Origin of the sequence: Staphylococcus gallinarum (genome assembly GCF_000875895.1) — a bacterium.
In the GTDB taxonomy this organism is placed as follows: Bacteria; Bacillota; Bacilli; order Staphylococcales; family Staphylococcaceae; genus Staphylococcus; species Staphylococcus gallinarum.
This window is the reverse complement of record NZ_JXCF01000256.1, coordinates 230,686-288,356: the sequence shown is the minus strand read 5'-3', so window position 1 is coordinate 288,356 and position 57,671 is coordinate 230,686. Positions and strand designations below refer to the sequence as shown.

Here is a 57,671-nt window from a genome sequence, read left to right as displayed (position 1 = left end):
AAAATTTTAAAAAATCTTAAGGAAACATATTGATTTTAATTAAAAATATTATAGAATTATAGAAGGTTGATTAAATAAATTATATGATGGTGTTATGCATACATGTGTGGAGGGATTGAATGAAAAGGTTTTTAATTATTATGGTTTTGGGGATTTTTGTGTTAGCTGGCTGTGACATTAATTTAAATACATCTAGCGATAACAGGGACAGTGAAGAGAATTCGAGAAAATCTGATAAAGCTAAAGCAACTTCGAAAATGAAGGACTTTAAAATAGGACAAGTTATAGATGCTGATGGTGTTGATGTAAAAGTTACAAAAGTGGAATTTGTAAATGATTATGATGAATACAGTGCACCAGAAAACGGAAAAGCAATTAAAGTATATCTAAAGTTTAAAAATAACAATGATGAACAGGTGTTAGTGGATTCAACTGATTTCAGTATGAAAGTGGATAATGAAAACTATCAAGAATGGTTTGGCAATGAAGATGTAAATGATGGATTTACTCACCAATTAAACAAAGGGAATACTGCATCAGGTTATATTACATATGATGTACCAGATAGTGAAGAGTATACTTTAGAAATGGATGCTACCCCTAACTTTGAAAGTGTAAAAGCGCGTTGGAAAATTAAAAAATCTGACATTAAAGAAGGAAATAAAGGAAACGTTAGTCAAACATCAACACCTGTTGAAACAGAAGATACATCTGATGAAGATACATTTGATAGTGAGGATACACCATATACTGCGGAAATGTATAACGATTTAGTTGATGAATACAATAGTTTAACAGATGGAGAAAAGATGGATCATGTGGATCATGACGTTTTAGAAATTGAATATACACAATTAGAAGATCGTATAGAAGCATTATATGACAAACAAATAGAAGAAGAAGATAAAGCTCTAGAAGAAGAATTACAGCGTGAAGAAGAAGAATATGAAAAAGAAATGGATGAAATAGATAAGCAATACGAGGAAGACATGAAAGAATTAGAAGAGGAAGAATCCTCTGAAAGTGAAGATACTTCAGCTGATGATAGTGAAATGCCTGAAGAAAATACTAAAGAAACTACAGAATAAAGAGATATAAAAAATTTAAATAATGGAGGAATTGTGAGATGAACAATAATCATTATGTGAGACCAACAAATCGTGTTGCGGAAATGATATTAGGTATACTGAGGAGTGTATTTGGAATTCTAGGTGGTCTATTCGCTATTATGCTTGGAGGAATTGGTTCAGAATTTGGAGATGCAGATAGTGCGAGTATAGGTGGCTTAGGAACTGCTGTAATCTTAACCTGTATTATCACGTTGATACTAAGCTGTATTATCAATAAACAACGTATTGTTATGGGGATTCTGTTAATTATTGGTGGAATTTTAAATATGATATTTATCGGCTTTTTCGGAATTTTATCTGGAATTTTAATTTTGGTAGCAGGTATTTTAGCATTAGTAAGAAAATAACTCAAAAAGCGCAAGGTTTATAACAATCCTTGCGCTTTTTGATATAAATGTACTTTATTTATATCTAGTATATATGATAACTAAGCAATCGCATTTATTTTGATTATTTGTATTATCATGTTTATCATGATTATAAATAATATATTGAAGGAGTAGAATCTATGTTTACGATATATGGTCACAGAGGTTTACCGAGTAAGGCACCTGAAAATACACTTGCTTCATTTAAAGAAGCTGCTTCTACACGAGGTTTGAAATGGGTGGAATTAGATGTAGCTATCACGAAAGATGAACAATTAATTATTGTGCATGATGATTTTTTAGAGAGAACTACAAATCATAAGGGTGAAATAACGCAAGTTGCATATGACCAAATTAAATCTGCTTCAGCTGGCAGTTGGCATAGTACGGAGTTTGAAAATGAAAAGATTCCTACATTTGATGATGTGATTACATTTGCCAATGAAACGCATATGAATATAAATGTTGAATTGAAGGGGGTTTCTGGCCCGGACGGAACACGTTTGTCTGAAAGTATGGTGCAACAAGTTGCTGAGAAACTTGCTTCTCTTGAAAATGGCATTGATGTGATGATTTCAAGCTTTAACATACCGTTATTAAAGCTTGCGGAAACATACATGCCACAGTACCGTAGAGCAGTTATATTTAAGGCGGTTGCCTTTAAAGCAGATTGGCGAACAATTTTGGATTTCTGTGGATCTAAGATTGTTAATATTGAAGATGCGAAGTTGACGCAAAATCGTGTTGAAATGATTCGTAATGCAGGATTTGATTTGAATGTTTGGACAGTAAATAAAAAAGAACGTGCCAATCAACTTGCGAATTGGGGCGCTACAGGTATTTTTACTGATAAAGCTGATGCGATGATACATTTGGAAAGAGATTAATGACAAGATTGTAAGAATAGATGTATTTGACAGAAACAGTATTTAGTTAATTTAATTAAGTCGATTTAGTTAGATTTAGTTAGATTTAGTAACAAAACCCTTAGATGAATTTGAACATTCATTTAAGGGTTATTTTTATAAAATAATATGTAATGATGTACTAAATTAAGATGCAAGCATTGAATATTTATGATTACCTTTGCTTTCATTATACGCTAAAATTTGTTTGAGAAAAAGGCTATTAGTTTTTACGTAATCGTTTTATACTCATTATCGAATAAAAATGAGGGAGTGTTGTGCGATGGCAAATAATACAGTTGAATCGGTGATTGATAATGGTCCGTTTTTTCATGGAACAAAAGCTCAATTAAATGTTGGTGATTTATTAGTGCCCAAAAGACAATCAAATTATCAAGATAGAATAATGAATCATATCTATTTCACTGCTACTTTGGAAGCGGCAAAATGGGGTGCAGAGTTAGCGGTTGCGCTTTCTAACACAGCAGAAATTCAAGATGAACGTATTTATATTGTTGAGCCGTTAGGTGAATTTGAGAATGATCCAAATGTCACGGATAAAAAGTTTCCAGGGAATCCTACAAGGTCTTATCGGTCGAAAGCACCTTTGAAGATAGTAGGAGAGTTAGCAACATGGGAACGCCACAGTGATGATGTAATCAATGAAATGCTAGATGGCCTTCAGCAATTAAGGGCAACTGGTGCCGATATTATTGAAGATTAAGCATTTATAAAAAGTGTATGTGATTCAAATGTATATATAATTAAAATTCAAATCGCTCTTTATAATTCATTCACTTACAAATCATGAAATACAATTCCTCTGAAATTTATCACTAAATTTAAAAGTTTTTTCTAAAAAATATATAAAATAAGATTATTTAGAATTTACTAGGGTAAATTGACAAAAAAGGAGGCGAATTATCATGAATAAAGTATTAAGTTCTTTGATGGGAGTAGTGGATAGTATTATTAGCTTTCTCCCTAATATCATTGGTGCATTAATATTCTTACTAATTGCATGGATAATTGCAGTTATTGTTAAAAAAGTTATAGTAAAAGGATTAGGTGCACTTGGTTTTGAAGAGTGGTTACAAAAGAAAGGTCTAGTAGATGCTGGAAAGGGCAAATCTGAATCAGAAGGTATTATTCAAACATTCGGTAAATTAGCTTATTTCTTAGTATTCTTATTATTCCTACCATCAGTATTTGATTCATTGAATATGCAATCAGTATCTAAACCAATTAAAGGTATGATGAGTAGTATACTTAATTTCTCACCTAAAATCATTGTAGCTGTCATTATATTGGTATTAGGTATTTTTATTGCCAAAGTGTTAGGTACATTAGTGAAAAATATTCTAGGTAGTCTCAATGTGAGTCGTTTTAATAAATATGTTAATTTCGGCGAAAATAAAGACAGCATTGATATACCAACTGCAACAGGCTGGGTTATTACAGCGCTAATTGGTTTATTCTTCACTGTACAAGCTTTGAATACAGTTAATTTATCAGTGTTAAATAAAATTGGTGAAGCAATCATTGGTTATTTACCATTAGTTATTTCAGCAGTGATTATCTTAGCATTAGGTTTAATTGGCGGCAATTTAATCTCTAAATTGATTAATAAATCAACAGGTAACGCAATGTTAGCTGAAATTGTTAAGTATTTAGTGATTATTGTTTCTGTATTCATGACTTTAGATCAATTAAACTTTGCGCAAAGCATTGTTAATGTTGCGTTCTTATTAATCCTAGGTGCTGTTGCTGTAGCATTTGCTATCGCATTCGGTATCGGTGGTAAATCATTTGCTGAGAAACAGTTAAATAAATTCTCAGATAAAATTGATTCAGACAAAAAACAATAATTTGCATAATTAAAATTTAACAACGCATTGTGTATTATACGTTGTTAAATACTGAAGTGTCTGGGACATCAATCCCCAGCATGAAGCCCATCAAAGATCAAAATCTTTGATGGGCTTGTTATTGCTCACTTACATAGAGGCTAGGTCGCTCCTCGGTCACGACACGCATCCTACTCCCTCAGGTGTCTCACAAACCATACACATTTCTTATATGTTTTTACTACAAAAAACAAGATACCTTATAAGGAATTAATTGAAACAGAAATTATTCCAGAGATAAAACAAGAAACGAATAACGGGTTAAAAGATGAAGATTTAAATAAAATAACATGTTCATTATTGTAATTTTAAATGATTTTTGTGTACTTTATCTTTCGATTTTGATGGATAAACTTACAAATATAGAAAAACGTGAAAGAATCATATTGTCATAACTATAGAATCAGTGTATTTTTATTATGTAAAGCGAAAATAATGGTGACTAACATTTGAAATGTCTTATGTTAGTCTTTTTATTTTCGTAGGACTGAACAATGATGTGATTATAAATTGGAGACCAAAATAGTTTGATAGATGGCATAATATAAATAAGAAGAAATATTGAATTAAAAGGAAGGTAAGCCATGCAAGAAAATAATAATGATTATGAGAATCTGTTGTTTTATTTTGCTTATAAAACATTTATCAATACAGCTGATGAAATTATTGAGGCTTATGGATTGAATCGTCAACATCATAGATTCTTATTTTTCATAGATAAAGTACCGGGAATTACTATAAAGGATTTATTGAAAAGTATGGAAATCTCTAAACAGGGTAGCCATGCTGCTTTGAAAAAGTTAAAAGACGAAGCATATATTATAGAGAAACAAACGGAACATGATAAGCGTGTTAAAGCATTATATGCTACGGATAAAGGAACAAAATTGGTCAGAGAATTAAATAAAGCGCAAAATGATTTATTTCAAGATATTCAAAAAAAGGTCGGGAATGATTGGTACGCTATCATGGAAGAATTTGCTTCTCATAGACAAGGATACGCAGAAATTAAACATCTCAAAGATGATTTTGATAAAGACTAATGCTATCGCACACTAACCCATGGTTTAAAGGTAAATTCAAGTATGATTACATTGTAAATTGTCAATGTCATACGTATCATACGTGACAAATTAAAGTTAATCTACTTAGAGATAAGCATGTCTGTCTAAATATACAGCCCATATATTAATAAGTTGGCATTATTGGTAAATATAGGGATTTACAAATCCACCATTGCATATTGGAATATGTAGGATGTTAGCCAATAAAATGCTTATTATCACATTTTTAAAGATAGAATGATCATTGATGTTGAAATAAACATCAGTGATCATTTTTTATTACTCCAGTGCTAGGTAAATTGGCAATGATTATAGTTCATTGCTTATTGATAAATGATAAGTGCAAAATAAAAAGTTTCACAATTTAAATAAGTCAATATAGTTGACCTTTTGTTTCATTTTTATTATTTTGGAAGTGTAATTCAATATAGATAAAAAGGGGAAATGAATTATGAGAAGACGTATTGGACAATATTTAATGGACTGTTTAAGTAATGTTGGCGTGGATAAGGTTTTTGGTGTTCCGGGAGATTTTAATTTAACGTTTTTAGATGATATTATCGGTAGAACGGATATGGAATGGATAGGTAATACGAATGAATTAAACGCGAGTTACGCTGCTGATGGTTATGCTAGAATGAAAGGCATCAGTGCAATGGTAACTACATTTGGTGTTGGTGAGCTGAGTGCTGTTAATGGTATTGCGGGTGCATTTGCAGAGCGTGTGCCAGTCATTCAAATTACGGGCGCCCCTACACAAGCAGTGGAACAAGCAGGGAAATATGTGCATCACTCATTAGGTGAAGGTAACTTTGATGATTATCGCAAAATGTATGAACCAATCACGACTACACAAGCATATATTACAGAGGATAATGCACAATTGGAAATTCCAAGAGTTATCAATGCCGCATTAACTGAAAGTAGACCTGTACACATACATTTACCAATTGATGTTGCAGCAAAAGAGATTGAAGTGAAGGAAGATTATCACTATAAAATGAGCAAACCTGCTGATGTTTCTCAATATATCGACATGGTTCAAGCGAAATTAAATAGTGCGGAACGACCAGTGATTATTACAGGACACGAGATTAATAGTTTCGGTTTGCATGAATTATTAGAACAATTTGTTAATCAGACGGGTATTCCAGTTGCCCAATTATCTTTGGGTAAAGGTGCTTTTAATGAGGAGAGTCCATATTATATGGGCATTTATGATGGTTCAATTGCTGAGGAACGCATTAAATACTATGTGGATCATAGTGATGCTATATTAAATATCGGTGCTAAGCTAACAGATTCTGCAACGGCAGGATTTTCATATCAATTTGATATAGATGATGTAATTATGTTAAATCATCGTAACTTTAAAATGAACGAAACACGAGATGATAATGTAGCTTTACAAGATTTATTAATAGGTTTACAGCGCATAGATTTTCACTTCAATGGAGATTATCCTATGTTCAAAAAGCCTGTGCCAAATGATGATGTATTAGATGATACACCGTTAACACAACAAACATATTTTAAAATGATGCAAGATTTTTTAAATCGTGATGATGTAGTGATTGCAGAACAAGGAACATCTTTCTTTGGTGCCTATGATTTAGCATTAACGAAAACGAATAAATTTATTGGTCAACCTTTATGGGGATCAATTGGTTATACTTTACCAGCAACTTTAGGTTCACAATTAGCTGATGGAGAACGACGAAATGTATTGTTAATTGGTGATGGATCGCTACAATTAACAGTACAGGAAATGGCAACGATGATTAGACTACAGTTGAAACCAGTAATATTTATTATAAATAATGATGGCTATACTGTTGAGCGTAAAATTCATGGTGAAAATGCGTTGTATAACGATATACCAATGTGGGATTATAAAGCATTGCCTAGTGTCTTTGGTGGTAACGAAACCGTATCAGTACACGAAGTTGACTCAAGTGTGAGTTTACAACATGCTTTCAATGAAATTAATCTGCAACCTAATCGTATGCATGTCATTGAAGTTAAGATGGGTATGCACGATGCCCCTGAAAAATTAAATGATATTGGTAAAGCATTTGCAAAGCAAAATGGTTAATCTAGCACATCTTGTGTTAAACAGAGCGAGCAATTTCTTTGGATAATGTAGTTTGTTTAATAGCAATATATTCTGACATGTAATTTAAAATATTAGGTCCTTAAATGAAATGTGTTTATTCATTTAAGGACTATTTTTATTGAAAAATTTTATTCAAAAGCCCGTGGTTGCGCTGTTTTGCAAATCATTTAGTGTAAAAAGAAAGAAAAATAACGATATATCGTTGACGTATTTCGATATATCGTTTATAATTTCGATATATCGAAATAAGAAAGGGAGATTAATATGTTTAGAAGACATTTTCACAAAAGACACACACATTTTGCACATAAGATGATGAATAGAGAAGATTTTGGTTTTGGTAGAGGTATGGATGGATTTGATCCTCGTGCAATGGCAGCAATGGGTAAGGAAAGATTTTTCAAAAAAGGTAATTTACAGTTTGTAATTTTAAAAATGTTGCAGCAAGAATCAAAGCATGGTTATCAAATTATCAAAGATTTAGAAGAACAGTTTAAAGGATTCTATTCACCTAGTCCTGGATCAGTTTATCCTATATTACAAATGCTAGAAGATAGAGAGTTTGTATCAATTTCGAAAGATGGTAAGAAGAAAGTGTATACGATTACTGAAGAGGGACAAACGTTCTTAAATGAAAATATGAATGATGCAATGTTGACTCGATTAGAACAATTAAAGCATATGGATTTTGACAAAATGCAAGAATCTAGAGCACAATTACAGGATTTATTTAGAACGTTTATGCTCAAGAGTAAAGAGTCATTTAACGATGAAGAGAAAAAACGCAAATTTAATGAATTTGTCGAACGTACGAAGAAAGAACTTGAAGATTTATATTAAATCTAAATATTTGTAAGTGGGGAATACAAAATGAATCGTATTGCAATTATTGGTGGAGGTCCTGGCGGTTTAATGCTAGGACTGTTACTTCAACAACGTGGTTATCAGTTTACTATTTTTGAAAAATCTAATGGTCAAAATCATCAGTTGCAAGGTGGGTCATTAGATATACATGGGGATACAGGACAAATACCTCTGAAGGAAGCGGGGCTTATTGATGAATTTAATAAGCTTGCGCGATTTGAAGGTGAAGATACAAAGATTGTCGATGCAACTGGTAAAGTATATTATGAAGACGATGCAGATGGTCAAGGTGATCGACCTGAAATTGATCGTGGAGTGCTATGTGATTTAATTCGTAGTCACATTGATCCATCAGCAATTAAGTATGGCTATCAGTTTGAAAGTCTAAAGCAATTTGCTGATAGCAAATGTGAAGTTACTTTTTCTAATGGCTATCAAGAACAATTTGACTATGTGATTGGTTCTGATGGTGCATTTTCTAAAGTCAGATCTTATTTGTCAGATGTAAATATAGAATATACAGGTATTAGTATGGTGGAGATTAACGTTGAAGAAGTGAGCCAACACTACCCGCAGTTGTTACAATACAATAAGAATGGAAAAATGATGGCTTTAGACCAAGATAAAGGTTTGTTAGCACAATTAAATGGTGATGACAGCATTAAAGTTTATGTATCTTACAGAATGGCAGAAGCTGAATTAGAAGATTATAAACAAATGTCGCACGATGAATTGAAAGCACGTTTGCTGAGTGACTTCGAACAGTGGGATGAGCAATTATTAAATTATATTAAAAATATGAGCAATAATATCTTGTTTAGAAGAATATATAGATTACCCATTGGCTTTAAATGGGAAACAAATCAATCTATTACACTAATTGGAGATGCAGCACATTTGATGAGTCCATTTGCTGGTGAAGGTGTAAATATGGCATTGTATGATGCTTATTTATTTGTGAAATCTCTAGACGAGCACACTGATAAAATGACAGTAGCTAAACAATATGAACAAGAGATGAATAAAGTATCTAAAATTAGTGCGCAAGATTCTCAAGACAACTTAGAGCGCATGTTTACAGAAGGCGCCGCTAAAAAGTTAAGTGACATGTTCACATTTGTAAATTAATATCAATTAAATTAAAATTTAACGCGTTTAAGGATGAATTAATGCCTTGAACGCGTTATTTTTATAATAAGTGTATCATTGTGATATCATATGCGACATATAAGTAATAGATTGATTCATAGCTAGACATAATCAAAATGAAAACGGGTAAATGTAATTAATATAACAATAAAATAGTACATAACATTTGGTGATTACTGCTTAAAATACAACATCTGATGAGCATATAAAGATATTAAATATAAGGTGTGTAAATATGGGGAACTTAGAAAAAGAGTATAAATATTGTCAAAAGATAATGAAAAATTATACAAAGACATTTGCGAATGCTTTTGAACATTTATCAACTGAAAAGCGTAATGCGCTATGGTCGATTTATGCACTTTATCATAACGTAGACGAAAGTATTAAGGTGCATAAAGATATAGAATATTTAAATAAAATCAAGCAAGATGTCCAACAAATTTATAATGGGGAGACTAAAAAGTTTCATAGTAATACAAAAATAATGAAACCATTGGCACAGACGATACATTTATATAATTTGCCAAGATCCGCTTTAGAGACATTTATCCAAACAGTTGAAGATGATTTTGTATTTTCTGCAAATGACACTGATCAGCAATTAGAGCAATACTGCTATGGTGTAAGTGGTGTTATTGGAGAATTGCTTAATCCTATTTTTACTCAATCACAAATTGAAGCAACTAAGGTAGCAGAAGCAAATGCGATGAGTATTGCTTTAGGAAAGGCCCTCCAATTGACTAAAATATTAAGAAATGTAGGCAAGGACTATAGCAATGGTAAAATCTATATAAGTATTGAAAAGTTGGAATACTACAATGTTGATTTGGATTCAATTTATTATAACGGCGTAACCCCTAACTACGCACATTTATGGGAAAGTTATGCGAAACTGATAGAACGGAATTTCTCATATATTTTGGATCACTTGTATTTATTTGACGATGATATAGAGCCCATCATTGTACTGACAATTAAGACTTATCAAGGATTATTAGAAGAGGTAAGAAAGAATTTGTATGATGTAACAAAACATGCAAATTTAAGTAGTTACAAAAAATCAAAAATTTATCGCAACGTTATGGAAACATATAGTAAGTCATGACTTGTACGCTTGGATAATCATTAAGTAACAAATACCAAGTAAACATCTTACTTTTGCGATAAATTGAATTTAACTTTTATATGATATACTAACAATGATTAAGCATATATCGTTAGAACTAGGAGATTGTATTTTATGAATAAGCCTAAATATCAAGTGATAGCAGATGAGATTAAAAATAAAATTATTAGTAAAGAATTCCAAGTAGGATCATTATTACCTACTGAAAAGGATTTCCAGCATCGATATAGTGTGAGCCGATATACGATACGTCAAGCAATGGAATTATTAGTTGCAGATGGTTATATAAATAAGAGAAAAGGTTCTGGTTCATATGTAAGTTATGAATTTTTAAATTCGGAAACGAACCATAATGCTAAGAAGATTGGATTAATTGTAACCTATTTATCAGATTATATATTTCCGAGTATCATACGAGGTATCGAAACAGTATTGAGAGAGAATGGTTACTCATTAATATTAGCAAGCACGAACAATAATCATGCTGACGAGCGTCAATGTTTAGAGATGATGTTAAATCAAGGTATCAAAGGTCTCATTGTTGAACCTACGAAAAGTAATGTCTACAATCCGAACTTATCGTATTATTCCTTATTTAAACAACGTAATATTCCGATATTATCTATTAATGCGCAATATGAAGAATTGAACTTACCCTATATTGCTATTGATGATATTAAGTCAGGACATCTTGCAACGAAATATCTTATAGATAAGGGACATGAGGATATCGCTTTAATTACCAAGATAGATGACAATCAAGGTAAGTTAAGGATGAAAGGTTATTTTAATGCCTTTGAAAATTGTAACAAAGTCTTTAAGAGTGAATATATTTATACGTATGATACAGAAAGTAAATTATCTGTGTTAGATCAATTTGTGGAACACGTGGTATCGAAGCAAATACAAGCTTCGGCTGTGGTGTGTTACAATGACCAAATCGCATATTACATTATGAAAAAATTAGAAAAACTAGGTATTGCCATTCCAAATGATATGTCTGTTGTGGGGGAAGATAACTCAGTATTGAGCAAATTAGAAGATGTTGATTTAACAACGACATCCCACCCTCAAGAACTATTAGGAGAGAAAGCAGCTAATTGGGTATTGAATACAATTGAAACAGGTAAGGTACAACCTTCAGAACTATTAGATACCTATATTATAGAAAGAAGTTCCGTAAAGTAAATCATATATAGCGAATGATACGATGCAATGCGTTTAGTTGAGTGGTATAACTATACTTATAGTATCGAGTATCTTTAAATAACGACAGAGCCAATCCATATAACGGAATTTGGCTCTTTTTTTTATTTCATATAACAGTCACTTGTATGGTCTACGAATTGAAATTGAGACACCTGAACGAATAGGATAATAAGAAATGAGGAGCGAGACCAAGACACAGGCCAAGGATTTAGGTAGGTGGTTCAAATAATTTAGGTTGCCCCTACAAAACTAAGGGATAAATCTTTTGAATTAGATATTGTAAGAATTTGTATAAAAGGATTACACCAATTAATATATACGGACAAAAATTATAATGTATTGACATGTACGGACAAATACTTTATGATTTATTTGAAAACGATTACAAAAGAGGTGTTTGCAATGCAAAATCCTACTAATATAACCGATAGTTCTGAGTTGTCTATTGGTATTGAGCTAGGTTCAACTCGTATTAAGACGATAGCAATTGATGCGCAATTTAACACATTAGCAACAGGTAGCTTTGAATGGGAGAACAATTATATAGATGGCTATTGGACCTATTCAGTAAATGATATTTGGGTTGGATTACAACAAAGTTATCAAGATATGGCAAAAAATTTAAAAGACAAGTTTGATATAACTATACGCAAAATTAATAGCCTTGGTATTAGTGCAATGATGCATGGATATTTGGCATTCGATGAACATGAGGATCTGTTAGTTCCATTTAGAACTTGGAGAAATGGCAACACGGTTGAAGCGGCAAAAATTTTGAGAACAGCATTTAACTATAATATCCCAGAAAGATGGAGTATCGCACATTTATATCAAGCGGTTATAGATAAAGAATCTCACGTAAATCAAGTGAATTATATTACGACATTAGCAGGCTATATTCACTGGTATTTGACGGGAGAAAAGGTATTAGGCATAGGAGATGCTTCAGGGATGTTTCCGGTAGATGTTGGGCAACAAGCATACAGAACAGACTTATTAGAAGAGGCAGATATATTATTCAATACAGAAGGATTTCATAAAGCAGTTATTGATTTATTACCAAAAATTAAAGTTGCAGGTGACAATGCTGGATATTTAACAGATGAAGGTGCAAGATTGTTGGATCCTGATGGCAATTTAGAAAGTGGCTGTGTTATGTGTCCACCTGAAGGTGATGCTGGTACAGGGATGGTAGCTACTAACGCTGTTACACCACGTTCAGGTAATATTTCAGCAGGAACAAGTGCATTTGCCATGATAGTCTTAGAACAATCTTTGAAAAATGTATATCCAGAAGTGGATATCGTTGCAACACCTTCAAGTAGTGAAGTAGCCATGATTCATACCAATAATTGTACTTCTGAAATAAATGCGTGGATGAATTTATTTGAACAAGTTCTTGAAACTATGGGAGTGCGTTTTTCATCAGATGATTTGTACGGACAAATATTGAAAGAATCTGAAAAAAGTGATGATGACTTAGGTGGATTATTGTCGTATGGATATGTCTCCGGTGAAAATATTACCAAAGTTGAAGAGGGATACCCACTATTCGTAAGAGAGCCGAATCATCATTTTACACTTGCAAATTTCATGAAAACACAATTGTTTAGTGCCTTTAGTACATTAAAAATTGGCATGGATTTATTAAAAGCAAATGAAAATATTTCAATTAATAAATTAATTGCACATGGTGGCATTTTCAAAACAGAGCGTATTGCACAATCAGTATTAAGTGCAGCTATGGATGCCCCGATTACAGTGATGAATCAAGCGAGTGAAGGTGGTGCTTGGGGCATTAGTGTATTGGCAAAATTTGCAACTATCAATAAAGATATGACATTGTCACAATTTCTAGATGATTTTGTGTTTGCCAATATAGATGAAACGACAATTGAACCATCTGCGCAAGCAGTTGAAAACTTTGATACCTATATCGATAAGACTATAAAAGGATTACCTATTGAGCGACAATTATCACATTATTTAGAAGGTGAAGCGAATGTTAGAAAAATTAAAACAAGAAGTATATAAAGCGAATTTAGAGTTACCAGAGAGAGGTTTAATTAAATACACTTGGGGAAATGTCAGTGGATTTGACCCTGAAACGCAACTGTTTGTCATAAAACCGAGTGGTGTTGATTATGCTCAAATGAAACCTGAAGACATGGTGGTTTGTAATCTAGATTGTGAAATCGTTGAAGGCGATTTGAGACCATCATCAGATATGCCTACACATGCAGTATTGTACAAATCATTTCCAAATATAGGCAGTGTTGTACACACACATTCTCCTTGGGCGACAATTTGGGCTCAAGCAGGGTTAGATGTACCGGCAATGGGGACGACACATGCAGATACGTTTTATGGTTCAGTCCCATGTGCAAGATTTTTAACAGCAAGTGAAATTAACAGAGATTATGAGTATGAAACTGGAAATGTCATTGTTGAAACATTCAAAGAACGAAATATTGATCCAAATGCAGTTCCAGCTGTTTTATTACAAGGGCACGCGCCTTTTGTGTGGGCGAAAGATTGTGAACATGCAGTGATGAATGCAGTTGTTTTAGAAGAAGTATGTAAAATGAATTTATTTACGCAACAATTAAACGCATATGCGAAAGCGCTACCAGAAGAGATTTTAAATAAACATTATGAAAGAAAGCATGGCGAAAATGCTTATTACGGACAGAAATAGGAGGAATTTAAAGATGGCTACAGAAAAGAAATTTTGGTTTGTTGTTGGATCGCAAGCACTATACGGTGATGAGGCATTAGAGCAAGTGAAGTCAGACGCACAGGTAATGACGACATATTTAAATGAACAGGCTGATTTGCCTTTTAATATTGAATTACAAACACAATTGGCAACAACAGCGGATGCTATTACAAATATTATGAAAGAAGCAAATTATAGAGATGATATTGCAGGTGTTATTACATGGATGCATACATTTTCACCAGCCAAAATGTGGATTAGAGGGACTAAACTCCTGCAAAAACCATTATTACATTTAGCAACACAATTCTATGACAATATTTCCTGGGAAAAAATTGATATGGATTATATGAATTTACATCAATCTGCTCATGGAGATAGAGAGTACGGCTTTATCAATAAAAGGTTGGGCAAACAAAATAAAATCATTTTTGGTCATTGGAAAGATAAAGCGACTCAAGAAGATATTAAGTCATGGATGCGCATCGCTCATGCTTACAATGAGAGTTTCAATCTTAAGGTGGCACGCTTTGGCGACAATATGAGAAATGTTGCAGTTACTGAAGGTGACAAGATAGAAGCACAAATCCAATTTGGTTGGACTGTAGATTACTTTGGAATTGGGGATTTAGTTGCATATATAGAAGCAGTCAAAGAAGAGGAAATTACAACTCTGTTTGCTGAATATCAGAATCAATATGATTTTGATTACAGAAATAATGATGAAGCACATTTTAATGATTCAGTTAAAGAGCAAATTAAATATGAAATTGCCATTAAACGTTTCTTAGATGCTGGTGGATACACTGCCTTTACAACAAACTTTGAGGACTTACATGGTATGAAACAATTACCAGGTTTAGCTGTACAACGTCTAAATGAACAAGGTTATGGATTTGCAGGTGAAGGTGATTGGAAAACAGCGGCATTGGATAGATTGTTAAAAATTGCTACAGACAATAAAGCGACTGGATTTATGGAAGATTATACGTATGATATGCGAAGTGATAAACAGCAAATTCTAGGTTCGCATATGTTAGAAGTTGATCCGACATTGGCAGCAACTAAACCAAAAATCGTCGTAGATTACTTAGGCATTGGCGATAAGAACGACCCAGCACGCTTGGTGTTCGATGGTCAAGCAGGCGAAGGTGTTGTTGTGACAATGCTTGATTTAGGTACTCACTATAAATTTATCGTTAATGAAATTACTGCCGAAACATTAACAGAGCCTGCTCCGAATTTACCAGTAGCAAGAGTATTATGGCAAGCAAAACCATCACTTGAAACAGGAGTGAGACGCTGGATTGAAGAAGGTGGCGGCCATCATACCGTACTTTCGTTGACGTTAAACTCGGCACAACTAGAGACGTTAATTAAGATGTTTGAAGCAGAGTATGTAGTGATTAAATAATGGATGAATTGTTGTGACATAGATGTATGCGAAAGGTAAAAAGAGGGTGAATGGGATGAAAACAAACAGTAAGGTGTCCAATAGTTTTATTTATTTCTTTGGTGCATTTGGTGGTATTCTATTTGGTTATGACATTGGTGTAATGACTGGTGCTTTACCATTTCTTAGGGAAGATTGGGGTATAGATAGTGGCTTTATTATAGGATTAATTACATCTTCAGTGATGTTAGGTGCTATTTTTGGTGGTATTTTAGCAGGTAGATTATCGGATAAATTAGGGCGTAGAAAAATGATTCTAATTTCCGCATTAATCTTTGTGTTAGGTTCGGTGTTATCCGGCATTGCACCACATCACGGCAATTATTTCCTAATTATTTCACGTATTATTTTAGGTTTAGCTGTAGGTGCAGCTTCGGCGCTTGTACCAGCATATATGTCTGAGATGGCACCAGCAAAATTCAGAGGTCAATTGTCTGGTTTGAATCAAACGATGATTGTATCAGGTATGTTGTTATCTTATATTGTGGATTTCTTGTTACGTGATTTACCGGTCGAATTAGGTTGGAGATTGATGTTAGGCATAGCCGCAGTGCCAGCTTTAATACTATTTTTAGGGGTATTAAAATTACCAGAATCTCCTAGATTTTTAATTAAAAATGGAAAGTTTGATGAAGCAAAGCATGTATTAATGAATTTACGAAAAGTGAAACAAGTTGATGCAGAATTTGAGGAAATTAGAAGTACGATTTTAACTGAGAATAAAGTGACAACAAATAATACATTAAGTACCTTATTTAATAGTAAATATAAGTATTTGGTAATTGCAGGATTGGGTGTTGCAGCTTTTCAACAATTTCAAGGGGCAAATGCGATATTCTATTATATTCCTCTAATCGTTGAACAAGCGACAGGTAATTCAGCAAGCTCGGCATTATTATGGCCAATTATTCAAGGCGTTATCTTGGTTCTAGGTTCATTACTATTTATTTGGATTGCTGATAAGTTTAATCGACGAACATTGCTCATGCTTGGCGGTACAGTGATGGGATTGTCATTTATATTACCTACAATTATTAATATTGTAATACCTAATGCTAACCCAATTATAATTGTGATATTTTTAAGTATCTACGTAGCCTTCTATTCATTTACATGGGCGCCATTGACTTGGGTAATTGTAGGGGAAATATTCCCGTTAACAATTAGAGGATTTGCATCAGGCGTTGCATCTTCATTAAATTGGTTAGGTTCATTTTTAGTTGGACTATTATTCCCGATTATGACGACACATTTTCCACAAGAAATGGTATTTGCGATATTCGGTATCATCTGTATTTTAGGTGTTATATTTGTTAAAAAATGTGTCCCTGAATCAAGAGGAAAAACATTAGAAGAAATCGAAACATTTTGTGGTACAGAAGAAAAAGTGAAACTTAATAATGTTAACGTTAAAGAAAGTTAATGTTAGCTAGTATAATGGCTTACATGTTAAAGTGCATGTTTAAGATTACAGTTGCAAAGATTGTGACTGTAATCTTTTTTTATTTATCCTAGATGAATGGGGGTATGCTATAGTTAAATTATTGAATGAAAGATTGAGTGCTATAAAATGAGTACTAAACATTATATTTAGGTGAGGTGAATAGAAATGGAGAAATTAGAAGCATTAAATTTAGATGAGAATGAACGACAAGTGCTTCAACAAATATTCAACAATCGCTATATTTCAAGGATTCAGATATCAAAAAATTTAGAAATCAATAAGGCAACGATATCTAACTTACTTAATAGATTAAAGCTTAAAAAACTCGTTACTGAAGTAGGACAGGGAGATAGTACTAAAAGTGGCGGTAGAAAACCGATTCTATTAGAAGTAAATAAACACTTTGGTTATACAATTTCGATAGATATAGCATACCATTCGATAGAAATTTTATATAGTTATTTTGATGGGGAGACAATGAAACATCAGTCTGTTCCTCTTGAAAGTAACAAGATGAGTGATATTATCTCAATGATTAAGCAATATGTGAATGCAGATGCATATTATGAAACAGAATTTGGCTTGTTAGGTGTAGCGATATCGGTTCATGGTATTGTTAATGAACAACAAGAAATTATTGATTTGCCGTTTCATGATTTAGAGGATATATCAATCGTCGAAGCGATAAAGCAAGTCACGAATGTGCCAGTTATATTGGAGAATGAAGCCAATCTATCGGCTATTTATGAGAGAGACTATCAAGGCAACCTCGAAATTAATAATCTGATATCTCTTAGTATACATAAAGGTATAGGGGCAGGATTGATCATCGATAAGAAATTATATCGTGGAAATGCGGGGCAAGCAGGAGAAATAGGCAAGACTTTGATTTCAAATGTTGCAACAGACGAACCCACATACCTTAAAATTGAAGATTTATGTTCACAAGAAGCAATTATTCAACACTTAACTAAACAACTCAACACCACAATGACAGTAGATAAAGTGAAAAAACACTATGTAGAAGGCGATTATACTGTCACTCAAACATTGGAATTATTCTGTAAGAGAATCGCTGTATTGGTGCACAACTTAAATTCACAAATGAACCCTGAGATGATTTATATCAATTGTCCATTAATCAATGAAATACCTGAATTGCTTGAAAAAATTAAACATGTGTCATGCAAATTTAATTCTAATAATAACAATGTAGCTATAACCTCTAATGTCCAATATGCGACATTAATGGGGGCAGCAATTGCTATTACGCAACAAATACTGGATGTTCATGATATAAAATTAAATTTCAAATAAATAATTTAGCCTTTTAACGATAATGTTAAAAGGTTTTTTATTTATATTAAGAAAGCGTTTACAAATATCGGCCGAAGTGATATAGTGATTAAAAAGTTAGTTAGTTTATTAAACTAACTAACCAAGTGGAAAACAGGAGGAATGAATCATGACATATTTTGATATTGAAAAAGTACAGTATGAAGGGCCGAAATCAACGAATCCATTTAGTTTTAAATATTATAATGCTTCAGAAAAAATTGGTGACAAAACGATGGCAGAGCATTTGAGATTTAGTGTAGCTTATTGGCATACGTTTACTGCTGATTTATCAGATCCATTTGGAGTGGGAGCTGCTATTAGAGATTGGGATAATTTAAATGATATGGATAAAGCAAAAGCGCGCGTATCTGCAATATTTGAATTTATGGAAAAAACAGGTATTGAATACTTTTGTTTCCATGACATTGATATCGCTCCTGAAGGAAAAAACTTAGAAGAATCAAATGAAAATTTAGATGTGATAGTTAAATTGATAAAAGAAAAAATGGATGAAACAGGTAAAAAATTATTATGGAATACAACGAACAACTTCACACATGAACGCTTTGTTCATGGTGCGGCTACATCATCAAACGCTGACGTATTTGCATATGCTGCCGCAAAGGTCAAAAAGTCATTAGAAATTGCGAAAACGTTAAATGCGGAAAACTTTGTATTTTGGGGTGGTAGAGAAGGCTACGAAAGTCTGCTGAATACCGATATGAAATTAGAGTTAGATAATTTAGCTAAGTTTTTTAAAATGGCTATCGCTTATGCAGAGGAAATTGGTTTTAAAGGTCAATTCTTAATCGAACCTAAGCCGAAAGAACCGACAACACATCAATATGATACAGATGTAGCAACGGCACATGCATTTTTACAAAAGTACAATTTAGATCATGTATTTAAATTCAATATTGAGGCCAATCATGCAACATTAGCGGGTCATTCTTTCCAACATGAACTAAGATATGCACGTGATAACCAATTGCTAGGCTCAGTAGATGCCAACCAAGGTCATCCTCAATTAGGCTGGGATACTGATGAATTTCCTACGGATGTCTATGACACTACACTTGCCATGTATGAAATTTTGAAAAATGGTGGATTAACGCCAGGTGGCTTGAACTTTGATGCTAAACCACGTCGTACCTCTTTCAAACAGGAGGACTTGGTATTAACACATATTGCAGGTATGGATGCCTTCGCTTTAGGTCTAAGAGTTGCACATCAAATGATTGAAGATAACTTTTTTGAAAATATAGTAAGTGAAAAGTATGCATCTTATCAAAGTGGAATTGGTCAAAAAATTCTAAACGGCGAAGTCACATTTAAAGAGTTAGAAAAATATGCTTTAACACTTACTGAAATTACAAATGAGTCGGATCATTTAGAAGTAATAAAGTCACAAATTAATCAATATATTTTAAATATTAATAGTAAAGGTTGATTGCGATGAACAATGTCATTGGTATGGATATTGGTACGAGTGGATTGAAGACAATTGTAGTTGATGAGTATGGACAAGTAATCGATAGTTATAGTGTTGAATATAAGACCGAACATCCACACACAGGATATAGCGAAATAAATCCGAATATTTGGTATGAAGCTGCTTTGGAAAGCTTAGCCTATGTCTTTGGAAAATATAAGTCCTCTGAAATAGCAGGACTTAGTTTTTCAGGGCAAATGCATGGTTTAGTGGTAGTCGATAAGCAAGGTGAAGTGATTAGACCGGCTATTTTATGGAATGACACTAGAACGCATAAAGAAGTCGAATGGATAAAATCTGAGTTAGGTTTATCGCTACTATTAAAAGAAACGCAAAACACAGTTTTAGAAGGATTTACTTTACCTAAACTTATATGGTTGAAAAATAATGAACCAGGGCATTATCAACAAATAGATCGATTTATGTTACCTAAAGATTATGTTGCTTATAAATTAACTGGCAATATTTTCACGGAACCATCAGATGCATCTGGAACAATAATGTTTAATGTCAAAAAGGGTCAATGGTCTACAACCATATTAGATAAATTAGAAATAAACCCACACATCTGTCCTGACATCATACCTTCACATGGCTATAATGGTGCGATAAAAGAATCGATTATGCAAAAACTAAATGTAAATGGTGATATAAAGGTTTATCAAGGTGGTGCAGATAATGCTTGCGGTGCTTTAGGTGCAGGTATTACTGATGCACAAAAGCGTTTAGTAAGTATTGGTACATCTGGAGTTGCATTAGCTATTCAAAATGATAAGACTTATGAAAATGACGGTAAGGTACATTACTTCCATCATTGTGTACCAGAACAAAAGTACATAATGGGTGTTACTTTATCTGCAGGTTATAGTTTGGAATGGTTGAAAAATGTATTGAATAGTAAAGAAAACTTTGATCATTTTTTAAAGGAAATCACATCATCTCAGAAAGGTTCAAATGGACTGTTATATACACCCTATTTATTAGGAGAACGTACACCTTATAATGATTCTTCAGTAAGAGGCAGTTTTATAGGATTAGATGCGAATACAACTATGGCAGATATGAAAAGAGCGGTGTTAGAAGGTGTAACTTTTTCAATAAAAGATAGTTTGGAAATTATCAAAAATGATGTACATGATAGTAGAGAAATTGTATCAATCGGTGGCGGTGCAAAAAATAAGACATGGTTGCAAATACAGGCGGATATTTTTGATACTGACATCACTACGAGAACAGAAGAACAAGGTCCAGCATATGGTGCGGCAATGTTAGCTGCGATGGGAGTGGGCTGGTTTGATTCTTTCAAAGAACTTAGCGCTGCTTGGATTGCATACAATGATTCCATATCAAGTAATAAAGCAGACGTTCAAGTGTATAAAGACATTTATAACGTATATACAGAAGTTTATGAGAATACACAAGCATTGTCGAAAAAGTTAGTTCAATTTAAGTAGTGTTAAGGGGATGGGAGCATGTCATCTTATAATAATAAGAAATTTATTTTTACAATTGCACTAATTGCTACATTAGGTGGTTTGTTATTTGGGTATGATACGGCAGTGATATCAGGTGCTGAACAATCGTTGCAACGTTATTTAACAGCTCAATATGGTAGTTTTATTCATGGAATGACAGTATCTAGTGCGCTCATTGGATGCGTAATAGGAGGGTTTTTATCTTCGTATTTTTCTAGTCGATTTGGCAGAAAACGATCGTTACAAATTGCAGCGATACTGTTTATTATCTCTGCATTATTGTCAGGTTACCCAGAATTTATATTTTTCGAACCAGGACAAGCCAGTTTAGGATTATTATTGACGTTTAATTTTTATCGTATATTAGGTGGAATTGGTGTTGGATTAGCGTCTGCGATTTCTCCAATGTATATCAGTGAAATTTCACCATCTTCTATCCGAGGTACATTAGTATCTTGGAATCAATTTGCAATTATTTTTGGTATGTTAGTGGTTTATTTTGTGAATTATGGCATAACGTTTGGTCAAAGCCAAGCGTGGATAGATCATGTTGGTTGGCGCTACATGTTTATGACCGCAGCAATTCCAGCTGTAGTTTTCTTTCTGTTATTATTTTTAGTACCGGAAACACCTCGATATCTGACATTAATGAATAAAAATGAAGCGGCATTAACTGTGTTGAACAGAATTTATAATTCAAAGAACCATGCACAAACAGTATTAAATGAAATATTGTCGACTAAAAATAAGACAAAGGATGTCAAAGCACCGTTATTTAGCTTTGGTAAAGCAGTAGTGATTATTGGTATTGTACTATCAATATTCCAACAATTTATAGGTATTAATGTTGCATTATATTATGCGCCGCGTATCTTTGAAAATTTAGGTGCAGGAAGTAACGCATCAATGATACAAACAGTAGTTATGGGTCTTGTGAATGTTATTTTTACAATCATTGCAATCATATATGTTGATAAATTTGGCAGAAAACCACTACTGATGATTGGTTCATTAGGGATGGCTATAGGTATGATAGGAATGAGTCTGTTAACTGCAAATGGTGCTTTCGGAGTAATTACGTTAGTGTTTATGGTTGTCTATACGGCATCATTTATGATGAGTTGGGGACCGATTATTTGGGTGTTATTGTCTGAAATATTCCCTAATAGAATTAGAAGCTCAGCTATGGCTATTGCAGTAGCAGTACAGTGGTTAGCTAACTTTACGATCACATCTACTTATCCATTTATGATGGATATCAGTGGAACGATGACATATGGATTCTATGCTTTAATGAGTATACTATCAGGTATATTTATTTGGAAATTTATCCCTGAGACTAAAGGTAAGACATTAGAGCAAATAGAAGCAATATGGAAATCATAAATTTTATAAAGTGAAATATTAATTTGTATGCTTCAGATAAATGATAACCTTCGTTTATATCTGAAGCATATTTTTATGCTTTTTAAATACTAAAATAATATGAATTGACAAATATTGTATAAAGATTATGCTTATTTATAAGTTGATTAAAAATTCAAAGGGGAAGAAGGGGTAACAATGATGAATATTGGTATTGTTGGTGCAGGGAAAATTGTTAAAGAAGCATTGCCTGTATTGGAACAAGTTTCAGACGTTGTGTTTCAAAGTATTGTCACGACGGGAAGAAATCCACAAAATGTTAATGAATTACAAAAGCAATTTAATATCAAAGAGGTATATGAAAATTATACTCAATTTTTAGAGGATGAAGATTTAGAGGTAGTCTATATTGCCGTGCCGAATCATTTGCACTACTATTATGCACAGCAAGCGATAGAACACGGTAAACATGTCATTTGTGAAAAGCCTTTTACACTTACCAAGGTAGAACTTGAAACATTAAAAGAACTCGCAGAAGCGAAACAAGTGATTATTACAGAAGCAATCACGAATCTTTATTTAGGCAATTATGATGTCTTGAAACATACACTCCAAGAAATTGGAGATATCAAGCTTGCCCAGTTTAACTATTCTCAATACTCTTCAAGATATGATAATTTTAAGCAAGATATCATTCAACCAGCATTTAATCCAGAAATGGGTGGTGGCGCGTTAATGGATATCAATGTCTATAATGTCCATTTAGCAGTGGGGTTATTTGGCAAACCTAAGGGTGTTGCATACTTTGCAAATGTTGAGAAAAATATAGATACATCAGGTATCTTGCAATTAGATTATGATAATTTAAAAGTAGTCTGTATCGGCGCAAAGGACTCTAGTTCTGATAATCATTCCTATATTCAAGGTGATCAGGCAACGATACACATTGAAGGTCCAACGAACGAATTACAATCATTTGAAGTGAATCACATTGGTGGCGGAACACAGCTTTACCAATTAAACCAATTTGAACATCGTATGCATGAGGAATTTGTAAAAATAATAAAAATGATTCAGGATAAAGATGATGTCTTAGCTAAACGTCAATTAGAACATAGTATAGCTGTCGTTGAAGTCCTAGAGTCAGCATTAGACAGTGCAAATATAACAATTGGACCTTCAAAGTCATAATCAAATACAATAATTATCATTAATAACATAAAACTAAGGTAGTTTACTTTCAATATCGAATGAACACTATATCAATCATAGATATGTGCTTACATTCAATAGTGAGGTAAACTACCTTATTCATTTTCATTATTTAATTGTTTAAGATATGTTGGTGAATTTCAGCTTCAATATCTTGATAAACACGCATGAATGGTATATTCGTCTGTAATGCAGCGCGTTTAACATCTTCAAATTCTGGTTTCGCTTTAATAATTTGGTTGTTTAATAAACCTAGCTTTACTGTAATAACACCATATTTTGTTGTTAGTGATTGGAACTGTCGAACTAGAGTTTGGCGTTGAATAGTGCTACTGCGCACGCCTAGTGTTGTAGTGTGCTGTAATAGATAGTCTTCAAATTCTGCAGCATCTTCAATTCTACAGATCATTGTAATTAATGTAGCTGGGCGACTTTTTTTCATAATTATAGGTGCGTAATATACATCTAAAGCCCCTTTGTTGAATAAAGCTTGTAGCAGAAAACCAAGTGATTCTGCAGTCATATCATCAATTTGACATTCTAATTGTTGAACGAAATTGGGTGTAGCATCTTTAGTTGTATTAGTAGTATTTAGTGACACTTTATTTTCTGTAAATTCAATTACTCTCACAATGTTAGGGAAATCAAAGTCCTTGTTACCGCCACCATAGCCGATACGATTTATTGTCAGATTTGGCATAGGTCCTATATCCTTTACCAACGCTTTGATAAACCCAGCCCCAGTTGGTGTAGTTAATTCTGCAGCAACATCGAAATGTGCAAGTGGAACACCAGTTAATATTTCAGCAGTCGCTGGGGCAGGAATGGGATAAATACCATGAGCAATATTAATTTTTCCATGACCAGTCGGGATAGGAGAGGCATAGAGATTATCAATTGCTAAACTTTCTAAAGCGAGACAACTGCCAATGATATCGATAATTGAATCCATTGCGCCTACTTCATGGAAATGTACGTCATTAACATCCATGCCGTGTATTTTTGCTTCAGCTTGTGCAATAACCTCAAAGACACTGATACTGCGTTCCTTTACACGCTGTGGTAAGTCACTATTGTTAATAATTTGATATATATCTTTTGCTTTACGATGATGATGCGCTTCTTCGAAATCAATTGCTAACGTCAACGCTTGTATACCTTTCTTGTCCTTTTTAGAAAAGTGCAATTCAAAATGATTTAACGGAAGTGACTTTAACTGATCGATAATATAGTTTGCATCTGCCCCCAAGTCCACCAATGCTGAGAGAAACATATCACCTGCAATTCCTGCATGACAATCTAAATAAAGTGATTTCACCATAGCGATTCCTCCGTTTGTTGTTCTTGTTCGAGCATGTGGATCAGCATGGCTGCATTATATCCACCACCGAAGCCATTATCTATATTTAATACACTTGTACCAGGTGCACATGAATTAATCATTGCCAGTAATGTGGTAATACCATTTAAATTTGCGCCATAGCCGATACTAGTTGGTACGGCATAGACTGGATGGTCTACTAGGCCTGAAATAACACTAGATAATGCACCTTCCATGCCAGCGATAACGATAGATACTTTGCAATTACGAATGGTTTCAATATGATCAAATAAACGATGGATACCAGATACACCAACATCATATACTCGTTCAATTTCTGTTCCCATGACTTGAGCAGTCAGTGCTGCTTCTTCAGCGATAGGTAAATCAGAAGTTCCAGCACAGATGATGGCTGCCTTGTATGTTGATTTAGGTATAGATGCAATCGGTGTTGTTAGCACTTTAGCTTGTTCATAATATTCAAGTCGTGGATAGTGATTTAGGACATGGTTCGCTTTATCTGCGTCAATTCTTGTTACTAAAATAATTTCTTTATTTGATAATAATGTTTGAATGATGTCAGTTATTTGCTGTGCAGTTTTTCCTTCACCGAATATAACTTCTGGAAATCCTTGTCGATGTTTGCGATGTAAATCAACCTTTGCAAAACCAATATCATTATATTGCTTCAATTGTTTCATAGCCGATGCTACGGAGAGTGTATTAGACTGTACCGCCGTCAAAAGGGCTTCAATAGTTTTCTCGTTTTCAGTCATTTATAGACCACCTTTTTGCAATTTAAGATATGTGATAATCAGTATTGATTACTTCGTTCATACTACCTGTACGATAACCTTCTAAATCAACTGTGACATAATCGAAACCAAATTCCTTTAAGTGTAAGGCAATTTCATTTCTATGTGTTATAACTGTTTGTATCGCTTCGTCATCTACTTCAACTCGTGCAATATTATTATGATATCGAACACGGACATGCTCAATTCCGAGGCTGGCAATATATTTTTCGGCTTCGTTCACTTTATTGACTTTACTAAAGGTTAATGGCTCACCATATGGAATACGTGAAGCAAGGCTACATAGTGCTGGCTTGTTCCACACTGGAAGATGGTATTGCTTGCTAAGTTTACGAATTTCATCTTTATATAATGTAGCTTCTTGTAATACACTACGAACATTAAATTCGGTTCTTGCCTTTAGTCCAGGTCTAAAGTCAGCTAAATCATCCATAATCATCCCATCTAGCACATAATCAAAGCGATATAAGTCACGTAACCGTTCGAGCTCACCATACAGTAGACGCTTACTGTGATACCAACTTTCAGGTGTGTTTTTAATAATATATGGATCCTCTAATTCTGCAATTTCAGTTTCTATAATTTCTACATTTAAAGACTTTCCTAATGTTCTTGCTGCATTAAATTCTTCCTCTCTGAATAATTCGGATTTAACGATTACACCTTTAACATTGTACTTACCTAAGACATCTATGGCTTTCTTTAAGACGAAACTACTATCTACTCCACCTGAAAATGCAACTAAAACAGTACCTAGTGGCTTTATAATTTCTGTTAACTTTTGGTCTTTTTCTATAATTGTTTGTTGGTCCATCATTGTTTCCTCCTCAGTATAATTACTCAACGTATGGAATTGTCAATGGTCCTAAAGGCATAACACCAATAGTCATATCAGGGCCATATTTTTCTCTCAGTTGAGCTAATGTTTCCTTAATATCATTTACTGGATGTAACATAGCATCTGTAGTTTGTTGGGCGGTAAGTGTTGAATAGAGATATACATCAGCAAATGTTTGAATAACGGCTTGCTTTTGTACTTGCCATTGGTCTAGCATTCCGAATTTAGGGTCATTTATCATATCCAATAACCCTTGAGGCGAATCTGCCATTTTTAAAATTTCAGCGAAGTTACCGTGGTTTGGGTAACCATCACTGCATTCAGAGAACATAATAATACTGCCACCTTCTTTAACCACTTTATGTGCAGCGCTCATCCCTTTAACTGTCTGATATAAATTTTGATCTAAAGGATAACCAGAATTCGAAGCAATCACTACATCAAACCGTTCTTGGCATTTAAACATGGCGTGTGATTTTGCATAATTACATCCAACATCATGTGCTTCGTATAGTTCACCAGCAAAAACAGCAGTGATATCTTTAGATTTATTTAAAGTGACATTGAGCATGAAATCCGGTTTACACATTGCATTAATTTCCCGGGTCATATCTTGTACTGGATTGTCTGCCATATTGCCCCATGTGGATCGCATATCTCCAATCATTTTAGCGTTATGGAAGGTCATTATTGTTTCAATACCAGCAATACCAGGCATGATTCCCTTAGGGCCACCTGAGAAACCGGCGAAAAAATGTGGTTCGATAAAGCCTGTAACTATTTTAAAGTCAGCCTCGACATAATCTTTATTTAAATATACATCACAACCATATTTACTATGACCCACTTTCTTTAAACTAGACTTGTCATTACAATGATTATGTACGATATTTACTGAGTCTACGATATCTTCGCCCAACATTTGAATCAGTTCTTCTCGGGTTTGATCTCTATGAGTTCCCGTGCCGTTAATAATGACAAAATTTTCTGTTGGAACATGCTTTAGACAATTCATAATCAAAGGAACAAGGATATGATTGGGGGTAGGTCTTGTGATATCACTAATAACAATTGCTACTGTCTGATTAGATTTAACCATTGTTGATAGTGGGGGTGTGCCTATTGGTGATGCTAATGCCTCTTGAATTACCTGTTCAGGTTGATTCAGAGCAGGTTGGTCAGTGGGTTCTATTCGAACTGTGTGATCAGGCAAATCTAATTCGACACTAGATTTGCCATATAATATATTGGCTTTCATTGGTGATGACCTCCTTATTTATCACAACAGGGTAATTCGTTGCGATTTATGTTTATGAGCTATCATTAGCACTATGTTTTGGAATAGAAAAAGGTAGAGACAATATTTTTGGTTATTCCTTGTAAAAGTTGTTCCGAAATAGCGAGTGTATCAGCCAATGATTTTGGTCCATTGACTAAACTAAATGCGCTTAGAATGCCGTGCTCGTGAAGCTTTTCTATAGCAATATCTACGGTGCCTCCAATTAAGATGACTGGGACATTAAATCGTTGTGCGCATCGTGCAACCCCTATGGGTGTCTTGCCATATAAACTTTGATGGTCAATCTTTCCTTCACCCGAGAGTATTAAATCAGCATCAGCTAAATAGGAAGTTAATTTACTGTATTCAATTACAACGTCTATACCATTACGAAATTCACACGGGAAAAAGGCTTTAAAAGCACCACCCAAACCACCTGCTGCCCCCGCACCAGGGAAATCATGGATATGAATATTTACCTGTGATTCAACGATATTAGCAAAATGTAATAAATTATTATCGAGAAGTTGTAATTCTGTATCCGAAGCCCCTTTTTGTTTACCAAAGACGAACGAAGCCCCTTCAGGTCCAACCAATGGATTGTTAACATCACTAGCGATAATAAAGGATGCTTTAGCAATTCGATTATCGAATGTAGATAAATTAATAGAATCTAAATCTGCTAGCGACCCACCTCCAAATGAGATTGCATTACCTTGTGCATCTAAGAGTTGAGCCCCTAATGCCTGTAACATGCCTGCACCTGCATCATTTGTAGCTGAGCCTCCAATTGCTAATATAAATTGTTGGTATCCTTTATTTAATGCTGATAATATCAATTCCCCTGTACCATATGTTGTTGTTTCTAAAGCATTGAGTTGCGATTCATTGAGGTGTCTGAGTCCAGATGCTTCAGCCATTTCCACTATACAAGTTTCACCATCACCTAATACACCATAAGTAGCCTGTACCTGTTCACCTATAGGTCCAGTAACAGATTCCGTAAATAGTTGACCATTGGTAGCATTGATAAGTGCTTCCATAGTTCCTTCACCACCGTCGCCCATTGGTAATGACTGCACTGTGGCATTAGGATAGAGTGAGGTGATGCTGTTGTGCATTAACTTTGTAACTGTGGTAGCAGACATACTACCTTTAAATGAATCGGGTGCGAGTATGATATTCACATGCAAACCCTCCTTGAAAACGTTTACTATTGTTTGTTATTCTATTGTATCGATTTTAATTGTCAGAAAATAGAGTTAAAATATACAAATATAAAGCATATATTTTGTATATAAATGATAGGTTGTGAGTGCATGGAAATATTAACTGAGGAAATAGCGGCATTGATTGTAGAGGAAACAGTAAATCGCACAGGCAGTAATATTAATATAATGAACTATAACGGAGAAATTCTTGCTTCATATAATAAAGAAAGAATAGGGACGATACATTATGGAGCGAAACGTGCTATTGAACTAGAACAGACTATTACTTTAACTGAGGCAGAGTGTAAAGAATTAGAAGGTACACAACCAGGTATCAATTTACCAATTATTTTTCAAAATGAGATTGTGGGCGTAATCGGGTTAACAGGTAATCCTGCACAGTTAACACAAATTGCAGATGTAGTTAAGATGTCTACAGAGCTATTGTTATCACAAAGTTATTTTACTTATGAATTAGAAGGTAATATTCGTAGTCAAGAGTTACTAATTGAGGAACTACTTAAGGGCGAACCTTCGAAGACGTTTATTAGATACCTAATACAACAATTAAATGTAGAATTATTAACATTACGGAAATGTATTATCATTAATATAGAAAAGCAAATATTTTCAAAAAATAGTATCGTTCGTATGCTTTCTACGAGAATGAATAGACAATCGTTTGTAATCGCATTTACTAATTATAATCGCATTGTCATCTTAATCACTGATGATGATAAGACGAAGTTAAATGATAAAACAACCCAAATATATCAAGTGTTTACTCAATTGAATTTAACCATTGAAATGGCATCTAGTCTTGTATTTACGAGTTTAAATGATTTTAAAAAAGCATATGAAGAATGTGAATTAGTATTTATGTTAAATGAACATGAGCGAGCAGTTGTATCATTTGAAGATGTTGAAGCACAAACATTGTTATATCAAATTAATAAGGAAATTAGAATGCGTTATAGAAAAAGAATATTAGCCGATATTGATAATCAAACGATTGAAACTTTACAGTCGTTTTTCGAGCATAATTTGAATATTGCACAAACTGCTAAGGCCTTGTATATTCACCGCAATACTTTGTTGTATCGTTTAGCAAAATGTCAGCAAATCACTGGACTTAATCCAAGAATATATAATGATGCTGTTAAGTTACAACTTGCGATGTGGTGTTAATAAGTCGACTATACATACATAATCTTAGGTTAACAGCTGATAGATGTATTCCTACAATAACCTTATATAAGTTGAACATGAAAAGTGTCTTAGCTGTTATAGATTTGTTCGCTATAACCAATGATTAAATAAAAAACTGCCGACACATGTATAAAGCATTGTCGGCAGTTAAAGTATGATATAAATGGTTTAAAAATCTTGTGATGTCGTTTCTATTTCCGGTTGTTTTGCTGGAGCACGTTTGGTCTTTATCAATATATAACTCGTATTTAAAATGACAAAACCTAATCCAATAAATGCAGATATACGTGTATCTGGATTGAATAACATACCAATTACGACCGCTAATAACATAATAACTGTAATGATGTTTGAATAGGGCGCAAAAGGCATCTTAAATGGGTGATCTTTTATTTGTTCCTTTTTACGGAAGCCAATATGACTTAGCAAGATTGCAAACCATGGTACAAATCCTGGAATTACACCTGCACTGTAAACATAAACGAACAGGTTCGTATCCTTACCTAAGATTAATGGCAAGACAATACTTAATACTACGCCGCCAACGATTCCACTACATACAGCAATGACTGCGTAGTGGGGGACGCCATTCTTGTTGACTTTCTTAAAGATACGTGGCGCTTGGTCTTGTTCAGCTAGTGTATACAATAATCGACTTGTACTAAAGATGCCTGAATTACAACCAGACATTGCAGCTGTAATTACAACAAAGTTTATAATGGCTGCCGCTGCAGTAATTCCAACTTTGGCAAATGTTAATACAAATGGTGAACCAAGAGAACTTATTTCATCCCATGGATAAACTGAAACAATAATAAATATTGAACCGATATAAAATATTAGTATTCGGTAAACTACACTATTGACTGATTTTTTAATCGTTGTTTGTGGATCTTTGGCTTCTCCAGCTGTAGTACCAATTAATTCAATTCCAACATAAGAACCAAATACAATTGAAAGTGAGAAGAAGAATCCACTGAAACCATTGGTGAAGAAACCGCCATTAGACCAAAGGTTGGTGATGCCAACTGGATTAAAGCCATTTCCAAAACCAAAAATGATAATACCTAAACCAGCTACAATCATTAAGATGATAGTGATTACTTTGATTAAAGCAAACCAAAATTCAAATTCACCAAACCATTTTACAGAAATTAAATTGGCCGATAATAATATAATAACCGCAATTAACCCTGGTATCCAAATTGGTAAATCTGGCCACCAGAATTTCATATAGGTGCCGACTGCAATGACTTCACTCATCCCGACGACTATCCAGTTAAAAATACTACTACTTGCTGTTATGTATCCAAACGAAGGGTGAATGTATTCAGTCGCAAACTTAGCAAAAGAGCCAGTCTCCGGATATGTATATACCATTTCTCCAAGCGCTCTCATAATTAAAAATACAAATATTCCTGCTATCATATATGAAATTAATACCGATGGACCAGTCCACTTTATGGTACTTGAAGCTCCCATAAATAATGCAACCCCTATGGTTCCCCCTAAGGCTATCATCTGTATCTGTCTAGATGATAAATCTCTTTTTAATTCAGTTTTCATAAGAATTCTCCTGTTTAATTTATTTATATAATTATTAACTTAATAAACCCCTTTGGAAAGTTAATGTAATTATTATATCATTTGTTAAAGATATTAATCTAATATTGATATGTAATAATATGAAAAAATTACTGAAAATTTTGATTATATAAAGGACTAATGTACGTGTATTATAGTGAATTTTGAGAATCTAACAGTTTATATTCTGTAAAACAATAAATAAATATAATTCGATATCCGTATTAGACTATAGAAAGATTATTTAGAATAAAAGCTAAAATCACTTTACAAAATTACTAGCAATAAATATAATTAAATTAAGTTATTGCTTAATAATTCTATAATTTAATTATAAATATTTTTAAGACGAAACGTTTCTATAGCATATATCAGCACAAATAATATACCGGTATTGAATTGTTGAGTAATGACAATCAAGGGTAGATGCATTTATTCCTGAATTTTATAGATTTATGAGGAGGTATGCAGTATGTAAGCATATGATTCCTATAATTGTAGTTATTTAATTAAATTAGTATTTTGATAATAGATATTTTGTACGAACTGAATATTTATTCCTCAAACGTTATGAGTTGTAAAGATAACAAACCTGCCACTTCTTCCCAATTCTAATGATTATATGTGATTTATCATTTGTTATTTTTAACTCTAGCTGGTCATTTCCGAATGACAATACACTGAAAATTTTTAGACCACAAATGAATTCTATCTATTTAACTCACTCTATTTTCCATTTAATTTAACTATCAGTTTTTAACATAAGATTTCATTTTTATAGATTGAACACTTAAGCGTAGCCTTGCTTACAGTGAATTAAATAAACGATAATTAAGTTAATTTAATAAGGTGATTTTCAAACTGAGAAACGATACATGATTGAGATCATTCAGGAAGTGACGAAGAACTGATAGAAGCGACCCAAGTAGTATGTAACTTACTACTTGGGTTTTTTTATGTAATTAAATGTCACGGTAAAAATAAATCTATTGTGTGAAAACTCATCTTTTTAGTTGTTATTCATCTGATAATGTGACATACTCTATAGAAATTAGTATAACATATTAACTATTAGAGGTGATTTAGTATGACACAATATATTTATGCATTTGATGAAGGTCAAAAATCAATGAAAGATTTACTTGGAGGTAAAGGTGCCAACTTAGCAGAGATGAAACGTATAGGTTTACCTGTACCAGATGGTTTTACGATTACTACAGAAGCATGTATTGAATATTTACAACATGGGTCGAAATTATCTGCTGAGTTATTATCAGAGTTAGATAACCAATTATCAGCATTCTCAAAGCGAACTTATAAATCATTTTCTGCAGATTCGGATTTACTATTAGTCTCTGTACGAAGTGGCGCAAAAATTTCTATGCCTGGTATGATGGATACAATTTTAAACTTAGGGTTAAATGATGAAAATGTTTTGACGTTGGCACGTAAGACCGATGATGCACGTTTTGCATATGATTGTTATAGAAGGTTGCTACAGATGTTTGGTGAAGTTGTTTATGATATTCCAATGGCGTCATTTGATACATATTTTGAGCAATATAAAGCTCAACATGGTTATCAAAATGATGCAGACATCCCTGCCGAAGGTTTACAAGAAATATGTGATTACTACAAGGATGTTTATTTAGATGAGGCAAATAAACCATTTCCACAAGAACCAACTCAACAACTTACTGAAGCGATTGAGGCAGTATTCAAATCTTGGGACAATCATCGCGCGAGAGTCTATAGAAATCTAAATGATATACCACATGATATTGGTACAGCAGTGAACATACAAGAAATGGTGTTTGGTAATAGTGGTGCGCGTAGTGGAACAGGTGTTGCCTTTACACGTAATCCTGTGACAGGCGAAGCAAAATTGTTTGGTGAGTATTTACTGAATGCACAAGGTGAAGATGTAGTTGCAGGTATTAGAACACCATTAGATATCAATGTATTAAAGGAGCAGATGCCAGAAGTTCATCAACAATTTGTAGAGGTATCACAAAAATTAGAAACGCATTACAAAGATATGCAAGATATTGAATTTACAATTGAAAATGAACAATTATATATTTTGCAAACACGTAATGGTAAACGTACGGCAAATGCAGCCATTCATATAGCAGTTGATTTAGTCAATGAAGGTGTGATTTCTAAAGAAACTGCTGTGCAAAATGTCGATGTTAAGTCAATAGATCAATTGTTACATCCTAACTTTGATGAAGTTGCACTTGCTGAAGCTACGGTCATTTCAAAGTCAGGGTTGCCAGCAAGTCCAGGTGCTAGTAGCGGGAAGATTGTATTTTCTGCAGAAGAAGCTAAAATCCAAGCTGAAATAGGTGAGAAGGTAATCCTCATGCGACCTGAAACATCGCCGGAAGATATTGAAGGTATGGTGGCAAGTGAAGCAATTGTAACGACACATGGTGGTATGACATCTCATGCAGCAGTTGTTGCTCGGGGTATGGGAAAATGTTGCGTCACTGGTTGTGCAGAATTAGAAATTAACATTAAAGACAAGGTGGTTTCTTATCCTGGAGGTAAATTGTTTGAAGGCGACGTTGTATCAGTGGATGGTGCAAAAGGTGATTTATATTTAGGAAAGGTCGCTACCATGAAAGCAGAACGTAGCGAAGCATTTAATCAGTTTATGCAATGGTCAGAAGAGGTGGCTAGATTAAATGTACGCATGAACGCTGAAACGCCACAAGATATCGAAGTCGGTTATCAATTTGGTGCCACAGGTATAGGATTGGTAAGAACTGAGCATATGTTCTTTGGTCCTGAACGTTTAGTAGAAATGAGACGTTTTATTTTAGCAGATAGTCAGGTATCTCGCATTTCAGCACTCAATAAAATACGTGATTACCAATGTGAAGACTTTGAGCATATTTTGAAATTATCTGGCGATAGACCTACGATTATTAGATTATTAGATCCTCCATTGCATGAATTTTTACCTCATTCTCAAGAAGAAAAGGTGAATGTAGCAAATCAACTTGACGTTACTGTGCCAGTACTTGAACAATATATCGGTCAATTAGAAGAAGTCAACCCGATGCTCGGTCATAGAGGATGTCGCTTGGCTATAACGTATCCTGAGTTATATGTTATGCAAGTAGAAGCTATTATAGGGAGTGCGATAAAGTTAAAACAGCAAGGTGTAGATACTAAACCTGAAATTATGATACCACTCGTATCCACAGTGGCTGAGTTTGAAATATTGAAACAACAAATTATTGAGTGTATCGATCGGTTACAGAATGAGGCTGATGTTTCCATACCGTATTTAATTGGAACAATGATTGAAACGCCTAGAGCGTGTCTCATTGCTGATCAATTGGCGAAAACATGTGACTTTTTCAGTTTTGGTACCAATGATTTAACACAGTTAACGTATGGCTTTTCAAGAGATGATGCAGGTAAGTTTATCAACCAATACACTGAACAAGGTATCTTAGAGATTGACCCATTCCAAACGATAGATATTGACGGGGTTGGGGCATTAATTAAATTAGCTGTACAACAGGCAAAGGAAGTAAATCCACAGCTTAAAATTGGCGTTTGTGGTGAATTAGGTGGAGATAGTAAATCAATAGCATACTTCAATCAGCTGTCTATTGATTATGTATCTTGTTCTCCTTTTAGAGTGCCAGGAGCCTTATTATCAACAGCACAAAGTGAAGTTGAAGGCGGTAGAATCAATGTCTAACGTACAAAATAACGGTAAGCTCATTATATTTGTGATTTCAGATTCAATTGGGGAAACAGCGCAGCGTATGATCCATGCAACACTGTCACAATTCCCAGATATTGCAGAAGTTGAAATTAAGAAATTCCCTTATATTAAAGGTGAAGAGGAATTACTTCGAATATTAGAAAGGGCAAACACACATGCAGCCATTGTTGTAACTACCTTAGTAAACCCAGAATTTAATCGTATAGGCCAATCCTATGCAGTAGAACATCACATTCCTTATGTGGATTATATGTCTGACTTAATTCATATTATTCAAAATCGTACACACTCAAATCCAATATTGGAAAGTGGTGCATTACGAAAGTTAGATGAGCAATATTTTAAACGTATAGCAGCGATCGAATATTCAGTGAAATATGATGATGGTAAACACTATGAAGCTATTGGCGAAGCGGATGCATTGATTGTCGGAGTGTCTAGAACATCGAAGACACCGCTCAGTATGTATCTAGCCAATAAAGGTTATAAAGTAGCGAATATTCCGTTAGTTCCAGAGGTAGAGATTCCAGATGAAGTATTTAATTTTAAAAATTTAAAGGTTTTTGGACTCACTACAAGTCCAGAGTATATTTTAAATATTAGAAATGAACGTGTTAAGGTTTTAGGTTTACATGGACCGACGAATTATAATAGTGTCGAGCGAATTAGAGAAGAATTGCTCTATGCAGAAGAAATTTTTGCTAAATTAAATGCTCGGGTAATCAATACAGAATATAAATCTATTGAAGAATCAGCATTTTATATTGAACAATTTTTATAAAATAATAGTTTGTTGGATAAATATTGGAAATATTAGGTGATTATTAATGTTAAATGGGTAAGGATATAATGCAACATTTAAAATAAATTATCACAAAGGAGTGGGTTTTATGTTGCAAAATGTCACACCATATTTATTTTTTAATGGAAACTGTAAAGAAGCGCTAGACTTTTATAGTAAAGCGTTAGACGGAAATATAAAGGGCATAATGACCTATGGCGAAGCTAATGAAACGTCAGCAGACGATCCAGACCGTATTATACATTCGCAATTAGATATTGATGGTCAAACATTTATGTTGTCTGATATTCCGAAAAATGACCAAGCGGCTATAAAGGATAGAAATGTTTATATTGTATTAGAATTTGATAGTGAAGAAGCTGTAACAACGGCCTATGAGCAGTTAAAGGAAGACGCCCAAGTTTATATTGAACTTGCAGATATGTTTTGGGGTGCAAAATATGCCAAACTAGTTGATAAATACAATATTGGTTGGGATTTAAATTACACATATCCACAAAATGAACAATAAAATAATGAGATAACTAAGTTGACGGAAATCATGTTTTTGATTTCCGTCATTTTTGTGGTAATAGCATGATTGACCGTAATTTTAATCATCATGTTGATGTAGAAAAGCTTGTACCATTTTAGGGAGATAACTATTTTTACGCCAAATTAAATTAGTTGTTGTGGTCCATGGATGACCTTCAATTTCCTTTACTACATAATGATCTAAAATATCAGGCGTAATTGAATTATAAGGTAAGATGGTCACACCAAATCCTTTTGATAATATTTGCATTAATATTGATGAATCATGGCATTCGCACAATATATTTGCTGAAAGTTGATGAGCATGAAAAGTATTGAGTATCTGTTTGTGGAGTCCTGACTCTGTATCAGAGATTAATAAAACTAGTGGTAACTGAGCTAATACTTCTAATGAAATTATCTCTTCTGTTATATGTTGTGCTATGTTTTGAGGGATAATACATACACACTGGTCGGTGTGAATATGTTTGCTGTGTATAGTATTGTTTTGTATGGTTTCGTTGATATAAGCGATATCTAATTTTCGTTCATTTAAAAGTTTAATAATATTAATGCTATCAGATTCCCAAATGTTAAAACGAACATCTGTATATAGTTGTTTGAACTGTTCAATCTGTTCAAACATTTTATTTGAACTATATATTGTAGTACCGATAGCTAATGATTGCTCTACCTGCTCATGGAATTCTTGGGTCTCCATTACTGAATCATCTATTGTATTCAAGATGAGTTGTGCTTTATTAACAAAAAATCGCCCTTGATCAGTGAGTTGTACCTTTCTTTTCTTATTTCTTTCAAATAATTCAAATCCTAATTCTCTTTCCAAATCTTTTAATTGTCTACTTAAAGGCGGTTGAGCGATGTGTAATATCTCTGCTGCACTTGAGATACTCCCTGCTTTGGCAATTGCTAAAAAATAACGTAAATGTCTTAATTCCATTTTGCCACTCCTTTTAATACTCAAAAAGTATCTAATATATATTTAATATATATTTATTGTATTATAGTATGTCGATTTATACTAATGAATGAAAGGAGTCTTTTACATGAAATTGATAATAGGTATTTCCGGAGCTACGGGTGCAATATTTGGCATTCGTTTATTAGAAGTATTAAATCAGGTAGAAGATGTTGAAACGCATTTAGTATTGTCTAAGTGGGCTGTTACTACTATTGTTGAGGAAACAGAGTATAGCGTTGATGAAGTGAAATCAATAGCTGATTATTCTTATTCCCCAAGTGATTTAGGCGCTGCAATTTCTAGTGGATCTTTTAATATTGATGGCATGATTGTTGCTCCATGTAGTATGAAATCTTTAGCTTCAATAAGTTTAGGTCTTGCCGATAATCTTATTACTCGTGCGGCAGATGTCATATTGAAAGAGCGTAAACAATTATTATTGATGACTAGGGAAACACCATTGAATGCTATTCATCTAGAACATATGCTAAAACTATCGCAAATGGGTGTATCTATTTTTCCTCCAATGCCCGCATTTTACAATCATCCTTTAGATTTAAATGAAATGATAGATCATATTGTATTTCGATTATTATCTCAATTTAACATTCATCAATTGCCTGAAGATAAAATATGGACAGGTTTTAAAAAGAGAAATTTAAAAAGAGCTATAACATAAAGAAAGGAAGTTAATAATGGCATATCAAGATTTAAGAGGATTTTTAAAAGTATTAGAAAAAGAACAGCAGTTAGTTAAAATAACTGATGAAGTTATGCCTGAACCGGATTTAAGTGCTATAGGGCGTAATGCACCGGATTTAGATAGTGCGCCAGCTGTACTAGTAGAGAATGTTAGAGGTTATCATACGCCAGTAGTATTAAATGTACATGGAAGTTGGCAAAATCATGCATTGATGTTGAATTTACCTAAAAATACTTCCATTAAGGATCAGTTTTTTGCTTTAAAAGAAAAATGGGAAAAATATCCAATTAAGCCAAAATGGATTGAACGAGAGCAATCCCCAGTTAAAGAGAACATAATTTCAGAGGAAGACGGAATTAACTTATTTGATGTATTACCTTTATTCAGAATCAATGAATATGATGCAGGTTATTATTTATCAAAAGCCTTGATTGTGAGTAAAGATCCAGATAAACCAGATAATTATGAAGAACAAAACGCAGGAACTTATCGTGTTCAAGTTAAAGGAAAGGATAAGGTAGGTATACAACCTTTACCATTTCATGACATTGCAGTGCATTTACAACATGCTGAAGAACGTGATGAACCATTACCGATTGCTATTTGTTTAGGTAATGATCCTGTACTTAGTTTTATGGCTAGTACTCCAATTGAATACGTACAATCCGAATATGATTTTGCTGGGGCACTTAAAGGTGAACCTATTGAATTAACAAAAACGGAAGACGGTCATTTAGACATACCTGCGAGAAGTGAAATTGTTTTGGAAGGTTATATTGAACCACGAAAACGTGAGATTGAAGGACCATTTGGTGAGTTTCCAGGTAGTTATTCTGGATCAAGACAACAACCAGTAGTTAAAATTACAAAAATCACTCATAGAGATAATCCTATTTTTGAAAATTTATATCTTGGTATGCCATGGACTGAAATTGATTATCTAATTGCTTTGAATACGAGCTTACCATTATATAAACAACTTAAAAGGGATTTTCCAGAGGTAGAAGCAGTTAACGCAATGTATACACATGGTATCGGCGCAATAGTTTCAACAAAATCAAGACTTGGTGGCTATGGGAAAGCTGTAGCAATGCGTTTGCTATCAACACCACATGGCATGCCTTACACAAAAATTGCCATTATTGTAGATGAGTTTGTTGATCCATTTAATTTAGAGCAAGTAATGTGGGCATTAACAACCAGAGTGAGACCCGATAAAGACGTATTTAAAGTACCACATGCGCCGGGCATGCCTTTAGATCCATCTTCAGAACCGGCTGGTATGCATACAAAGTTAGTAATTGATGCTACAACACCTGTAGGGGCTGATAAGGCACGCGATACTGAATTGCTAGGTACACCAGAAGATACTGATAAATGGAGAGAAATTCTAGATAATATGGTGAATAGGAAGGAAGATTAATATGATTTGTCCAAGATGTGAATCGAAAAGTGTGAATTTATTAACTAAGGCGCCTAAAGATGATGCATGGGAAGTTTATATTTGTGATACTTGTACATTCTCATGGCGTAATACAGAAAGTGAACACATCACTAATCCAGAAAAATATAATCCCGATTTTAAATTAAGACCAGAGACATTTACGCAGCTAGATCAAATACCGCCTATCCCAAATTTGAAAGGTAAGTAATAGGAGGTTATAGAGTATATGGTTATGCCCAAAATAGTCTATAAATTATTTAATGGAAGTCATTTAGAGGAAAAACAAGATATAGTGTTCATCTTTCAGACTGTAACCATTGACGGATACCCACATACGGCAATGCTAAGTGTAGGAGAAATTGTTGCAATTGATATGGAACATTTGCGCTTTGCATTGTGGCCAAATACTACAACAGTACAAGGATTACGCTTAAATGGTAAAGCGAACATTGTATTTGTTTATGATCAACAAGTTTATTATATTGAACTAAGTGTTCGAGAATATCAATCACAATTTGAGGGGAATGATGATAGGCTAAAATTTGAAGGTGAAATTCGCAATATAAAGATAGATAGTGCAAAGTATGCGGATATAACTTCAGGTATATCCATTCAATTACGTAATCCTAAAGACACTGTATTACGTTGGCGAGCAACAGTGACTGAGTTACTACATGATTAATTAAACATACAATAAGACATTTCAAGTAATTAGTGAAAGTCTTATTGTATGTTTATTTTTGTTTTAAAGAACTAAGTCGAAGCGGGTTTATTGATAATAAATTGTAGCAGTGAAATTCACAGGTGTGTCTTGTGGGTTTCTGTATGTGTGTGGTACATCACTTTTGAATCGTAAGGCTTGATTATGGTTAATTGAATATATTTGGTTATTTACTTCGATTTCTAGTACACCAGTATTAACGATAATGTATTCTTCTGAATGTTGATGGTGTGCTGCAGAAGTCATTTTGCCGTTACCTCGTATTTCCATTTTGAACATTTCAAATTTTTTATGCTCATCATAAGGAAAATATGGATAAATTGTTACTTTATCATCTTTGATTGGGATAATATCTGTTTCATCGATAAAGTCGATATCATTCTCACTTTCGGCAGTGAGCTGAGATAAAGACAAATGTAGGCCGTTAGCAATTTTCCATAAAGTAGTGATGGTCGGATTAGAAACGCCCTTTTCAATTTGACTTAGCATGTTTTTACTAACACCAGTTAGCGTAGATAGCTTCTCTAAACTAAGTTGGTGGCGTTTGCGGTAATTGGCAATGTTTTGTGCCACTATATTCTGAATATTATACACTTCAATCGCTCCTATTTACAATATTACGTACGTATTGTACCATATAGTGTGTTGTTTTTAAAAAATATCTCTACTAAAGGTGGTTTAAATGGATAAGAGTCGTTCATTACAACCGTTTAATTGGTTGTTATTTATAAGTGTATTACTAGTGGGCGCTAATCTGAGGGCGCCAATCACCTCAGTAGGTGTAGCATTACCCAATATAAAAGAAGATTTGATGTTATCAAATAGTGCAGTAAGTGTAATCACTGTAGTACCGTTATTATCATTTGCAGTTATTTCGTTAGTTGCTGCTAAAACAAGCTATCGATTCGGTTTGGAACAGACCATATTTGGAGCATTGTGTCTTATCTTTATAGGCGTGGTAGTACGTTCGATCACAGGTGTATCTTGGCTGTACATAGGGACTATACTCATCGGTATTGGTGTAGGTTTCGGTAATGTACTCGCACCAGCAGTTATAAAGACCAAGTTTCCGCTACGTATTGGTATTATGACTGGTTATTATACCGTTGTAATGAATGTATTTGGTGGACTGTCTTCGTATACAACTGCACCACTCGTAAAGACGTTTAATTATAATATTGCTTTAGGTCTCATAGGAATTGTAACCCTGATAACAATAGTGATTTGGTCAGTACAATTAAAGGGGAAGGAACAATTAACTAAGACATATAATGAAAGTAATATTAATGTATGGAAATCACCATTATCATGGCAAATAACTATATTGATGGGCGGACAATCACTCATCTTCTATTCATTAATAAATTGGATGCCGGTATATCTATCGCAAAGTGGTTTATCCGTACATGAGGCAGGACTGTATTTATCTGTAATGCAGATTGCTATCATACCATTTACCTTTATAACACCAATATTTGCTACAAAAATGAAGTCACAGTTTGGCCTAACATGCTTTACAGGTATATTATTTGTGATTGGTGTAGCAATTATGTTGTTTATACCTAAGTATGCAATTGTTTCTACAATACTCATAGGTGTAGCTGGTGGTCTTGCTTTTGGATTAGTTAATACGTTCTTTAGTTTGAGAACAGAAGAAGGACAAACTGCAGCGAAATTGTCAGGTATGGCGCAATCTATTGGTTATCTATTTGCAGCACTAGGTCCATTGTTATTTGGTATCCTACATGATATGACAGGAGAATGGTATGCCTCATTAGCTATTCTATTAATTACAGCTATTGGCTTAACGTTATTTGGTTCTCAAGCAGGGCGAAACCGTACGATTGAACAGTCACTAAAAAAATAGCTTGGATGATTAATCTTGCTCCTATATACAGATATAGCAATTTCTTGCTTATTATTAGTAACTAATATTGAAAATAGCATGGTTTATGATTTAAAGTAATGGGGAAAGTTAATCATTATTTTATTAAAAACTTAGACCACGGGGTGAAATTATGCAGTTAATATTTGATGCTAGTGTTAGTCCGATTTATCGCGGTGTGCTCGCATTTTTCTTTGTGATGAATATAGTGCTTGCACTTATTGTCGTATTTTTAGATAGAGACCGTAGAGATGCGACAGCAACATGGGCATGGTTATTCTTATTATTTGTAATGCCTATCTTAGGATTTATAGCATATATATTCTTTGGACGTGCTGTTAGGAAAAAAAGGGAAAAAGGCTTCCAACATAATCAAATAGATGATGCTTTAGAACGCGTTAAGAAACAATTAGACGATTCAACGAACCATATCGAAAATTCAGATAATCCGATTGTCAGAAAGCATGCGGATATTGCACAAACACTCATGACTAAAGAACCTTCGTTTTTAAGTAACAATAATAAAGTTGAAATTTTTACGGATGGTCATGAATTATATCGACAAATGAAAGAGGACTTGCGCAATGCACAAACATATATTCATATGGAATACTATGTTTTAGAACTTGATGGGCTCGGCACGGAAATTATCGATATACTTGAAGAAAAATTAGAACAGGGTCTAGAAGTTAAATTATTATATGATGCAGTCGGTTCTAAGACAGTTCATAAATCTAATTTCAAGAAGTTTCAACAGCTTGGTGGGCAGGTTGAAGCATTTTTCCAAGCTAAAATTCCATTCATAAACTTTAGAGTAAATAACCGTAACCATCGTAAGATTGTAGTTATTGACGGTCAAATGGGTTATGTAGGTGGATTTAATATTGGTGACGAATATCTTGGTTTGAATGATAAATTTGGTTATTGGAGAGACACTCACTTAAAAGTTAGAGGCGATGGTGTCGATGCATTGCAATTGAGCTTTATACATGATTGGAATTCACAAGCTAAACGTGAACAATTAGAGTATAATGACAAATATTTCCCAGATAATGCTAATCAAGGTGGCGACGTATCGATGCAAATGGCAGTGAGTGCACCGAGTGATAATTGGCATCAAATTGAATTTGGCTATATGAAGATGATTATGAATGCGAAGAAATCAATTTACATGCATAGCCCGTACTTTATTCCGGACAAAGGTTATATTAATGCACTACGAATCGCCGCCAAGTCGGGTGTCGATGTACAATTAATCATTCCTAATAAGCCTGATCACATGTTTGTATATTGGGCAACCATTACGAGTGTCGCACAATTGATTAGAGATGGTGTTAAGGTTTATACCTATGAAAATGGCTTTATTCATTCTAAGATGATGATTATTGACGACGAAGTATCAAGTGTGGGTTCTTCAAATATGGATATACGCAGTTTTGAATTAAACTTTGAAATTAATGCCTTTATGTATGATGAAAATGTTGCTAAACAATTGAAGGAAGCATTTTTTGAAGATTTAAAGGTATCTAAAGCTTTAACAATTGAAAGATATGAACAACGTTCAAATTGGATTAAATTCAAACAATCCATTGCTAAATTAGCATCACCAATTCTTTAAGCTGTACATAGTGTATAGGATTGCTGCAACAGATTTGATTTAGTTCATATGCGCTAAAAAGTATTCATCTTCTTAGCTATGCTTTGAGATGGAAGATGAAATATTTGTTTGAAAGCATGTATTGTTATTGTGAAAAACTTCGATAATGAAATAATTTGAGATATAAATGATGGAGAAACAACCACCCCGAAAGATAGAATCTTTCGGGGTGGTTGTCGTTATAATAAAACTGAGTATTGTTAACCTTCATTGACCTAAGGCATTGGGTCATTCCCTTGACCTCGACATGCATCCTTATAGCTCAACAGTCTCACACAATACTTAGCTGTTGAAAGTGACAACAATAACGAAGTAAGTTACTTTTTACTATTCAATCAATGTAATTAAAGCAACGTCTGTCCAATTTCGGGAGCATTTGTCCTTTTTCACTATCTTATTCAATTCCTTTTTTACTCAAACAATTTTCCAAAATGTGTTAAAGCATTTATATTTATTTATCAATGTATTCTAACTATGTGTATAATTGTTTAATTATAAGGTATTTCAAGGGGAGGATTTGTATGCAAGGTGAAACAAATCAATATATTTATCGGCAAATTTATACGCGATTAAAGGAAGATATTTTATCCTTTAAATATGAAAGTCACGAAAAGTTGCCATCTAAAAGGGGAATGGCAGAAACTTTAAATGTAAGTGTTAACAGTGTGAAATCAGCATATGAACAGTTATTAGCAGAAGGTTATATATATGCCAAAGAACGTAAGGGTTATTTTATCGAACCGCTAGATCAACTTATTGTTGACCCAGATGCACAAAAGACATTAGGGCAGTATAAAGAAGGCAAGCCACAATTATATGAATATTCCTTTTCTCATATGAGCACGGATATGTCTGAATTTCCGGTAGATGTTTGGACTAAGTTACTGAAACGTGTATTTGATAATTATGAATATTACTTATCAGCAATTCCAAATATTAAGGGGCCGATTGAATTACGTCAATCAATTGCTAAACTCGTTTCTTATCAACGAGGTATCCAGTGTCATCCAGAACAAATTATTATAGGATCTGGCACAAACACTTTGTTGAAACGCTTAATGCAACTGTTACCTACTGAGGTGAAAATTGGCGTCGAAAATCCAGGATATTCTAGATTCCGTAATTTGTTAAATGAAGGAGGAACAACAACAATTCCACTTGAATTGGATGGAAAAGGTATATCCATTAATCAAATTAATGCAACACAACCAGATGCAGTTATTGTGACACCATCACACCAATTTCCGACTGGTATTATCATGCCTGTCTCGAGAAGAATTGATTTATTGAATTGGGCGAGTACAACCAATAGTTATATTATAGAAGATGATTATGATAGTGAGTTCAAATATCAGACAGATAATATTCCGTCATTATATAGCTTTGATAAAAATGAAAGTGTGATATATTTGGGGACATTTTCAAAAACATTGATGCCAGGATTAAGACTGAGTTATATGATTCTACCACCTGCACTTGTGCAAAAATTTGAAACGCATAACTTCGATATGATACCTGATTTTTCTATGTTAAATGCACTGACACTTAATCTTATGATTAAAGAAGGATATTATGAAAAGTACGTGAAAAAGATGCACCAGCACTATGGCAGAAAAAGAGAGCAATTAATAGTAGCGTTACAACAAGCATTTCAAGATAAGGTGAATATTAAAGATACCGAAGCGGGATTGCATTTTATGATTGATGTGAAATCACCATTTACATATGAGGAAATAGAGCAACGTGCTAAAGAGGCCAAGTTAGAATTATATACGATTAATCGTTTCATTGTGAAAGCGCTTGAAGAAAATAATGGTGTTAAAACGTTGATTATAGGGTTTTCAAAAATAAAGATTGAACAGCTTGATGACGCGGTTCGTTGTCTTAAAAAAGTATTGCTCGGTTAAACTGGTTCCATTATTTTATAAAAAACTGGTACTTTACACAATACCAACTATATTTTAAATTTTTAGATAACGATAATACTTTATCGAAAGGTTAAGGGGGCTAATTATGACTGAACAATTCGAATATTATAAGACAATACGTGAACAATATGTAGCTAGAGGGGTAGGAAACGGTAATTTACATGTAGCAGATACAGCAAGTGGCGCAACGATTAAAGACATCGAAGGCAATACTTTTATTGATTTTGCAGGTGCAATTGGCACATTAAATGTTGGTCACACACACCCTGAGATTACGAAACACTTAAAGGAACAATTAGATAAATTTATACATCCTGGTTTTAATGTCATTATGTATGAAAGTTACTTAAAATTAGCACAAAAATTAGCAGAAATTACACCAGGTAACTTTGCTAAAAAGAGCATTCTTTTAAATTCTGGCGCAGAAGCAGTGGAAAACGCCGTGAAGATAGCTAGAAAATATACTGGCAGACAAGCAGTAGTTTCATTCGTTAGAGGGTTTCATGGACGAACAAATTTGACAATGTCTATGACGAGTAAGGTTAGACCATACAAGTATGGTTTTGGTCCATTTGCGCCTGAAGTATATCAAGCACCCTATCCAAATGTTTCAGAAAAGCCTAATACACTTTCTAATGCAGAATACGTAGATCAAGTTATTCAAAAGTTACATGATTTCTTTATTGAAACAGTAGATCCTAGTGAAGTTGCTTGTATTGTTATGGAGCCTGTACAAGGTGAGGGTGGATTTATAATTCCGGATCGTAAATTTGTGCAGGCTGTGAAAGCAATTTGTGAGTCTAACGGTATTGTATTTGTGGCAGATGAGATTCAAACAGGTTTTGCAAGAACAGGTAAAACCTTTGCAATAGAGCACTTTGACGTTGAACCAGATTTAATGACAGTTTCCAAATCATTAGCGGCAGGATTTCCACTCAGTGGTGTTGTAGGTAAAGCGGAAATAGTGGATAGCGCAAACCCAGGTGAATTAGGAGGTACGTATGCTGGTAATCCGTTAGCATGTGAAGCCGCATTAAAAGTTATCGAAATTATTGAAAAAGAACAACTTAATGAAAAAGCAGAGACATTAGGTCATAATATCGAACAATTCTTACAAGAATTAACGCACACTTATGACAGTATTGGTCCAATTAGACGACTAGGTGCAATGGTAGCAATGGAGATTATTAATCCAGAAACAGGAGAACCTGACAAAGTACTTACAAGCAAAATAGTAAAAACGGCAAATGAGCACGGCTTGCTATTATTGTCTGCAGGTATAAAAGGGAATGTCATTCGTTTCTTGGCCCCATTAGTAATTACTGATGATGAGTTAAACACTGGGTTAAAGATCTTACAAGATGCATTTGCAAAAGTAGCCTCTACACAACCATCGTAAAGCAGTAAAATATTTTTCAAAAAGGGTATGGCATAGTAGTGCTATGAAATTATTTTATCAAGAGGAGAGATTCAAAATGACACAATTAGATGTATTGAACCCTGCTACAAATGAAGTCATCGAAAGTATAGACTATACAAGCCATGAAGACATTGATGCAAAGATTGAACGTGCATACAATGCGTTTCAAACATGGCGGTTTGTCGATGCACATGAGCGCTCAGCAAAATTATTTAAATGGGCTGAATTAATAGATGAACATCAAGATGAATTAGCGAAATTAGTAACACTTGAAGGTGGTAAACCATTAGCTGAAGCTAAAGGTGAAATTGTATATGCTAATTCATATGTGAAATGGTATGCAGAAGAAGCCAAACGTGTATATGGTCGTACAATACCAGCAAATACTTCATCAAAAAAGATTGTCGTTGATAAATTCCCAGTTGGCGTTGTAGGTGCAATTACACCATGGAATTTTCCTGCAGCTATGATTACTCGAAAAATGGCACCAGCATTAGCGGCTGGATGTACGATTGTTTGTAAACCCGCAGTTAAAACACCATTAACAACAATTAAGTTAGTGGAACTAGCACATGAGGCAGGTATACCAGAAGATGCCATTTCTTATATTATCGCTTCAGGTAGAGATGCAGGAGACATCTTCACTAAACATCCAAGAATTAATAAAGTAACATTTACAGGTTCTACTGGTGTTGGTAAAAAGTTAATCGAACAATCTGCTGACACAGTTAAAAATGCGACGATGGAACTAGGTGGATTGGCACCGTTTATCGTGCACAAAGACGCTGATATAGATGCTGCAGTGGATGGGACGATTGCTTCTAAATTTAGAAATGCTGGTCAAACGTGTATTTGTGCTAATAGAATTTTTGTGCATAAAGCGATTGCGGATGAATATGTTCAAAAACTTACTGATAAAGTGCATGCATTAACTATTGGTAATGGATTGGAAGAAGTAGATATTGGACCATTGATCGATAATGAAGCAGTAGAAAAAGTCTTAACACATATTACAGATTGTGAAGCGAAGGGTGCAACGTTATCAAGAAGTGTTGACGAAATTAAATCACTTGGCGGTAATTTCTTAAAGCCAGTCGTCATTTCCAATGCAACGTTAGAGATGAAACCGATGTTCGAAGAAACCTTTGGTCCGATAGCGCCAGTAATGACATATGAAGATTTAGATGAAGTTATTGGCATCGCAAATGATACTGAATTTGGGTTAGCATCGTATTTCTTCACTAATGATTATCGAACAGGTTTGAAATTATTTAATGAACTTGACTATGGTGTGATTGGATGGAATGACGGTGGTCCTTCTGCTGCACATGCGCCATTTGGTGGTCTAAAAGAAAGTGGATATGGTCGAGAAGGTGGAACAGAGGGTATTGAGCCTTACTTAGAAACTAAATATTTATCAGTTGGATTATAGATTACATTTTAAAATTTTGTAGTAACAACTACTTTATTAGCATTAATGTAGTTTGAATGTGAATAGGTTGGAGTGACATGCAAAACTTAGGTCATTTCAACCTATTCTCACATATTAAATTTTAAATTCATTAAAAGGGGTATGCTGATGAAATCACAATTTAATAAAACAATGAATGTAGTAGATGTCTTATTTTTAGCGATAGGCGCCATGTTAGGATGGGGATGGGTTGTCTTATCTGGAGAATGGGTGTCAACTGCAGGCTTTGTTGGTAGTATTATTGCATTTGTCATTGGTGGTATATTGGTCATCGTGATCGGTTTAACATATGCAGAACTTGCTTCTGCAATCCCGGAAACAGGAGGTGGCTTTGTATTTGTAAAGAAGGCATTTTCACCGGGGATTGCATTTATTTCAGGTTGGTCTGTACTATTTGGTTATGTTTCAGTGATTACATTTGAAGCGGTGGCACTGCCTACCGTTATTGACTATGTCATCCCATTTAAACATCAAGGTTTGATGTGGAACATTGCAGGATGGGATGTTTATTTTACATGGGTGTTAATTGGATCTGTAGGTAGCATTATATTAACATCATTAAATTACTTTGGTGTAAAACCAGCTGCAATTATGCAAACCGTCTTTACTATTTTTATTGTTGCAGTAGGTCTATTGCTCGTATTTGGTGCAGGATTTAACGGTAACTTTAGTCATTTAACACCATTTGAAAATGGGCTTGGTGGTACGATGTCAGTACTTATGATGATCCCATTTTTATTTGTCGGGTTTGATGTTATTCCACAGATTGCCGAGGAGGTTAAGGCACCTTCTAAGAAAGTTGGAGGTATTTTAATATTATCCATTATCGCCTCTGTGATTTTTTATTTATTAATTGTCTTTGGTGTAGCTGCTGGACTATCGCCAAAAGCACTTACGACAAGTAATTTGGCAACTGCTGATGCAATGGTTAATCTTTTTGGACACAGTGGCTTTGGGGTGTTACTTGTATTAGGTGGTGTCGCAGGTATTATTACTAGTTGGAATGCTTTTATTATAGGTGGTAGTCGTATCTTATATGCAATGGCAAATAATGGTATGATTCCCAAATGGTTTGCTTATATTCATCCTAAATATAAAACACCAACACACGGTATTATCTTTTTAGGAGTACTTGCCTTTGTAGCACCACTTCTTGGACGTCCAGCATTAGTTTGGATTGTCAATGCAGGCGGTATCGGAGTAGTATTAGGATACTTATTAGTAGCGATTTCATTTATTAAACTACGTAAATCACAGCCAGATTTAAAACGTCCATATCATATTAGAAATGGTATGTTTGTAGGTATAGTGGCCATTGTTTTAAGTGTGGGATTCTTATTAATTTATATGCCTGGAATGCCTTCTTCACTTTCTTGGCCATCAGAATGGTTGATTGTTATAGCTTGGTATTTAATTGCACTCGTATTATACATGACACAAGGTAGTCGTAAACACAGTGATGAGCATGTAGCATTTACGAAAAATCAAGAGCAATAGTAGCTTTGATAGGAATTGAATCATAGAAAAAGTCGATTGAGCAATGAGTTCAATCGACTTTTTCGTGTTATTATAATTATTTATGCTGACTTAATCTATGCATATATCATGCTCATGAAAAAACGTCAATTTCTATAATAAAACAGAAAATGACGTTTTTATTTGAATCTGAACTATTTATGTCTCAAACAGAACGCATATTTAAAATTGTCTATTGATTTACAGTGCTTTTCATTTCCTGGGAAATGAGTATCGACAATCAATAGTTTGCAGTTCAACGATTACCCTTTATTAACTGATGCATCATAGATAGAATCGATTGTGTCACCTAAAACTTTATCGAACTCTTCATCTGATTGATTTACATTTAGATCATTGATTAATGCACGAGAGAAGCTTGCGATTAAACCATTATTTTGTTTAAGTAATGCATTAGCATCCTCTCTACTATATCCACCAGATAGAGCAACAACACGTACTACGTTTGGATGATTGATTAATGATTCATATTGATTTGCATTTGTAGGAATTGATAATTTCAACATCACTAATTGATCTTCTGTTAAGTTGTCTAACTCTTTAGCGATTGCTTCTGCTAAATAAGCTTCGATTTCTGCCTTGTCTTCAGAGTGAATATTAACCTCTGGTTCAATAATTGGTACAAGGCCTGCAGCAATTATTTGTTTAGCAATATCAAATTGTTGTTTAACAACTGAATCTATACCATCTTTGTTGAATTTAAGGATATTTGAACGCATTTTTGTACCGAAAATCTTATGATCATTAGCTCGGCTTAATAATGCATCTAAATCAGGAATAGGTTTCATAACTTGTACACCATCTTGTTCGTCAGCCAAACCTTTATCAACTTTCAAGAATGGTACAATTCCTTTGTCAGCTAAGTAATCTCCAGTATGCTTACCTTCGACTTCACGATCCATCGTTTGTTCGAAAAGAATAGCCCCTACAATTTTATCTGAAGTGAAGGCAGGTGATGAAACGATACGTGTACGCATATCGTGAACAAGTTTAAACATTTCGTCTTCACTATTATATTGATCTTCAGTAACGCCATAATCACTAAGCGCTTTAGGTGTGCTGCCGCCACTTTGGTCTAATGCAGCGATGAAGCCTTTACCATTTTTCACTTTATCCAATTGTTCTTTGTTCATTCTTACCACTCCTTTTACTTATTTCAACTATAGTATGATAAAAATTGTGTTAGAACGCAAGCCGTTAACACTTTGATACGATAACTGTCATAAAATATCCACGAACTGTAATAACTTTAACTTTAAAGTCAGGATTTTGTGACGGCAATTAAAAATATAGGGGTAGGATTATAAAATTGATCTTGCTCTTGATAAATACGTTGGTAAACAGTTTCATCGACATGAATAGATGATAAACCAAGTTGTGTTAAAACCGTTTGGTCATAATGAGGGCGACGGTATGAATTGATTGAGATTCCGTTCTTTAATGTTTCACTTTCATGAAGCATTTGTTCACCTAGTTTATGATGTGCATGATCATTAGGAATGTCACTATAAGATTCAAAGGATGTATTACCGTAATCTGCATCAATGTTAATTAATGTACCGTCTACTTTTAACACACGTAACCATTCTGAATATGCCTTGGCAGTATTAGGCAATAACCAGGTCACATTTCGCGCAATAACAAGATCGAACGTGCAATCTTCAAACAATAATTGTTCTGCATCCATAACTTCAAATGTGACTTGCTGATTGAATTTTTGCTTATTCTCTTGAGCAGCTTTAATCATATCTGGGGAAAGGTCGATACCACATACAGTTCCGCCTGCTTGAGCACAAAGAATTGCTAAAAATCCTGCTCCAGTTCCAATATCTAAAATACGCATGCCGGGTTTTATTTTTTTAATTCTACTTATTTCATTGAGCCATTTTTGGGCATGGTGACTTTCTAATTCGGCTACTTTATCAGTGCTAAATGATGCGGCGCGTTTATCCCAATAATTAATAATATTTTTTTTGGTCATTGTAAGCTCCTTTAATTTTAATAATTATCTGTCTTTCTTCTATTATATAGTATTGGTATAAAAAAGTTTGTTTATAGAATTACTTTTAAATAGGGTGAATCATACTGTTATTTTGACTGTCAGTTATAGAATAATTAAGTCATAAAATTCATGCGCTATTCTATGAGTTATTATTTGTTGATAGGGGCTAATTTATTAAAATATTCTGTTTTTTTATGCCGCAAAATAAAAAAATATAAACAAATATTTATACGTAATAAGTGCATAAAAATACACAATGTTAAGTTTGTAAGATTTGTTCATTTTGTTAAGTTTAAATTTAACACTGTGATTGTGGCGATTTTCTAAAGATGATAAATAATTACATTTATATAATTATTCATCTTTTTGAATTGTGTTTTTTGAATGTAATTTGCATTATTATTTAAAGTTCGTTAGGCTCATGAATGTGAATAATTAAATGGTTTAGCAAAAATGGACGCGAATTTCGTTAAACTTTTACATACTATTCAATTATGAGGAGTGCTCAAAAGTGAAAAAAAATAGAGTTATGGATTGGACCACTTTTATAGGGACAGTTGTTGTATTGTTATTTGCAGTTATTCCTATGATTGTGTTTCCTAAAGCAAGCCAAGAAGTTATCACTAACTTAAACAAAGCAGTTTCGAATTCTCTTGGCTCGGTATATTTATTACTTGGATTAGTAATTTTTGGTTTTGTGCTATATATAGCATTTGGTAAATATGGAAATGTCACATTAGGTAAGGCTACAGATAAGCCTGAATTTAATAACTTCAGTTGGGCTTCAATGTTATTCTGTGCTGGTATCGGCTCAGATATATTATATTGGGGTATCATTGAGTGGGCGTATTATTATCAAGTGCCACCACATGATGGAAAAGGTATGACAGATAGTGCATTAGAGTACGCAACTACATATGGGATGTTCCACTGGGGACCTATTGCCTGGTCAATTTATGTATTACCGGCGTTACCAATTGGTTACTTAGTATTTATTAAGAAAAAACCAATTTTCAAAATAAGTCAGGCTTGTCGTCCGATACTAAAGGGGCAAACTGATAAATTCTTAGGTAAATTAGTTGATATTGTATTTATCTTTGGTTTATTAGGTGGTGCAGCAACATCACTAGCATTAGGTGTGCCATTAATTTCAGCAGGAATTGAAAGATTGACTGGTCTAGATGGTCATAATATGGTTATGCGCACCATTATATTATTATTGATTACACTTGTATTTGGTATCAGTTCATATAGTGGATTGAAGAAAGGAATTCAAGTGCTCAGTGATGTGAACGTCTGGATTTCACTATTATTATTAGCGTTTGTCTTTATTGTAGGTCCGACGGTATTTATTATGGAAACTACAGTGACATCATTTGGTGATATGTTGAAAAACTTCTTCCAAATGGCGACTTGGCTTGAACCGTTTGGCGGTATTGATGGACGTAAAGATACAAATTTCCCACAACAATGGACAATATTCTATTGGTCGTGGTGGATAGTTTATGCGCCATTTATTGGTTTATTCATTGCCCGTATCTCAAAAGGTCGAACATTGAAAGAAATTATTTTAGGAACAATAGGTTATGGTACGTTAGGTTGTATGATGTTCTTTGGTATTTTCGGAAACTATGCAGTTTATCTGCAAATTTCAGGTCAATTTAATGTAATTAATTTCTTGAATAGCCATAGTGCAGAATCAACGATTATTGAAGTTATGCATCAATTACCATTCCCGAACTTAACAATTATTTTATTCTTAATCGCAGCATTCTTATTCTTGGTAACAACATTTGACTCAGCATCATATATCTTAGCAGCTGCTACGCAGAAGCATGTTATCGGTGAACCTTTACGTGCTAACAGATTATTCTGGGCATTTGCATTGAGTTTATTACCATATTCATTAATGCTTGTTGGTGGAGAACATGCGTTAGATGTCTTGAAGACGGCATCTATATTAGCTAGTGTGCCGCTGATTGCTATATTTGTAATCATGATGATTTCATTTATGCGAACATTAGAGGGAGATAGGCTGAAACTCGAAAGACGTGCGGATAAATATCGTGAAGTAGAACGTCGTTCATTGAGAATTATTCAAGTTAAAGAAAAAGAAGAAGACGATAATTTATAATCTGTTTTTTAAATCATAAAACATAACAGTCACTTATTTATAAGTGTTAATAGATGCATAAGCAGGTTGGAATATTTTAAATGTTCCAACCTGCTTTTTTAGATTTAAGCGTTAGCATATAAAATAATGGATCATGTTTAAAGAGACATGTTTGTGATGAAGGTACCATATGTTTCAGCACCTTTATGCATGTGCTGAGATAAATTCGTTTGTCCCTTTATATGCATTTTGTAATAGTGAGTGGCAGGTCGTGGTAATCAAAGTGGTATATATAAGTACTAAGAAGATATATTAAAGCATAAAAATAGCCCCTCAGTTCCATTGATATGAAATAGGGGCAGCGAATGCATCCTGTTAACTAAGTATCATGCAGTTAAATAAAGTAAATATGAATAGTAATACATAAAGTGTCAAAGTTAATATTTATACTTTTGTTCAGGAATAGGGTAGTGTTTATAAATTTCGCCTGTTTCAATTGCATGGCTAATATTTTCTAGCCATTCAAAGTATGGCAAAGTATCAATTAATTGCTGTTTGATATCGTTACCTTCAGCTTTTACGGCTTCGTCTATACCTTCTCTGTCATTGAGTGTGTCAATAATTGCTATTGCTTTATGAACAGCTTCTGTATTGATTACAATTTCACGACGCCATTTCCTTGGGAAAAAATTACCAAAGAAATTGAAGAAATCCTTTTCAGCTACAAAGTGTTGTTTGCGGCTACCACGAGTGAATTTTTGCTTGACGATATCAAACTCTTGTAGTCTTTTAACGCCTGCACTCATGCTTGGCTTACTCATCTGTAATTCTTCACGCATTTCATCTAGCGTCATGCTGTCTTCGAATAACATTGTGCCATAAAGGTTTCCTACACTACGATTAATGCCATATAAGTCCATCGTCTCACCAATTGCATTAATGAAAATATCTTTTGCTGTTTCTAATTGATGTTCAGGATCATTTATTTTTACCACGACATATACCTCCTACCCATTATTAAAATTTATCTATATGGGTAAAGTTTTTATGAGAACGCGTCATATGCGTTGAATTAATCATTTATACTTAAACGCGTTTGACACCCTTTCAATTACTATGCTAACATAAAATCTATAAAATTCGTTAAATAAAAATTTAACAAACTTAACGGAGGTAATTTTAATGGAACTTGTAAGTAATTTATCTCGTCGTCAATTTATCGATGGTGAGTGGGTTGAAAGCTCAAATAAAGAAACAAGAGAAATTATTAATCCATATAATCAAGAAGTGATTTTTGAAGTTGCAGAAGGTACAGCAGAAGATAGCGAACGTGCAATTTTAGCGGCAAGACGTTCATTCGAAAAAGGTGAATGGGCAAATGAAACAAGTGAGAATCGTGGCAAGAAAGTAAGAGCGATTGCTGATTTAATCGTAAAACATCGTGAAGAGTTAGCGAAACTTGAAACGCTAGACACTGGTAAAACGTTAGAAGAATCTTATGCTGATATGGACGATATTGCTAATGTATTTAATTTCTTTGCTGGTTTAGCAGACAAAGATGGTGGAGAAATTGTTGATTCACCAATTCCAAATACAGAAAGTAAAATTATCAAAGAACCAATCGGTGTTGTTACTCAAATCACACCTTGGAACTATCCATTACTCCAAGCTTCTTGGAAGATAGCACCTGCATTAGCAACAGGTTGTTCATTAGTCATGAAACCAAGTGAAATTACTCCGTTAACAACGATTCGTGTATTTGAATTGATGGAAGAAGTAGGATTCCCTAAAGGGGTAATTAATTTAGTATTAGGTAAGGGTTCAGAAGTCGGTGAGCCATTATCATCACATAAAGAGGTAGACTTAGTATCGTTTACTGGTGGTATTCAAACAGGTAAACATATTATGAAAAATGCTGCAGACAATGTGACAAATATTGCATTAGAATTAGGCGGTAAAAATCCAAATATTATCTTTGATGACGCAGATTTCGATTTAGCTGTTGATCAAGCGTTAAATGGTGGATTCTTCCATGCAGGTCAAGTTTGTTCAGCTGGTGCGAGAATTATTGTCCATAATGACATCAAAGACAAATTTGAGGCTGCATTAATCGATAGAGTTAAACGTATCAAATTAGGTAATGGATTTGA

At 33.9% G+C, this 57,671-nt stretch carries 47 protein-coding genes (1 of these 47 running past the window's edge); 36 read left to right on the top strand and 11 right to left on the bottom strand.

Going from position 1 to position 57,671, the window contains the following annotated elements:
* The first annotated feature begins 119 nt into the window (after nt 1-119).
* The 20 genes from SH09_RS15575 to SH09_RS15480 all read left to right on the top strand — a co-directional run bounded on the left by SH09_RS15575 (nt 120) and on the right by SH09_RS15480 (nt 24,318).
* Nucleotides 120-1,088: a DUF4352 domain-containing protein gene (locus SH09_RS15575; protein ID WP_042740508.1), complete on the top strand. Its 969-nt coding sequence runs from the start codon at nt 120-122 to the stop codon at nt 1,086-1,088.
* Between the two features lie 38 nt (nt 1,089-1,126).
* The gene (locus tag SH09_RS15570) at nt 1,127-1,477 is read left to right on the top strand and encodes a membrane protein (protein ID WP_042740507.1); all 351 of its coding nucleotides are present in this window, start codon (nt 1,127-1,129) and stop codon (nt 1,475-1,477) included.
* A gap of 161 nt (nt 1,478-1,638) precedes the next feature.
* Nucleotides 1,639-2,385, top strand: a complete 747-nt coding sequence (locus SH09_RS15565; protein WP_042740506.1) for a glycerophosphodiester phosphodiesterase family protein — start codon at nt 1,639-1,641, stop codon at nt 2,383-2,385.
* Nucleotides 2,386-2,686: 301 nt separating this feature from the next.
* Complete coding sequence (arr, locus tag SH09_RS15560; protein WP_042740505.1) at nt 2,687-3,127, top strand: NAD(+)--rifampin ADP-ribosyltransferase; 441 nt, start codon at nt 2,687-2,689, stop codon at nt 3,125-3,127.
* 202 nt (nt 3,128-3,329) lie between these two features.
* Nucleotides 3,330-4,271: a mechanosensitive ion channel gene (locus SH09_RS15555; protein ID WP_042740504.1), complete on the top strand. Its 942-nt coding sequence runs from the start codon at nt 3,330-3,332 to the stop codon at nt 4,269-4,271.
* 623 nt (nt 4,272-4,894) lie between these two features.
* The gene (locus SH09_RS15550) at nt 4,895-5,353 is read left to right on the top strand and encodes a MarR family winged helix-turn-helix transcriptional regulator (protein ID WP_042740503.1); all 459 of its coding nucleotides are present in this window, start codon (nt 4,895-4,897) and stop codon (nt 5,351-5,353) included.
* Between the two features lie 472 nt (nt 5,354-5,825).
* Complete coding sequence (locus tag SH09_RS15545; RefSeq protein WP_042740502.1) at nt 5,826-7,469, top strand: alpha-keto acid decarboxylase family protein; 1,644 nt, start codon at nt 5,826-5,828, stop codon at nt 7,467-7,469.
* 285 nt (nt 7,470-7,754) lie between these two features.
* Nucleotides 7,755-8,330 carry a PadR family transcriptional regulator gene (locus tag SH09_RS15540; RefSeq protein ID WP_042740501.1) on the top strand — a complete coding sequence of 192 codons (576 nt, stop codon included), beginning with the start codon at nt 7,755-7,757 and terminating at the stop codon, nt 8,328-8,330.
* 30 nt (nt 8,331-8,360) lie between these two features.
* Nucleotides 8,361-9,482: an FAD-dependent oxidoreductase gene (locus SH09_RS15535; RefSeq protein WP_042740500.1), complete on the top strand. Its 1,122-nt coding sequence runs from the start codon at nt 8,361-8,363 to the stop codon at nt 9,480-9,482.
* 256 nt (nt 9,483-9,738) lie between these two features.
* Nucleotides 9,739-10,611: a squalene/phytoene synthase family protein gene (locus SH09_RS15530; RefSeq protein ID WP_042740499.1), complete on the top strand. Its 873-nt coding sequence runs from the start codon at nt 9,739-9,741 to the stop codon at nt 10,609-10,611.
* A gap of 135 nt (nt 10,612-10,746) precedes the next feature.
* Nucleotides 10,747-11,820 (top strand): GntR family transcriptional regulator, encoded by a 1,074-nt coding sequence (locus SH09_RS15525; protein WP_042740498.1) that lies wholly within the window; start codon nt 10,747-10,749, stop codon nt 11,818-11,820.
* A 423-nt stretch (nt 11,821-12,243) separates the two neighbouring features.
* On the top strand, nt 12,244-13,875 hold the full coding sequence (locus SH09_RS15520; protein WP_042740497.1) for a xylulokinase: 1,632 nt from the start codon (nt 12,244-12,246) through the stop codon (nt 13,873-13,875).
* Nucleotides 13,844-14,539, top strand: a complete 696-nt coding sequence (locus tag SH09_RS15515; RefSeq protein WP_042740496.1) for an L-ribulose-5-phosphate 4-epimerase — start codon at nt 13,844-13,846, stop codon at nt 14,537-14,539. The genes SH09_RS15520 and SH09_RS15515 overlap by 32 nt, the downstream gene beginning before the upstream one ends.
* Before the next feature lie 13 nt (nt 14,540-14,552).
* Complete coding sequence (gene araA / locus SH09_RS15510; protein ID WP_042740495.1) at nt 14,553-15,974, top strand: L-arabinose isomerase; 1,422 nt, start codon at nt 14,553-14,555, stop codon at nt 15,972-15,974.
* Between the two features lie 55 nt (nt 15,975-16,029).
* Nucleotides 16,030-17,436, top strand: coding sequence for a sugar porter family MFS transporter (locus SH09_RS15505; protein ID WP_042740494.1), 1,407 nt, complete (start codon nt 16,030-16,032; stop codon nt 17,434-17,436).
* A 231-nt stretch (nt 17,437-17,667) separates the two neighbouring features.
* Nucleotides 17,668-18,774 carry an ROK family protein gene (locus SH09_RS15500; RefSeq protein WP_186823871.1) on the top strand — a complete coding sequence of 369 codons (1,107 nt, stop codon included), beginning with the start codon at nt 17,668-17,670 and terminating at the stop codon, nt 18,772-18,774.
* A 148-nt stretch (nt 18,775-18,922) separates the two neighbouring features.
* Entirely contained in the window at nt 18,923-20,245 is a 1,323-nt protein-coding gene (xylA, locus tag SH09_RS15495) for a xylose isomerase (protein WP_042740492.1), read from the top strand.
* A gap of 5 nt (nt 20,246-20,250) precedes the next feature.
* Nucleotides 20,251-21,741: a xylulokinase gene (gene xylB / locus SH09_RS15490; RefSeq protein WP_042740491.1), complete on the top strand. Its 1,491-nt coding sequence runs from the start codon at nt 20,251-20,253 to the stop codon at nt 21,739-21,741.
* Nucleotides 21,742-21,759: 18 nt separating this feature from the next.
* Nucleotides 21,760-23,148 carry a D-xylose transporter XylE gene (gene xylE, locus SH09_RS15485; protein WP_042740490.1) on the top strand — a complete coding sequence of 463 codons (1,389 nt, stop codon included), beginning with the start codon at nt 21,760-21,762 and terminating at the stop codon, nt 23,146-23,148.
* A 180-nt stretch (nt 23,149-23,328) separates the two neighbouring features.
* Complete coding sequence (locus SH09_RS15480) at nt 23,329-24,318, top strand: Gfo/Idh/MocA family protein (RefSeq protein WP_042740489.1); 990 nt, start codon at nt 23,329-23,331, stop codon at nt 24,316-24,318.
* A gap of 133 nt (nt 24,319-24,451) precedes the next feature.
* Here the strand turns inward: SH09_RS15480 and larC are convergent, their stop codons facing one another.
* From larC to SH09_RS15455, 5 genes are all read right to left on the bottom strand, one after another.
* Nucleotides 24,452-25,660 carry a nickel pincer cofactor biosynthesis protein LarC gene (gene larC, locus SH09_RS15475; protein WP_042740488.1) on the bottom strand — a complete coding sequence of 403 codons (1,209 nt, stop codon included), beginning with the start codon at nt 25,658-25,660 and terminating at the stop codon, nt 24,452-24,454.
* Nucleotides 25,654-26,436: a nickel pincer cofactor biosynthesis protein LarB gene (gene larB / locus SH09_RS15470; protein ID WP_042740487.1), complete on the bottom strand. Its 783-nt coding sequence runs from the start codon at nt 26,434-26,436 to the stop codon at nt 25,654-25,656. The genes larC and larB overlap by 7 nt, the downstream gene beginning before the upstream one ends.
* Before the next feature lie 22 nt (nt 26,437-26,458).
* Nucleotides 26,459-27,289 (bottom strand): ATP-dependent sacrificial sulfur transferase LarE, encoded by an 831-nt coding sequence (larE, locus tag SH09_RS15465; protein ID WP_371130092.1) that lies wholly within the window; start codon nt 27,287-27,289, stop codon nt 26,459-26,461.
* A 22-nt stretch (nt 27,290-27,311) separates the two neighbouring features.
* A complete protein-coding gene (gene larA / locus SH09_RS15460) occupies nt 27,312-28,571 on the bottom strand; it encodes a nickel-dependent lactate racemase (protein ID WP_042740485.1) in 1,260 nt (419 codons plus the stop codon).
* Nucleotides 28,572-28,642: 71 nt separating this feature from the next.
* The gene (locus SH09_RS15455; protein ID WP_042740484.1) at nt 28,643-29,779 is read right to left on the bottom strand and encodes a glycerate kinase; all 1,137 of its coding nucleotides are present in this window, start codon (nt 29,777-29,779) and stop codon (nt 28,643-28,645) included.
* Nucleotides 29,780-29,911: 132 nt separating this feature from the next.
* On the opposite strand from SH09_RS15455, the gene SH09_RS15450 reads away from it, so the two are divergent.
* On the top strand, nt 29,912-30,991 hold the full coding sequence (locus SH09_RS15450; RefSeq protein ID WP_042740483.1) for a CdaR family transcriptional regulator: 1,080 nt from the start codon (nt 29,912-29,914) through the stop codon (nt 30,989-30,991).
* A 189-nt stretch (nt 30,992-31,180) separates the two neighbouring features.
* On the opposite strand, the gene SH09_RS15445 is transcribed toward SH09_RS15450, so the two are convergent.
* Nucleotides 31,181-32,578, bottom strand: coding sequence for an amino acid permease (locus SH09_RS15445; RefSeq protein ID WP_042740482.1), 1,398 nt, complete (start codon nt 32,576-32,578; stop codon nt 31,181-31,183).
* Between the two features lie 1,105 nt (nt 32,579-33,683).
* Here SH09_RS15445 and ppdK point away from each other — a divergent pair.
* From ppdK to SH09_RS15430, 3 genes are all read left to right on the top strand, one after another.
* On the top strand, nt 33,684-36,317 hold the full coding sequence (gene ppdK / locus SH09_RS15440) for a pyruvate, phosphate dikinase (RefSeq protein ID WP_042740481.1): 2,634 nt from the start codon (nt 33,684-33,686) through the stop codon (nt 36,315-36,317).
* Entirely contained in the window at nt 36,310-37,125 is an 816-nt protein-coding gene (locus SH09_RS15435; RefSeq protein ID WP_042740480.1) for a pyruvate, water dikinase regulatory protein, read from the top strand. The genes ppdK and SH09_RS15435 overlap by 8 nt, the downstream gene beginning before the upstream one ends.
* 109 nt (nt 37,126-37,234) lie before the next feature.
* On the top strand, nt 37,235-37,657 hold the full coding sequence (locus SH09_RS15430) for a VOC family protein (RefSeq protein WP_042740479.1): 423 nt from the start codon (nt 37,235-37,237) through the stop codon (nt 37,655-37,657).
* Nucleotides 37,658-37,738: 81 nt separating this feature from the next.
* Here the strand turns inward: SH09_RS15430 and SH09_RS15425 are convergent, their stop codons facing one another.
* On the bottom strand, nt 37,739-38,620 hold the full coding sequence (locus tag SH09_RS15425; RefSeq protein ID WP_042740478.1) for a LysR family transcriptional regulator: 882 nt from the start codon (nt 38,618-38,620) through the stop codon (nt 37,739-37,741).
* Between the two features lie 106 nt (nt 38,621-38,726).
* Between SH09_RS15425 and SH09_RS15420 the strand changes: the two genes are divergently transcribed.
* The 4 genes from SH09_RS15420 to SH09_RS15405 are packed head-to-tail and all read left to right on the top strand — an operon-like array spanning nt 38,727 to nt 41,470.
* Nucleotides 38,727-39,320 carry a UbiX family flavin prenyltransferase gene (locus SH09_RS15420; RefSeq protein WP_042740477.1) on the top strand — a complete coding sequence of 198 codons (594 nt, stop codon included), beginning with the start codon at nt 38,727-38,729 and terminating at the stop codon, nt 39,318-39,320.
* A gap of 16 nt (nt 39,321-39,336) precedes the next feature.
* A complete protein-coding gene (locus SH09_RS15415) occupies nt 39,337-40,767 on the top strand; it encodes a non-oxidative hydroxyarylic acid decarboxylases subunit C (RefSeq protein ID WP_042740476.1) in 1,431 nt (476 codons plus the stop codon).
* Between the two features lies 1 nt (nt 40,768).
* Entirely contained in the window at nt 40,769-40,996 is a 228-nt protein-coding gene (locus tag SH09_RS15410; RefSeq protein ID WP_042740475.1) for a non-oxidative hydroxyarylic acid decarboxylases subunit D, read from the top strand.
* An 18-nt stretch (nt 40,997-41,014) separates the two neighbouring features.
* Nucleotides 41,015-41,470 carry a PNPOx family protein gene (locus SH09_RS15405; RefSeq protein ID WP_042740474.1) on the top strand — a complete coding sequence of 152 codons (456 nt, stop codon included), beginning with the start codon at nt 41,015-41,017 and terminating at the stop codon, nt 41,468-41,470.
* Between the two features lie 87 nt (nt 41,471-41,557).
* On the opposite strand, the gene SH09_RS15400 is transcribed toward SH09_RS15405, so the two are convergent.
* A complete protein-coding gene (locus tag SH09_RS15400) occupies nt 41,558-42,103 on the bottom strand; it encodes a helix-turn-helix domain-containing protein (RefSeq protein WP_042740473.1) in 546 nt (181 codons plus the stop codon).
* An 88-nt stretch (nt 42,104-42,191) separates the two neighbouring features.
* Between SH09_RS15400 and SH09_RS15395 the strand changes: the two genes are divergently transcribed.
* The 6 genes from SH09_RS15395 (at nt 42,192) to SH09_RS15370 (ending at nt 51,367) form a co-directional block, all read left to right on the top strand.
* On the top strand, nt 42,192-43,376 hold the full coding sequence (locus SH09_RS15395) for a CynX/NimT family MFS transporter (RefSeq protein WP_042740472.1): 1,185 nt from the start codon (nt 42,192-42,194) through the stop codon (nt 43,374-43,376).
* A 151-nt stretch (nt 43,377-43,527) separates the two neighbouring features.
* Nucleotides 43,528-45,012: a cardiolipin synthase gene (cls, locus tag SH09_RS15390; protein ID WP_042740471.1), complete on the top strand. Its 1,485-nt coding sequence runs from the start codon at nt 43,528-43,530 to the stop codon at nt 45,010-45,012.
* A 560-nt stretch (nt 45,013-45,572) separates the two neighbouring features.
* Nucleotides 45,573-46,958, top strand: coding sequence for a MocR-like transcriptional regulator GabR (gene gabR / locus SH09_RS15385; RefSeq protein WP_042740470.1), 1,386 nt, complete (start codon nt 45,573-45,575; stop codon nt 46,956-46,958).
* A gap of 106 nt (nt 46,959-47,064) precedes the next feature.
* Entirely contained in the window at nt 47,065-48,378 is a 1,314-nt protein-coding gene (gabT, locus tag SH09_RS15380) for a 4-aminobutyrate--2-oxoglutarate transaminase (RefSeq protein ID WP_042740469.1), read from the top strand.
* A gap of 76 nt (nt 48,379-48,454) precedes the next feature.
* On the top strand, nt 48,455-49,831 hold the full coding sequence (locus SH09_RS15375) for an NAD-dependent succinate-semialdehyde dehydrogenase (RefSeq protein WP_042740468.1): 1,377 nt from the start codon (nt 48,455-48,457) through the stop codon (nt 49,829-49,831).
* 147 nt (nt 49,832-49,978) lie between these two features.
* A complete protein-coding gene (locus SH09_RS15370) occupies nt 49,979-51,367 on the top strand; it encodes an APC family permease (RefSeq protein WP_042740467.1) in 1,389 nt (462 codons plus the stop codon).
* 281 nt (nt 51,368-51,648) lie between these two features.
* Here SH09_RS15370 and SH09_RS15365 read toward each other — a convergent pair whose 3' ends face one another.
* Nucleotides 51,649-52,539: a fructose bisphosphate aldolase gene (locus SH09_RS15365; protein ID WP_042740466.1), complete on the bottom strand. Its 891-nt coding sequence runs from the start codon at nt 52,537-52,539 to the stop codon at nt 51,649-51,651.
* A 128-nt stretch (nt 52,540-52,667) separates the two neighbouring features.
* Complete coding sequence (locus SH09_RS15360) at nt 52,668-53,387, bottom strand: class I SAM-dependent methyltransferase (protein WP_042740465.1); 720 nt, start codon at nt 53,385-53,387, stop codon at nt 52,668-52,670.
* 532 nt (nt 53,388-53,919) lie between these two features.
* On the opposite strand from SH09_RS15360, the gene SH09_RS15355 reads away from it, so the two are divergent.
* Nucleotides 53,920-55,542, top strand: a complete 1,623-nt coding sequence (locus tag SH09_RS15355) for a BCCT family transporter (RefSeq protein ID WP_042740464.1) — start codon at nt 53,920-53,922, stop codon at nt 55,540-55,542.
* A gap of 416 nt (nt 55,543-55,958) precedes the next feature.
* Here the strand turns inward: SH09_RS15355 and cudC are convergent, their stop codons facing one another.
* The gene (cudC, locus tag SH09_RS15350; protein ID WP_042740463.1) at nt 55,959-56,516 is read right to left on the bottom strand and encodes a choline uptake/conversion transcriptional regulator CudC; all 558 of its coding nucleotides are present in this window, start codon (nt 56,514-56,516) and stop codon (nt 55,959-55,961) included.
* A gap of 187 nt (nt 56,517-56,703) precedes the next feature.
* Between cudC and betB the strand changes: the two genes are divergently transcribed.
* Nucleotides 56,704-57,671: the 5' portion of a betaine-aldehyde dehydrogenase gene (gene betB, locus SH09_RS15345; RefSeq protein WP_042740462.1), read on the top strand. Its footprint extends 523 nt past the window's final position; 968 of the gene's 1,491 nt are visible here — the first part of the coding sequence; its start codon is at nt 56,704-56,706; its stop codon lies beyond the right edge, outside the window.

Bases quoted from the DNA above. Each gene is read 5' to 3' on its own strand.
- SH09_RS15575 (WP_042740508.1), top strand. From the start codon at position 120: ATGAAAAGGTTTTTAATTATTATGGTTTTGGGGATTTTTGTGTTAGCT.
- SH09_RS15570 (WP_042740507.1), top strand. From the start codon at position 1,127: ATGAACAATAATCATTATGTGAGACCAACAAATCGTGTTGCGGAAATG.
- SH09_RS15565 (WP_042740506.1), top strand. From the start codon at position 1,639: ATGTTTACGATATATGGTCACAGAGGTTTACCGAGTAAGGCACCTGAA.
- arr (WP_042740505.1), top strand. From the start codon at position 2,687: ATGGCAAATAATACAGTTGAATCGGTGATTGATAATGGTCCGTTTTTT.
- SH09_RS15555 (WP_042740504.1), top strand. From the start codon at position 3,330: ATGAATAAAGTATTAAGTTCTTTGATGGGAGTAGTGGATAGTATTATT.
- SH09_RS15550 (WP_042740503.1), top strand. From the start codon at position 4,895: ATGCAAGAAAATAATAATGATTATGAGAATCTGTTGTTTTATTTTGCT.
- SH09_RS15545 (WP_042740502.1), top strand. From the start codon at position 5,826: ATGAGAAGACGTATTGGACAATATTTAATGGACTGTTTAAGTAATGTT.
- SH09_RS15540 (WP_042740501.1), top strand. From the start codon at position 7,755: ATGTTTAGAAGACATTTTCACAAAAGACACACACATTTTGCACATAAG.
- SH09_RS15535 (WP_042740500.1), top strand. From the start codon at position 8,361: ATGAATCGTATTGCAATTATTGGTGGAGGTCCTGGCGGTTTAATGCTA.
- SH09_RS15530 (WP_042740499.1), top strand. From the start codon at position 9,739: ATGGGGAACTTAGAAAAAGAGTATAAATATTGTCAAAAGATAATGAAA.
- SH09_RS15525 (WP_042740498.1), top strand. From the start codon at position 10,747: ATGAATAAGCCTAAATATCAAGTGATAGCAGATGAGATTAAAAATAAA.
- SH09_RS15520 (WP_042740497.1), top strand. From the start codon at position 12,244: ATGCAAAATCCTACTAATATAACCGATAGTTCTGAGTTGTCTATTGGT.
- SH09_RS15515 (WP_042740496.1), top strand. From the start codon at position 13,844: ATGTTAGAAAAATTAAAACAAGAAGTATATAAAGCGAATTTAGAGTTA.
- araA (WP_042740495.1), top strand. From the start codon at position 14,553: ATGGCTACAGAAAAGAAATTTTGGTTTGTTGTTGGATCGCAAGCACTA.
- SH09_RS15505 (WP_042740494.1), top strand. From the start codon at position 16,030: ATGAAAACAAACAGTAAGGTGTCCAATAGTTTTATTTATTTCTTTGGT.
- xylA (WP_042740492.1), top strand. From the start codon at position 18,923: ATGACATATTTTGATATTGAAAAAGTACAGTATGAAGGGCCGAAATCA.
- xylB (WP_042740491.1), top strand. From the start codon at position 20,251: ATGAACAATGTCATTGGTATGGATATTGGTACGAGTGGATTGAAGACA.
- xylE (WP_042740490.1), top strand. From the start codon at position 21,760: ATGTCATCTTATAATAATAAGAAATTTATTTTTACAATTGCACTAATT.
- SH09_RS15480 (WP_042740489.1), top strand. From the start codon at position 23,329: ATGAATATTGGTATTGTTGGTGCAGGGAAAATTGTTAAAGAAGCATTG.
- larC (WP_042740488.1), bottom strand. From the start codon at position 25,660: ATGGTGAAATCACTTTATTTAGATTGTCATGCAGGAATTGCAGGTGAT.
- larB (WP_042740487.1), bottom strand. From the start codon at position 26,436: ATGACTGAAAACGAGAAAACTATTGAAGCCCTTTTGACGGCGGTACAG.
- larE (WP_371130092.1), bottom strand. From the start codon at position 27,289: ATGGACCAACAAACAATTATAGAAAAAGACCAAAAGTTAACAGAAATT.
- larA (WP_042740485.1), bottom strand. From the start codon at position 28,571: ATGAAAGCCAATATATTATATGGCAAATCTAGTGTCGAATTAGATTTG.
- SH09_RS15450 (WP_042740483.1), top strand. From the start codon at position 29,912: ATGGAAATATTAACTGAGGAAATAGCGGCATTGATTGTAGAGGAAACA.
- SH09_RS15445 (WP_042740482.1), bottom strand. From the start codon at position 32,578: ATGAAAACTGAATTAAAAAGAGATTTATCATCTAGACAGATACAGATG.
- ppdK (WP_042740481.1), top strand. From the start codon at position 33,684: ATGACACAATATATTTATGCATTTGATGAAGGTCAAAAATCAATGAAA.
- SH09_RS15435 (WP_042740480.1), top strand. From the start codon at position 36,310: ATGTCTAACGTACAAAATAACGGTAAGCTCATTATATTTGTGATTTCA.
- SH09_RS15430 (WP_042740479.1), top strand. From the start codon at position 37,235: ATGTTGCAAAATGTCACACCATATTTATTTTTTAATGGAAACTGTAAA.
- SH09_RS15425 (WP_042740478.1), bottom strand. From the start codon at position 38,620: ATGGAATTAAGACATTTACGTTATTTTTTAGCAATTGCCAAAGCAGGG.
- SH09_RS15420 (WP_042740477.1), top strand. From the start codon at position 38,727: ATGAAATTGATAATAGGTATTTCCGGAGCTACGGGTGCAATATTTGGC.
- SH09_RS15415 (WP_042740476.1), top strand. From the start codon at position 39,337: ATGGCATATCAAGATTTAAGAGGATTTTTAAAAGTATTAGAAAAAGAA.
- SH09_RS15410 (WP_042740475.1), top strand. From the start codon at position 40,769: ATGATTTGTCCAAGATGTGAATCGAAAAGTGTGAATTTATTAACTAAG.
- SH09_RS15405 (WP_042740474.1), top strand. From the start codon at position 41,015: ATGGTTATGCCCAAAATAGTCTATAAATTATTTAATGGAAGTCATTTA.
- SH09_RS15395 (WP_042740472.1), top strand. From the start codon at position 42,192: ATGGATAAGAGTCGTTCATTACAACCGTTTAATTGGTTGTTATTTATA.
- cls (WP_042740471.1), top strand. From the start codon at position 43,528: ATGCAGTTAATATTTGATGCTAGTGTTAGTCCGATTTATCGCGGTGTG.
- gabR (WP_042740470.1), top strand. From the start codon at position 45,573: ATGCAAGGTGAAACAAATCAATATATTTATCGGCAAATTTATACGCGA.
- gabT (WP_042740469.1), top strand. From the start codon at position 47,065: ATGACTGAACAATTCGAATATTATAAGACAATACGTGAACAATATGTA.
- SH09_RS15375 (WP_042740468.1), top strand. From the start codon at position 48,455: ATGACACAATTAGATGTATTGAACCCTGCTACAAATGAAGTCATCGAA.
- SH09_RS15370 (WP_042740467.1), top strand. From the start codon at position 49,979: ATGAAATCACAATTTAATAAAACAATGAATGTAGTAGATGTCTTATTT.
- SH09_RS15365 (WP_042740466.1), bottom strand. From the start codon at position 52,539: ATGAACAAAGAACAATTGGATAAAGTGAAAAATGGTAAAGGCTTCATC.
- SH09_RS15360 (WP_042740465.1), bottom strand. From the start codon at position 53,387: ATGACCAAAAAAAATATTATTAATTATTGGGATAAACGCGCCGCATCA.